A 55,590-nucleotide genomic window follows, 5' to 3' on the forward strand; every position below is an offset into this window, starting at 1 on the left:
TCCAAGGAGGAGGGGCTTAAGTTTTGTCCGCGACCGTCGGCCAATCTCCCGGCCCCAGAGGCCCGCAAGAACCACCCCGCCGTTCAATCGACGAACTTCTGCGATGAGTCGCCTTGAACTCGATCGCCGGCGCTCTATATCTTGTAGGTACGGCTCGTGTCCCCCCTTTCGCGATGCCGTGCGACGCGCCTTCGGGCGTGTCTCCTCCCTGAACCTTGGCCACCTCGTGGGTAACCACGAGGTGGTTTTTTATGTGCGGTTCATTCGGCGGCGAGCGCGCTGGGCAGTGCCTCGTCGGTGATCGCATCAATGATCGCGCGGAGCAGCGCGGTGATGGCGGGGGCGCCCGGCCCGGGCGCGTCCAGCGCAGCGTCCAGATAGAGCGAGCGATCGAATTCCAGCTGCAGCGCATGCACGCCGCGGCGCGGATCGCCGTGCCGATCGAGGATATGGCCGCCGGCATAGGGCGTGTTGGCGGCGACGGCGATGCCGTGCAGCCGCGCCACCGCCTCGACGCGCGCGCCGAACCGCGCCGCCGCCGATCGGCCGAAGCGGTCGCCGACCACCAGCCGGGGCGCGCTCTCCGGAGCGCCCAGCGGCGGCATCGAATGGATGTCGAGCAGCACCGCCACGCCGAATCGCGCGCGCGCCGCTGCCAGCGCCTCGCCGAGCGCCAGATGGTAGGGACGGTGATCGGCATGGATGCGCGCGGCAATATCGTCGGCGGCGAAGCGTCCCCGCCACAGCTGGCCCAGCGTGCCCACCCGCCGCGGCACCAGCCCCAGGCCGCTGCGCACCTTGGTGGACAAGGGGCGGCCGAGCAGATGCGCGCCGTCGTCGATCTGCGGATCGCGCTCATGCTCGGCGCGGTTGAGGTCGATCCAGGCGCGGGCGCGGGTGGCGAGCAGCAGCGTCTCGTCCCGCCGGGCGTCCCGTGCCAGCATGTCGACATGGCGATCCTCGAGCGCCCGCAGCGCCTGGGGCGGTACCCGCAACGCCTCTACAAGCGCGTCAGGATAGTCGCGGCCGCCATGCGGCGCGGAAAGCACCACGGGGCTTGCCGGTGGCACCGGGCCGTGGCGTTCGAAGCTGGCGGTGCGAGTCACGGGCCAAATCTAGGCGTGGTCGGGCAGGGGGGCAATTCGCGGCGCGGTCTCGCGCTGGAAAATCTTAAGGGCTTGGCTCATAAGGGGCATGGCGGTTGATACCGAGTGGGGTGAAGATGATCCGGATTCTGCTGGCCGAGGACGACCGCGTGATGCGCGAATACCTCACCAGGGCGCTCGAACGCTCGGGCTATGCCGTCAGCGCTGTCGACCGCGGCACCGCGGCGGTGCCGCTGCTCGAGACCGAGCGATTCGACCTGCTGCTCACCGATATCGTGATGCCCGAGATGGACGGGATCGAGCTCGCCCAGCGCGCGGCGGAGATCGCGCCGGAGATGCGGGTGATGTTCATCACCGGCTTCGCCGCAGTGACCCTGCGTGCCGGCAAGCAGGTCCCGCAGGCGCGCGTGCTTTCCAAGCCGTTCCACCTGCGCGACCTGGTGCTGGAGGTCGACCGGATGTTCGAATCGGAGAATGTGGGACAAAATTGAAATTGGCGCTTGCGCGGGGGGCGGACCCTCGCTAAAGGCGCGCTTCCCGAGTTTCGGGCGCGTAGCTCAGTGGTAGAGCACTGTGTTGACATCGCAGGGGTCGCAAGTTCAATCCTTGCCGCGCCCACCATCAAAGAGGCCCGCCAACGCACCGCGTCGGCGGGCTTTTTTGTTGCTCAGCGCGTAACTTCACAGCAGCGCGTGCGATGGGATCGGCAAGGGCTGGGCCCGTTCCCGCATCTGGAGCGAAGGGTTCCACCGCGGAAAAATTTGTGCAGGGCCGGTGTGGGTCGTGGCGATCGGCATCGTCTTACCCATGGTTATCTACGTCGCAAGATAGTCCGGCCGGTCGCTAACCGCTTTTGGAGCATATGGGGCGCTCCTTAGTGGTAAAGTCGAAGAACGGCAGGCAGAAGAGCGGCACGATATCGCAACGATGACAGGGGATCTGCGAGTGTCGCCAAAGTCCAACAACGGACGCATTCGCGTTCTCACCTTCCTGCACAGCTTTGCGCCGGGCGGCGTCGAGCGCGTTGCCTTGCGGCTTGTCCGGCATTGGCGCGCGATGGGCGTGGATGCGCCGCTTTTCCTGGGCCGCGACGATGGCGCGATGCGCGACGAGTTTGCCGACATCGCCTATGCGATGCCGCGCCAGCCGCGCCGCAGCCAGGCCGGCTGGGAAACTTTGTGGATGATCCTCACGCTGCCCGGCATGATCCGCCGGCAGCGCCCCGACGTCCTGTTCGTCGCGGGCTCGACCTACACGATCGTCGCGGTGGCGATGACGCTGCTGCTCGGGCGTCGCTGTCCGCCGATCGTCGTCAAGGTCAGCAACGATCTGGCGCGGTGCGATCTGAACCCGGTCGCGCGGTTCTTCTGGCGGCTGTGGCTGCGCATCCAGGCGCGCTGTGCGCGGCGCTGGGTGGTGATGGACGAATCGATGCTGCCCGAGCTGCCGCCGGTGATGGCGCGCCGCAGCGAGGTGGTGCACGACCCGGCGATCGACGCGACCCAGCTGCTGCCCGTCCGGGCCGAGCGCGGCGCGGGGCCGCGGCGCTTCGTTGCGATCGGGCGGCTGGTCGGCCAGAAGCATTTCGCGCTGATGCTGCGCGCCTTCGCCCAGGCAGTGCAGCCGGGCGAGACGTTGACCATCTTCGGCGACGGCCCTGAACGCGCCGCGCTCGAGGCGCTCGCCCGGTCGCTCGGGATTGGCGACCGGGTGTGGTTCGCAGGGCATGTCGCCGACGCGCCGGCGCAACTTCCCGGCTATGACGTGCTGCTGCTGTCGTCGCGCTACGAAGGCGTTCCCGCGGTGGTGATCGAGGCGCTGGCGGCGGGCCTTGCGGTGGTGGCGACCGATTGCGGCGCGGGGCTGCGCAGCCTGCTCGGCCAAGGGCGGTTCGGTGCGATCGTGCCGCAGGATGCCGCGCTGCTGGCGGCGGCGATCCGCACCGCGCCGTGCGCCGCGCCGGAGCGGGAAGCGCTGCTCGCGTCGCTGCGGCGCTTCACGATCGAGCGCTCGGCACAGGACTATCTCGCGCTGTTCGTCGAAGCGGCGGCGGCGCGCACTCCGGGCCAGCCGGTCCGATTGGAGCAAGAGGCCCACGCATGATGTCTCTCGTACGGGCGGCGCGCACTGGCTATGCGTCGCTTTCCGCTACCACCCGCGAGCGGGTGCTCGCCGTCGTCGGGCTCGCCTTTTCGGCGGTGATCCTGGTGGCGGTGTTCTGGCAGCTCGACGGCCTCGACTTCACCGTGCTGACCCAGACGCCGACCAACCCGCTGTTCTGGCTGTGCTTCGCCGTCACCTATGCGCTGGCACCGTTCATGGACTGGCTGATCCTGCGGCGCATCTGGGGCGTGGGTGCCGCTGCCTTCCCGGCGCTGCTGCGCAAGCAGGCGGCCAACGAAGTGGTGCTCGGCTATTCAGGCGATGCGCAGCTCTATGTCTGGGCGCGGCGGACGCTGGGCGCGGGCGGGCGACCGTTCGAGACGCTGCGCGACGTGGCGGTCACCTCGGCGCTGGCCGGCAACCTCGTCACGCTGGCGATGCTGGTACTGCACGCGCCGATCGTCCACGGCCTTGCCAAGGGCACGTTGTTCACCACGCTGCTGATCTCGACGGCGACGATCGTGCTGTCGTCGCTGGCGATCTTCTTCTTCCGTCGCATGGTCTTTGCGCTGCCGCCGCGCCAGTTGATGGTGACGATCGGCATCCACATCGCCCGCATCCTGCTGAGCCTCGGGCTGACCGCTTTGCTGTGGAAGCTGCTGCTGCCCGCGGTGCCCACCGCCGCGCTGTTCCTGGTCGGCACGCTGCGGATGATGCTGTCGCGGCTGCCGTTCGTGCCCGCCCGCGAGGCATTGCTCGCGCCGCTGATCGTCGCGCTGCTCGGCGACGCGGCAGGGCTGGCCGGCGCGGTGCTGTTCGTCGCGACGCTGATGCTGGCCGCGCATGTCGTGGTCGGCGGTGCCTCCGCGCTGGCCGACATGATCGCGCGTCCGAAGCCGCGCCTGGCCTGAGAGTCTGTCCCGCGAAAATAATGCTGGCGCCCGCGCCGCGCATTGACGATGCGGGGATCTGCAGATTTGGGGACGGGAATGGGCAAGACGATCCTGGTGCTCGGCGCGTTGCTGGCAGGCGTGGCGCTGGGCTTTTCCGCGCGCTGGCCGGCAGGCGCCTTTCTCGTGCCGTGGATCGACGCCCTGTCGCCGATCGGTGCCTTCTGGATTCGCGCACTGACCATGACGCTGGTGCCGCTGGTGTTCGCACTGGTGGTGAGCGGGATCGTCAACGCGGTGCGGCACGGCCAGGGCGGGCGGGTGCTGGCGACCAGCTTTGCCGTCTTCCTGCCGATGCTGGTGCTGGCGGCGCTGCTGGCCTGGGCGTCGCTGGAGATCGTGCTCTGGCTGTTCCCGCTCGGGCCCGAGCCGCTGGCCGGACTGCTGCCCGCCGGTCCGCCGGCGGTGCCGCATGTGCCGACCGCGTCGGAACAGATCCTCGCCGTGCTGCCCGAAAACCCGATCGCCGCCGCAGCCAATGGCGAGATGCTGCCGCTGGTGGTGTTCGCGGTGCTGCTGGGCGTGGCGATCGCGCGCACCGGCGCCAACGGCCTTGCCGCGGTCTTCGACGAGCTGGCGCGGGCGATGACGCGGATCGTCGACTGGATCCTGCTCGCGGCGCCGATCGGCATCTTCGTGCTGGCGCTTGGGGCAGGACGGGCGGCAGGGGCCAGCGTCGCCGGCGTGCTGGCCCGCGACGTGGCGGCGGAGATCCTGTTCTGCCTCGCCGCGATCGGGATGTGCTACCTGCTGGTGCTCGGCCTGCGCGCGATGCCGCTCGGTCGGTTCGCACGCGGGATCGTCCCCGCCCAGGCAACGGCGGCGGGCACCTGCTCGTCGATGGCGACTGCGCCGGTCTCGATGGACGTCGCGCTGAACGGCCTGCAGCTGCCGCAGGAAGTTGCCGGCACCACGCTGCCTCTCGCCATCTCGACGTTCCGGCTCGCGACGACCGGGGTGACGGTGATCGAGGTGTTTCTGGCGGCGCATGCGGCGGGCGTCCACGCCTCGCCGGTGCAATGGGTGCTCGCAGGCCTGTCGGCGGTCATCGCCGGCATCGCGACGCCGGGGCTGCCCGGAGCGGCGATCCTCTATGCCTGCGATGCGCCGGGCATGCAGATCCTCGGCGCACCGCTGGCGATGATCCCGCTCTATATCGCGATCTCGGCGATTCCGGACATGTTCATCACCAGCGCCAGCGTCACCGGCCAGTTGACCGCGACGACGCTGGTCGCGCGGCTGGTCAGGCGAGGGCGCTGAGCCCGGGTAGCGTGCCCTCGGCGATCGTCATGCTGCGGCCGCCGATCCAGGCCTGGCCGTCGGCGGCATAGTCGACGAAGATGCGCCCGCGCCGGCCAAGCCGGGTACCCTGCGCAGCGACATAGCCGCCGGTGACGCGGCCGCTCTCCCGCAGCCACTGCGCCGCCGAGGCGTTGAAGCTGCCTGTCACGGGATCCTCGATCACCGCACCGAACGCACCGGTGAAGATCGTCCGGATCTCCCAGGCGACCGCGCTGCCGGCCGGATGCGCGCCGATCAGCCCGACCTCCAGCCGGTCGTCCCAGTGCCGCACCGGCTCCACCGCCAGCACCGCATCGGCCGAGTCGAGCAGTACGGCGATCCAGCCGGGGCCGTTGTCGGCCCAGGCGGCATCGACGATGGCCGCGGGATCGATCCGCAGCGCCTGGGCGAGCATCGCACGCGTCTCCGCATCCACCGGGCCGCTCCGCAGCAAGGGCGGGGCCGCGAAGGCGAGCCGATCCGCGTCGCGGCGGATCGGGATCAGCCCGGCGCCGCATTGCTGGACGATCCGGTCCGCCGCGGCAGGCGCGCCCCCCGCCGCCAGCCAGGCATGGGCCGCGCCGAGCGTCGGGTGGCCGGCAAAGGGAAGCTCCCGGTCGAGCGTGAAGATGCGGGCATGATAGTCCGCGCCGGGCGCGCTCGGCGGCAGCAGGAACACCGTCTCGCTCAGATTGAACCAGCGGGTGATCGCCTGCATCGTCGCGGTGTCGAGATCGCCACCGCCGTGCACGACGGCGAGCGGATTGCCGGTGAACGGGCCGTCGTGGAACACGTCGACCAGCGAGAAAGGCGTCGTCATCGGGTGCGTCTCCCCTGCCGCGGGTGCGGCGCGGGGCAGGGGATCGCCGATCCCGGCGAGCATGGCAAGCCTCAGCCGGGCGCCGCCGCCGATCCCGCGAGCAGTCCGCCATCGACCTGCAGTTCGGTGCCGGTGATATAGGCGGCCTCGTCCGAGGCAAGCATCGCGGCGATCGCCGCGACCTCCTCCGGCAGCCCGAAGCGGCGGAGCGGCGTGTCGGCGACCAGCGCCGCCATGCGTGCTTCCCGGTCCGGTCCATCGCCCAGCATCGGCTCCCACATCGGCGTGAGGATCGCTGCCGGATGGATGCTGTTGCAGCGGATCTTCCACCCCTGCTGCGCGCAGTAGAGCGCTACCGTCTTGCTGTGGTTGCGGATTGCCGCCTTGGACGACGCATAGGCGGCCGCGCCGGGAATGCCGACCATGCCCGAACGCGAGGACATGTTGATGATCGAGCCGGCGCCCGCCGCCTTCATCGCGCCGATCGCATAGCGGCAGCCGAGGAACGTGCCGTCCAGGTTGATGCGGTGGACGGCGCGCCAGTCCTCGAGCGTGGCGTGTTCGGGGTCGTGCGACACCATGCCGCTTTCGAACCCGGTGACGCCGGCATTGTTGACGACGACGTCTGCAGTGGGGATGCGGGTGGCGAGGCGGATCCAATCCGCTTCGACCGCCACGTCGAGCCGTTCGAACCGGCAGCCGAGCGCGGCGGCAGCAGCGGCGCCCGCCTCGGCATCCACATCGGTGAGCACGACGATGGCGCCCTCTTGGACGAAGCGCGCTGCGATGGCGCGGCCGATGCCGCGGGCTGCGCCGGTGACGACGCAGATCTTGTTGTTCAGACGTTGCATGTTGATCTCGAAACCAGAGTCCGGGGGCGCTGGAATTGCTCCGCTCGCGCTACGGGTGCCGCTTCAGCGGGGACGCTGGACCATGTCGAGACCTCCTGAGTGCCGCCCCTGGCTAAGCGAGGCGAGACCGGAAGGCAACGGGGTCATGCCGAGCGGAGCAGCTTCTCCATGCGCACCAGCGGCACGCGGACCCCGGCGATCGGCGCGGAGAGCACGGGCTCGATCTGGCGGTAGCCGCAGGCTTCGTACAGCGGCACGCCGGCCATGGTCGCCATCATCTCGGCGCGGGCAAAACCGGCATCGCGGGCCGCCTCTTCGCACAGGCCGAGCACGCGGCGGCCGATGCCGCGGCGAATGAAAGCGGGATCGGTGTACATCGCCCGGATCTTGGCCGCATCCCGGGCGGGATCGAGGCGCTGGGGTTCGCGCGCGACGATGCTGGCGTCTCCGCCATAGAGGGTCGCGCGAAACGACCAGCCGCCGCAGCCGGCGATCGTCCCTGTCGCATCCTCGACGAGGAAATAGGTCTGGTCGGCGATCAGCTGGGTATCGAGGCCCATCACCTGGTGGCTGGCGGCGACCTGCGCAGGGGTGAGGAAGCCGTGCTGGAGCTGCGCGATCGCGCGGCCCATCACCGCCCGCAGCGCGTCCAGATCCTCTGGCTGGGCGAGGCGGTGGGTGAGCGGGGACATGCGGAGAACTCCAGTCGGCATCGCTAAAAGTCGTCGTCATGCCCGCGAAGTCGGGAATCCATTTGCCTGTGCGCGGGGGAAAGAAGCCTCGGCATCAGCGCCAATGGATCCCCGCCTTCGCGGGGATGACGACGTATTTTTCGCCCGCCATATCCTCCCCCCTGGCGGGGCAGGGCAATCGCATTTGGAACCTCGCGACGACGGCACGTCCAAAACAATCGTCATCCCGGCGGAAGCCGGGATCCATTCGCGCTGAAATGGCGGTTCTTTCCCCCCGCGTCGAGGGCAATGGATCCCGGCTTTCGCCGGGATGACGGAGCAAATTTGCCAAATGCGATAGCCCTGCCTGGCGGGGGAGGATCGTGGAGGCCTTAGTGGTTGTCGCGCGGGACGCCGTGGGTCTGGGCGATGCGCTGGAACTGCTCGGCGCCCTCCAGGATCGCGCCGGTGTTCATCTGGCCGACCACGGCGCGCTGGATCGCCTGCCACGGCGTCTGCGAGGCCGGATAGGCATAGCCGCCCGCCTCGGCCAGCACGCGGCGGCGCTCGCCAAGCTCCTCGGCCGGGATCAGCACGTCGGCGGTGCCGCGCTTGAGGTCGATCCGCACCCGGTCACCGGTCTTGAGCAGCGCCAGGCCGCCCATCGCCGCCGCCTCGGGCGAGGCGTTGAGGATCGAGGGCGACGCCGAGGTGCCCGACTGGCGGCCGTCGCCGATGCACGGCAGCGCATGCACGCCTTCGCGGATCAGGTGTGCGGGCGCGCGCATGTTCACCACTTCGGCCGCGCCCGGATAGCCGATCGGGCCGGCGCCGCGCATCACCAGCAGCGTGTCCGGGGTGATGCCGGTGGCGGGATCGTCGATGCGGTGGTGGTAATCCTCGGGGCCGTCAAACACCACGACCGGGCCTTCGAACGCCTCGGGATCCTCGGGGTTGGAGAGGTAGCGGTCGCGGAATTCGGGGCCGATCACGCTGGTCTTCATGATCGCCGCGTCGAACAGATTGCCGCGCAGCACGATGAAGCCGGCCTCTTCGACCAGCGGCTGGTCGAAGCTGCGGATGACCTTGTCGTCCTCGATCGTCGCATTGCGGCAATTGTCGCCGATCGTCTTGCCGTTGGCGGTGATCGCATTCTCGTGGATCAGGCCCTGCTGCATCAGCTGGGCGACCACCGCGGGCACGCCGCCGGCGCGGTAATAGTCCTCGCCGAGATATTCGCCGGCGGGCTGCAGGTTCACCAGCAGCGGCACCTTGTGGCCGTGGGTCTGCCAGTCGTCGATCGACAGCTCGGCGCCGACATGGCGGGCAATCGCGGCGAGGTGGATCGGCGCGTTGGTCGAGCCGCCGATCGCCGAGTTGACGACGATCGCGTTGAGGAACGCCTCGCGAGTCAGGATGTCCGAAGGCTTGAGGTCCTCCGCCACCATGTCGACGATGCGCTTGCCGGTGCGATAGGCGACTTCCTGACGGTCACGATAGGGGGCGGGGATCGCGGCCGAGCCCGGCAGCATCATGCCCAGCGCCTCGGCGAGACTGTTCATCGTCGTCGCCGTGCCCATCGTGTTGCAATAGCCGGTCGACGGGGCCGAGGAGCTGACCAGGCGGATAAAGCCCTCGTCGTCGATTTCGCCCGCCGCGAGCAGTTCGCGTGCCTTCCACACGATCGTGCCGGAGCCGGTGCGCTCGCCGCGGTGCCAGCCGTTGAGCATCGGCCCGACCGAGAGCGCGATCGCCGGGATGTTCACCGTCGCCGCCGCCATCAGGCAGGCCGGCGTGGTCTTGTCGCAGCCGGTGGTGAGCACCACGCCGTCGATCGGATAGCCGTAGAGCAACTCCACCAGGCCGAGATAGGCGAGGTTGCGATCGAGGCCCGCGGTCGGACGCTTGCCGGTTTCCTGGATCGGATGGACCGGGAACTCGATCGCGATGCCGCCCGCCTCGCGGATGCCTTCGCGGATGCGCTCGGCGAGCACGAGGTGGTGGCGGTTGCAGGGGCTGAGGTCCGATCCCGTCTGGGCGATCCCGATGATCGGCTTGCCCGAGCGCAGTTCCTCCAGGCTCAGCCCGTAGTTGAGATAGCGCTCGAGATAGAGCGCCGTCATGTCAACGTTATCGGGATTGTCGAACCAGGCGCGGCTGCGCAGCTTGGGGGCAGTATCGGTCATCGGAAAAGCCTTGCGGGAGGGGAGGTCAGTTGGTGGTCGAGAAGCGATAGACGATCAGATTGCGGTACGTCTGCCCCGGATTCAGCCGGGCCGAGCCGAGCGCCGGCTGGTTCGGGGTGTCCGGGAAGACCTGGGGTTCGAGAGCGAGCGCGTCGCCCTGGCGATAAGCGTGGTTCGACTTGCCGATCGCGGTGCCGTCGAGGAAGTTGCCGGTATAGAATTGCACGCCCGGCTGGTTGGACAGAATCTCCATCACCCGGCCGCTCGACGGATCCTCGACGCGGGCATGGAGCACCGGCTGGGCGGAGGGCGCCTTGGCGATCACGAAATTCTCGTCATAGCCCTGGCCGAACACGATCTGCGGGTCGCGGCCGTCCCGAATCCGGGAACCGATCACGGTCGGCTTGCGGAAATCGAACGGCGTGCCTTCGACCGGACGCAGCTGACCGGTCGGGATCAACGTCTTGTCGACCGGGGTCGTGGTCTCGGCGGGGATCGTCACGACATGGTCGTAGATCGAGCGCTGCGAGGCTTCACCGGCGAGGTTGAAGAAGCTGTGGTTGGTGATGTTGACGATGGTCGGCTTGGTCGTGGTCGCGGTATAGTCGACCGACAGCTCGTTCTTCTCGTTCAGCGCATAGGTGGCGGTGACGGTGAGCTGGCCCGGATAGCCCTCTTCGCCATCGGCGGCGACGTAGCGCAGGGTGACGCTGGCGCTCTCCCCGCTGGTCACCTTCTCTACCGTCCAGAGCCGCTTGTCGAAGCCCTTCAACCCGCCGTGCAGCGCGTTGGGGCCGTTGTTCTTGGCGAGGGTGTAGGTCTTGCCGTCGATGCTGAACGTGCCGCCCTTGATGCGGTTGGCATAGCGGCCGACGGTGGCGCCGAAATAGTTCGGGGCGACCAGATAGCCCTTCATGTCGTTATAGCCGAGCGTCACGTCTTCGGACTTGCCGTTGCGGTCCGGCGCCGACAGCGACTGGAGGATCGCGCCATAGCTGAGGATCGTGGCGCGCATGCCATGGCCGTTGGTGAGGGTGATCGCCTCCACCTTCTGCCCGTCGGCGGTGGTGCCGAAGGCGGCGCGGGTCGCTTCGCCAGCATGTGCGGACAGCGGAATCATCGCGGTGGCGAGCAGCGCTCCCTTGATAAGATAATTCATGCAAAACCTCTCCCTATCGGTTATCGCTGCTGCAAGCGGCGACGCGGCCGTTGACGCTGGACGTCTGGGTGAATACTCCGACTAGAAAGCGAAGAGCAACCCCGCCGCGTCTCCCCGTGGCAAAAAACGAGAGGATCATTCCAGCATGGCGGTCGTGCCAACGTCAAAGGCTGCTCCGGCGGGGGCCGGGCAAGCCTCTCCCACCAACTATGGACGCGCGCTGGCCCTGCTGGCCACGCTGTTCTTCATGTGGGGCTTCATCACCGTGATCAACGGCACGCTGCTGCCGCATCTGCGCAGCGTGTTCGAACTCAGCTATTTCCAGGCGGCGCTGATCGAGAGCGTCTGGTTCATTGCCTATTTCTTCGCCTCGATCCCCTCGGCCAAGCTGATCGAGCGGATCGGTTATCAGAAGTCGCTGGTCGTCGGCCTGCTGATCATGGCGGCGGGTGCGCTCGGCATGACGCTCGCTGCGAGCCTGCCCTCCTATGGCGTCACCCTGTTCATGCTGTTCGTGATCGCCAGCGGCATCACGCTGCTGCAGGTCGCGGCCAATCCCTATGTCGCCGTGATCGGTCCGTCCGAAACCGCCTCGTCGCGGCTCAACCTGGTGCAGGCGATGAACTCGGCCGGCACGATGCTCGCGCCGCTGTTCGGCGCCTATCTGATCCTCGGTCGCTCCAAGGGCGGCACCGCGCATGCCGGTGCGACGCTGACCCAGGCCGAGCGCCTGGCCGACGCGCATGCCGTGATCCTGCCGTACGTGCTGGTCGCCGTAGTGCTGCTGGTGCTGGCGATCGTGATCGCACGCTTCCCGCTGCCGGCGATGGGCTCGGCGACCAGCCGCGTCGCCAAGGAGGACCGCAAGCATCATAGCCTGTGGAACCACCGCAACCTGGTGTTCGGCATCGGCGCGATCTTCATCTACCTGATCGCCGAAATCGGCGTCGGCAACCTGTTCGTGAACTTCGTCAGCCGTCCCGAGATCGGCAACATGACGACCGAGCAGGCGGGCCGCTATCTCACGCTGTTGTGGGGCGGTATGATGGTCGGCCGCTTCGTCGGTTCGGCGATCATGCAGAAGGTGGATGCGGGTATCGTGCTCGCCGCCTTCTCGATCGGCGCGTTCGTGGTGATGATGGTGACCGTGTTCACCCAGGGCGAAGTGGCGATGTGGTCGCTGATCCTGGTGGGCCTGTTCCACTCGATCATGTTCCCGACGATCTTCACGCTCGGCATCAAGGGCCTCGGCCCGCTGACCGAGGAAGGCTCGGGCCTGCTGATCATGGCGATCGCCGGCGGTGCGCTGGTGGCAGTGCAGGGCTGGCTGGCCGATACCTATGGCCTGCAGCACTCGTTCCTGCTGACCGCGGTCTGCGAGCTGTACATCCTGTTCTACGCGGTGTGGGGCAGCAAGCCGACCAACGCGATCGAGGATTGAGGAGCATTTCCTCGCTCGCGCAAGCGGGGGAGGGGGACCGCCGCCGCAGGCGGCGGTGGAGGGGGGGGCGTCGCCACGGGCGGCGCCCTTTTCGTATGCGGCATTCCCCCTCCACCACGCCGCTGGCGCGGCGCGGTCCCCCTCCCCCGGAGCTACGCTCCGAGGGAGGAAACGCTGGCGATGAGGAACTGCAATAGCATTTCCTCTCCCGCGAAGCGGGGGAGGGGGACCGCCGCCGAAGGCGGTGGTGGAGGGGGCCCCCTCACATCGACAGGCGCGTATCTTCCAGCGCGAGGTCCACCAGCGTCCGCATCGCCGCCGCCGCCGCATCCGCATCCCCTGCGGCGATCGCGTCGAACACCTTGATATGATCGGGCACCGGATCCCGCGGCAGCGCGCGGGCGCGCTGCTTGTACTTGGTCGTCCAGCTCACCGCCGCGCCGATGCTGGCGCTCAGCGCGACCAGTGCGTTGTTGTGCGTCGCCTCGAGCAGCGCGTCATGGAAATCGCGGTCCGCCGCGCGGCCGGCATCGGTCGCCAGCGTGTGCCGGCGCATCTTGGCCAGCGCGTCACGCATCGCCTTGACGTCGTCGCGGTCGCGGCGCTCGGCGGCGAGGCGGGCGGCGGCGGGCTCGACCACCGCGCGCAGCTCGAACAGGTCGCGGACGAAATCGGTGTCGGGCTCGCCGGAAAAGGCCCAGGCGAGCACCTGCGGATCGAGCATGTTCCAGCGGCTGCGCGGCAACACCCGGGTGCCGGCCTTGGGACGGCTCTCGACCAGCCCCTTGGCGGTGAGCACCTGCACCGCCTCGCGATAGGCGCTGCGCGACACGTCGAGCGCCTCGGCATTGGCGACCTCCCCGGTCAGCTTCTCGCCGGGCGCGATCGCGCCGGAGACGATCTGGGTGCCGAGATAATGCGCGATTGCTCCGCGCAGGCGGCGGCCGGAACCCTTGGGGGTGCGGGTAATCGGCTGCACGCCCGCCTCGTCCACCCCATCCACCTGATCGTCCAATGCCATCCGCTCGCTCTCCTGCATGCGACAGGGTGTAGCGCGAAGCGGGGCCGTCGGGCAAACAATGCCCGATTGCCAAGTGGGACGGACGCGAATAAGTCCGACTAAACCGAGACAAGGAGTGGTTCGATGGCGTTGCGGCTGATGCAGTTTCGAGGAGCCGACGGGCAGCGGCGGGTGATCGCGGCCGACGACAACGGCGCGCGCTTCGTCCGCGGTTTCGCCGATGTCCGCAGCCTGGCACTGCACGCGATCGAAGCGGGGCAGTCGCTTGCGGCCGCGGTGGCGGCGGCGGGCAGCGACGGCGATGCCGATCCGGCCGCGGCACTGGCGGCGGGCCAGCTGCTCGCGCCGATCGACCATCCCGATGCGGCGCACCTGGTGCTGACCGGCACCGGGCTCACCCATCTCGGCTCGGCCGAGGGGCGCGACAAGATGCACCGCGATGCGGCGGCGGCCGAGCACAAGACCGATTCGATGCGGATGTTTCTCGAAGGCGTCGAAGGCGGCAAGCCGGGCGCGGGTGCGATCGGCCAGCAGCCGGAATGGTTCTACAAGGGCAATGGCCATCATCTCGTCGGCCCGGGCGACGCGCTCGAAATGCCGGGCTTCGCGCAGGACGGCGGCGAGGAGCCCGAACTGGCCGGCATTTATCTGATCGGCCCGGACGGCACGCCGTTCCGCCTCGGCCTGTGCCTCGCCAACGAGTTCAGCGACCATGTGACCGAGCGGCACAATTATCTTTGGCTCGCGCATTCCAAGCTGCGCCAGGCAGCGCTCGGGCCCGAGCTGCTGGTCGGTGCGGCGCCCGAGGACGTGCGCGGGACCAGCCGGATCGTGCGCGACGGCGCGACGCTGTGGGAGAAGCCCTTCCTCTCGGGCGAGACCAACATGTCGCACACGCTCGGCAATCTCGAGCATCACCATTTCAAATACGACCTGTTCCGCCAGCCCGGCGACGTGCACGTGCATTTCTTCGGGACCGCGACGCTGTCGTTCAGCGACGGCGTGAAGACGGAAGTGGGCGACACGTTCGAGATCGAGGCTGCGCCCTTTACCCTGCCGCTGCGCAATCCGCTGGCGCAGGTTGAGGATGCGGGGCTGGCGACGGTGAAGCTGCTGTGACCTGAAATCCTCCGGATAAATTCCCCTCCCGCCTGCGGGAGGGGTTAGGGGAGGGTGCGACGTGGAGGTTCTTGCTGGACCGGTATCGCCCGCGTCCCTCACACACCCTCCCCCTTCCCCTCCCGCAAGCGGGAGGGGTGCGAAAGAACCGAAGCGTCAGCCTTCGATCTGCACCACCGCGACCGACTTGGCCGGCAACTCCAGCGTCACCGCACCCTTGGCCACCGTGCCGCGGATCGGCTTCGGCACCACCGCGTTCGGCGCCGCGAAGCTGTTGACCGCATCGACTTTCGCCGCCGTCAGCACTTCGCCCGTGGCGCTCTTCGCCGCCACCCCGGCGAACGTCACCGCCACGCGCGCCGGCTTGCCCGCATCGAGGTTGGTCACCGCCAGCCACAGCTTGCCGTCCTTGCCCCGCGCCGCGATCGCATCGACGCGCGGCATCGTCACGTCGCCCTGGGTGTAGGTTCCGGCGGAGAACGACACCGGCACCGCCTGCGCATCCTGGAACGGCACGTACATGCGGAAGACGTGATAGGTCGGGGTGAGGACCATCTTCTCCTTGTCGGTGAGGATCATCGCCTGGAGCACGTTGATCATCTGCGCGATGTTGGTCATCCGCACCCGATCGGCATGGCGCGCGAAGATGTTGAGGTGCAGCGCGGCGATGATCGCGTCGCGCAGCGAGTTCTGCTGGGCGAGGAAGCCCGGGTTGGTGCCCGGCAGCGGTGCCAGCCAGACGCCCCATTCGTCGACGACCAGCGGCACCTTCTTGTCGGGATCGTACTTGTCCATGATCGCCGAATGCTTGGCGATCATCCCGTCCATCGCCAGCGCGGCCTTGACCAGCTTGGCATAGCCGGTCTCGTCGAAGCCGGTGCTGGGATAGGCGGGCGGCCAGCCGCCAGTGGTATAGGCGTGCATCGACAGGCCCTCGATGTTCCAGGCCCAGTCATGGCCTTTCCACGCCGCCATCACTGCTTCGGTATAGCTGGGGTCGCTGTCGTTGGGGCCGACGGCGATGCGCTGCATCGGCTCGGCACCCTTCTCGCCCTGCACGGGATCGAGATTGTGGGTGAAGCGGGCGAAGCGCTTCATCAGGTCGATATAGGCGTCGGGGCGCATCGATCCGCCACAGCCCCAGCTTTCGTTGCCGAGGCCGAGGAACTTCACCTTGTAGGGCGCGGCATGGCCGTTGGCGGCGCGCTCCTTGCCGGCGGTGGTGGAGGGATCGGCGGTCATATAGGCGAGCCAGTCCGCCGCCTCCTGGATCGTGCCCGAGCCGACATTGACCGAGACATAGGCCTCGGCGCCGACCTGGCTGGCGAAGTCCATGAACTCGTCGGTGCCGAAACTGTTGGGCTCGCCCGATCCGCCCCAATTGGTGTTGACGCTGCTGCGGCGCTGGCTCTGCGGCCCGATGCCGTCGCGCCAGTGATATTCGTCGGCGAAGCAGCCGCCCGGCCAGCGCACCACCGGCACGTGAATCGCCCTGAGCGCCGCGACCACGTCGTTGCGGATGCCGCGCGTGTTCGGGATCGGGGAGTCCTTGCCCACCCAGATGCCGCCATAGATGCCGCTGCCGAGATGCTCGGCGAACTGGCCGAAGATGTGCCGGTCGATCACCGGCCCCGGCTTGGCGGCGTCGACGGTGACCGCGATGTCCTGGGCAAGTGCGGGCATGGGCGCGAGCAGCAGCGCCGCGCCGGCGAGCAACGTCTTTCGAAGCATGGATCCTCCCTGGATATTATCGGGGAGGTCATGCCATGGATTCTACTCCGACTAAAGGGGCGATGTCAGAGCGGCGGCAGTGCCGGCGGCAAGGTCCAGCGTGCGGCGACCACGATGGCTGCCACGGCCGCGATGCCGAGCAGCGCGACCAGCACGCGGTGCGGCGCCGGGCGCGTGCCGGTGGCGGCGAGCAGGGCGAGCCCGGCGGCCAGCATCCCCCAGCAATGGTAGCGATAGTCCGACGCGACTCCGACCAGCCCGAAGGCCAGTTCGGTGAGGATGGTGGAGAGCGCGAGCGTCACCGCGACACTGCCGGCACCATCGCGCGCGGGCCAGGTGCAGAACAACACGCCCAGCGCGATCGCGAACCACAGGATCGGCGCGCCCGCCGCGCTGCTCGCCAGCGTGTAGCCGAGCTTCTGGAAACCGGTGATCCGCTTGTCGGGCGAGGGCAGGCCGAGGCTGTTGGGTTCGGAGCGCCCCAGTGGCCCGGTGCCGGGCATCGTCGCCGGCATCCACAGCCGCATCTCGCTGTTCCAGTGCGCGATGCGGTGCGCGGCATAGGCGAGCGGGTGGGTGGCGATCGCCTCCAGCCAGAGGTTGCGGAGCTGCTTGCCGGGCGCGGCACGCTGGAGCGTGTCGACGATATAGCCACAGGCTTTCTGGTCGCCGATCGGGTCCCACAGGATCGGCGTCAGGCAGCCCTTGGCCTCGGCGCGGTGCCAGAGGCGGGCGGGGACCTGCGGCACCGCCTGCGGCCCGGCACGGTGCGCGATGCCGGCAAGGTCGAACAGCGGCAGCGAGCGCTCGACGCCGCTCGGCTGCGCATGCAGCAGCCGCTGGTTGATCGGGGTGAGCATGCCGAGCACCGCCGCGATCGCTGCCAGCACCAGCACCGCCTGGAACAGCGGCCGGTCCCAGCGCCAGCCACCGAGCAGGCCGAAGGCCAGCGGGACGGCGGCGAAGGCGGCGTTGAACCGCACCAGCGTGGCATAACCGAGCAGCACCAGCACCAGCGCCGCCGCCCAGAGCGGCAGCCGCCGGTCGTCGAGCCGCCACCAGCTTGCCACGCCGACCGCTGCGGCGAGCGCGCCGGTCATCTGCGCATCCTTGAGCACCGCCACCTGCCAGCCGAGCAGCGGCGGCCAGAAGCCGAGCAGCAGCACGACCAGCGCGACGAGCGACTGGCCGCGGCGGGCCAGCGCCCCCGCGAACAGCGCGAGGCCGCCCCAGTAGAGCAGGATCTGCAGCACGAACATCGGCGCCTGGCCGCGCCAGCCCAGGCCGTGCAGCAGCGCCCATAGCCGCGCCATCGCGGGCGGGTGCCAGTCGTCGAACGCGCCGGCCAGCACCTGTTGATACTGAACGACGCTGTCGTAGCTGGCGATGCCCGGCCAGAAGAAGGCGAGGGTGATGCCCGCGAGCAGCACGGCCACGACCAGCGCCGAGATCGCCTTGCGCCGCGCGCCGACCGGCTTCCGCTGCAAGGCGCGACCGCGCCGGGAACTGCCGAAGGACGAACGCGAAAAGCTACTGGACATCGGGCGGGCGCGACCTGTGAGCTCCGGAGGGGCAGGAACCCCGGTCTAGACCAGCACCGCCGCATGCGAAAGCGGCAGGCGGAACGATCCGCCTGCCGCCACGCGGCATCCGCCGCAGTCTATCGGCGGGGAAGGGCTCCCCGCCGGTTCGGATCAGATGTGCAGCGCGCGACCATAGGCGCCGAGCACGGCCTCGTGCATCGTCTCGCTGATCGTCGGGTGCGGGAACACCGTTTCCATCAGCTCGGCCTCGGTCAGCTCGCCGGTCTTGCCGATCGTGTAGCCCTGGATCATCTCGGTCACTTCGGCGCCGATCATGTGCGCGCCGAGCAGCTCGCCGGTCTTGGCGTCGAACACCGTCTTCACGAAGCCTTCCGGCTCGCCGAGCGCGATCGCCTTGCCGTTGCCGATGAACGGGAAGTTGCCGACCTTCACCTCGTAGCCCGCTTCCTTGGCCTTGGCTTCGGTGAGGCCGACGCTGGCGATCTGCGGGTGGCAATAGGTGCAGCCCGGGATGTTGCGCGGGTCCATCGCATGCGGATGGCCGCCGTTGATGGCCTCGGCCGCGATCACGCCCTCATGGCTGGCCTTGTGCGCGAGCCACGGCGGCGCGGTAACGTCGCCGATCGCCCAGAGGCCGTCGACATTGGTGCGGCAGGCCGCGTCGGTGACGATATGGCCGCGCTCGGTCTTCACGCCCAGCGTCTCCAGCCCGATATTCTCGGTGTTCGGCACGATGCCGATCGCAACGATGACGTGGCTGAATTCCTCGACGGTGACCTTGCCGTCCTTGCCCTTGATCGACGCCTTCACGACCGTGCCCGTCACGTCGAGCTTCTCGACGCCGGTCTGGGTGAGGATGGTCATCCCCTGCTTCTTGAACGCCTTCTCCAGATGTGCGGAGATGTCCTTGTCCTCCACCGGCACGATCCGGTCGAGCATCTCGACGATGGTCACGTTCGCGCCCATGTCGTTGTAGAAGCTGGCGAACTCCACGCCGATCGCGCCCGAGCCGATGACCAGCAGCTTGGTCGGCATCTCAGCGGGCGTCATCGCGTGGCGATAGGTCCAGATGCGCTTGCCGTCGGCCTTGGCGAAGGGCAGGTCGCGGGCGCGCGCGCCGGTCGCGACGATGATGTTCTTCGCCTCCAGATCGGTCTTCTTGCCGTCTGCCGCGGTGACGGTCAGCTTACCCTTCGCGGTCAGCACGCCGGTGCCCATGTGCACGGCGATCTTGTTCTTTTTCATCAGGTGCGTGACGCCCTGATTGAGCTGCTTGGCAACGCCGCGCGAGCGCTTCACCACCGCGTCCAGATCGGCGCTGATCTGGTTGGCGATCAGGCCGTACTCCTTGGCGTGCTGCATATAGTGGAAGATTTCCGCCGAGCGCAGCAGCGCCTTGGTGGGGATGCAGCCCCAGTTGAGGCAGATACCGCCGAGCAACTCGCGCTCGACAATGGCGGTCTTCAGGCCCAGCTGGGCCGCCCGGATCGCCGCGACATAGCCGCCGGGGCCCGAGCCGAGAACGATGACGTCGTAGGATTCAGCCAAGGTGTGCTTCCTTCTGCTCCCTCCCCCCTTGCGGGGGAGGGCTGGGGAGAGGGGTGCGGACGGCGGGGCTCGATGCCCCGGCGACCGCGTTCAGGGCCGACAGGATGGCGGTGGCGACCGCATCGGAGTCGGCGGGAATGTCGTTGTTGTAGAAGCGCAAGATGGTGAAGCCTTGCGCCTTTATCCATGCATCGCGTGTGGTGTCGTATGCGCTGTCGATATGCTGGGAGCCATCCGCTTCGACGATGAGCCGCGCCTCGAAGCAGATGAAGTCGACGATGTAACGGCCGAGCTTCTGCTGGCGCTTCCACTTCCAGCCCGCCAGCCGCTTCGCGCGGAGGAGGGACCATAAGCGGCGTTCGGCCTCGGTCGGGTCTTTCCGCATTTCGCGCGCTCTGGCGAGCGCGCGCCCTCTCCCTCCCACCGCCTGACGGCGGCGGGCCCCTCCCTCCCCCGCAAGGGGGGGGGGGCTAGAAGAGGGAGATGCGTCAAGCCTGCGCTCCCTCCCCCCTTGCGGGGGAGGGCCGGGGAGAGGGGGCAGCGAAGGGACGGGCTCGATGCCCGTCCCTTCGCTATCCATCCCCATCATCACGCAATCGCCTCCACCGGCCGCGGGCGCTTCTCGGCGTCGATGGCGACGAACACGAACTGCGCCTGGGTGACGAGGCAGCTTTCCTCGACATGTCGGCCGCGGCGCCAGGCCTGGACCTCGATGGTCATCGAGGTGCGGCCGACCTTGACGAGTTCGGCATAGACCGAGACCTCGTCGCCGACCGCGACGGGGGAGTGGAACTTCATCCCCTCCACCGCCACCGTGACCGCGCGGCCGCGCGAATAGCGCGAGGCGAACAGCCCCGCCGCCATGTCCATCTGGCTCATCAGCCAGCCGCCGAAGATGTCGCCATAGGGATTGGTGTCCGCCGGCATCGTCGTCACCCGGATCGCCGGCTGGCGATCGGGCGGGCCGCCCTGTTGATCAATCATCGCGAGCAGCCTCCTTGTGTCCGTTCAGCCGAGCACGATCCTCGGCATAGGCCCGCCGCAGCGGACCGATGCCCATCGCCACCACCGCCACCATCGCGACATAGGCGACCAGCCAGATGTCGTGGGTGGCGCGGCGGTAGGACCAGGCGGCGAGCGACGCGATGACCCACGCCGCGATCAGGCCGACCACGATATGGATGACTTCTACAAGCACGCGCACCGCCCGGCTCCGATCAGGCGATCATGCCCATCGGGGCTTCGACGAGTTCCTTGAAGACCTTCATCATCTCGGCCCCGTCGGCACCGTCGATGGCGCGGTGGTCGAAGCTGCCGGTGGCGCTCATCACGGTAGCGACGGCGAGCGCATCGTCGACGATGTACGGGCGCTTCTCGCCCGCGCCGATCGCCATGATCATGCCCTGCGGCGGATTGATCACCGCCTCGAACTGCTTGATGCCGTACATGCCCATGTTGGACAGGCTGGCGGTGCCGCCCTGATATTCGTGCGGCTGCAGCTTGCCCTCGCGGGCGCGGGCGGCGAGGTCCTTCATCTCGGTCGCGATGGCCGAGACGCTCTTGTTCGCCGCATCCTTGATGATCGGGGTGATCAGGCCCGTCGGCGTCGACACCGCGACCGACACGTCGGCGCGGCTGTACTTGATCAGCTTGTCGCCGGTGAAGGTGACGTTGCACTTGGGCGTACGCGCCAGTGCGACGCCGAGCGCCTTGATCAGCAGATCGTTGACCGACAGCTTCACGCCGCGCGCTTCGAGCGCCTTGTTGAGCTCACCGCGCAGCTTGAGCAGCGCGTCGAGGCGGATGTCGACCGTGAGGTAGATGTGCGGGACGGTCTGCTTCGACTCGGTGAGGCGACGCGCGATCGTCTTGCGGATGTTCGAGAGCTTCTCTTCCTCATGCGGAATCGAGTCGTCGAACCAGACCGCCTTGGTCTCGGCGGGCGCGGCGGCCGGAGCAGCCGTGGGGGCGGGGGCAGCAGCGGCAGCGGCCGGTGCGGCAGCCGGGGCGGCGCCGGGCTTGGCGCCCTCGACGTCGGCCTTGACGATGCGGCCGTTCGGGCCCGAGCCGGTCACCGTTGACAGCTCGACGCCCTTGTCGGCGGCGATGCGGCGGGCGAGCGGGCTCGCCTTGACGCGCGAACCGGTGGCAGCGGCAGGCTGTGCGGCCGGTGCAGGAGCCGGAGTCGGCGTGGGAGCAGCTGCGCTAGCGGCCGGTGCCGGAGCGGGCGCAGGGGTCGGGCTCGGCGCGGGGGCGGCGGTGGCGGAGGAGACGTCCTCGCCTTCGCCGGCGATCACCGCGATCACGGTACCGACCTTTACGTTATCGGTCCCTTCGGCGACCAGGATCTTCCCGATCACGCCTTCGTCGACCGCTTCGAATTCCATCGTCGCCTTGTCGGTTTCGATCTCGGCAAGCAGGTCGCCGGATTTCACCGTGTCGCCTTCCTTGACGAGCCACTTGGCAAGCGTGCCCTCCTCCATGGTGGGAGAAAGTGCCGGCATCTTGATTTCGATTCCCATGAAGGTTCCCGTCGTTGGTCCTGGGGTGGCTGCCCTCTCCTTTGCCGCCGCAAACCCTAGGGTCAAGCCCCGCTCTTGCGCGGCGGCCCGCGCCGGTCCACTGAACGCGTGATTACAAGGAAAGCCCCCATGCGCACCTATCTGGTGGTGATCGACGATTCGCCCGAGGCCGAAATCGCGCTGCGCTTTGCCGCGAGGCGGGCGACGAAGACCGGCGGCAACGTTGAAATCCTGGCGCTGCTCCCGCCGGCCGAATTCGTCCAATGGGGCGGCGTGATGGCGACGATCGAGGAGGAAGCTCGCGAGCGCGCGGAGGCGCTGGTCATGCGCGCGGCGGGCACGCTGTTTTCCGAATCTGGGCTCACGCCGTCGATCACGGTGCGCGAAGGCGACGGGCCGAAGGTGGTGCGCGAGATGCTGGCAGCCAATGCCGACATCGCCGCGCTCGTGCTGGGCGCAGCGCCGAGCGGTGCGCCGGGCAAGCTGGTCACGCACTTCACCGGCGCCGATGCCGGCAAGCTCACCGTGCCGGTGATGATCATCCCGGGGTCGCTCGATATGGATGCGATCGATCGCTTGAGCTGAGTCGATTGACCGGCGGGCCCGTGCGCGTCAGCATAAGCCCATGCGCGTCCTCGCTCTTTTGCCGCTCTTACTGCTCGCCACGCCTGCGCTCGCGCAGGACCGCCCCGATCCCGCGCGCCTGAAGGCGAGCGTCGAGACGCTGGTCCGCTTCGGTACGCGGCACACGCTTTCCGATCCGGACAGCCCCACCCGCGGCATCGGCGCGGCGCGGCGCTGGTTCGGCGGCGAGCTGGCGAAGGTCGGCGCAGCCTGTGGCGGCTGCATCGAGACCAGCGAGATCGCGCGGGAGTTCAAGGGACCGCGCGCGCCCAACGGCGTGCGGATCGTCGACGTGCTCGGCATCCAGCGCGGCAGCGAGCCGAACCGCGTGGTGATCGTGATGGGCCATATCGACAGCCGCGTCACCGACGTGATGAACGCCACCGCCGATGCGCCCGGCGCCAATGACGACGCCTCGGGAGTCGCGCTGGTGCTCGAATCGGCGCGGATCCTGTCCAAGCACAAGTTCAGGGCGACGATCGTCTATGCCGCGCTCTCCGGCGAAGAGCAGGGCCTGTATGGCGGCCAGCTGCTTGCCGAAACGGCCAAGGAACGCGGCTGGGCCGTCTCCGCCGTACTCAACAACGACATCGTCGGCAACACGATCGGCCAGGACGGACGGCGCGTCGCGGATCGGGTCCGCGTCTTCTCCGAAGGCACACGCGACTCGGAGACCCTTGCCGAAGCCAAGGCACGCCGCGCCGATGGCGGCGAGGATGACGGCCCCAGCCGGGCGCTCGCCAAGGCGATCCGCGGTGTCGCGGCGGCGGATCCCAAGGGCCTCAAGGTGCTGATGGTGCGCCGTCCGGACCGGTTCGGGCGCGGCGGCGACCATTCACCGTTCCTCGCGCTCGGCTATCCGGCCGTGCGCTTCTCGGTGGGCGTCGAGAATTACGACGCGCAGCACCAGGATCTGCGGACCGAGGCGGGCAAGGCGTATGGCGACACGGTCGACCGGATGGACTTCCCCTATCTCGCCAGGGTGACCGCGCTCAACGTCGCGACGCTGCGCCGCCTGGCCAGCGCACCGGCCGCCCCGGAACCCGTCATCATCAGCGGTGCGCTCGCCACCGACACCACGGTAAAGTGGCCGGCGGTGGCCGGCGCCGCGAAGTACCGGGTCTATTGGCGTCCTGCGGACAGCGATGCGTGGACCCACCATGTCGACGTGGCGGGCGACCAGACCGAGACCGTGCTGAAGGGCATCATCGTCGACGACAGCTTCGTCGGCGTCTCCGCGCTGGCCGCAGATGGTGCCGAGAGCCTGGTCAGCTTCGGCGCCCGTCCGGTGCGCGAACGTTGAACCAGCGGCCGGACACGTCCATAGGGGCCGCCGACGGGGGCGGATTGGTAGATGAGTCGAGTTTAGGTATGGCAACGCTTCCCGCTTCCGACGATCCCGCGACCCTGCTGGTGGTCGATGACGACCGCGACATCCGCCTTCTGCTTGCGAACAGCCTGGGCGCGCGCGGCTATCGGGTGGAAACGGCGTCCAACGCCCGCGACATGGACGCCATCCTCGAAAAGATGCCGGTCGATCTGGTGATCCTCGACGTGATGATGCCGGGCGAGGACGGCCTCTCGGCCTGCCGCCGCATCACCACCGCCGACGGCCCCGACGTGATCCTGTTGAGCGCGCTCGGCGAGGAGCAGGACCGGATCCTGGGTCTCGAGGTCGGCGCCGGCCATTATCTGCCCAAGCCGTGCAGCCCGCGCGAGATCCTGGCAACGGTGCGCGCGGCGCTGCGCAAGCGCGGCAGCACCGCGGCGCCGCCGGCGGGCGATGTCTACACCTTCGAGGGATGGCGGATCGACCTGGGCAGCCACGAGCTGTTCGATCCCGCCGGCGTGCTGGTCGGCCTGACCGATGGCGAGTTCGCGGTGCTGCGCGTGTTCATCGAGCGGCCGCGCCGGGTGCTCACCCGCGAGGCGCTGCTCGCCGCGGCGCGCGGGCCCGATTCCGATGCCTATGACCGCGCGATCGACGTGCAGGTCAGCCGCCTGCGCCGCAAGTTGCGCTCGGGCGCCGACGAGATCATCCGCACGGTGCGCAATGAGGGCTATCTGTTCGTGCCGCGCGTGAATCGCGCATGAGCAAGGCAGCGGCGGCGTCCCGGTCGCCGCTGTTCCTGCGCATCTTCGTGCGGATGCTCGCCTGTGTGGCGGTCGTTCAGCTGCTCAATTTCGCGCTGCTCTTCTGGGTCCAGACGCCCAGCCCCAAGCTGCATACCGTCGGCCAGATCGTCCAGGCGATGCGCGACCCCAGCGCCGCCCCGGACGGGTTCGAGGTGCTGCGCGCCCAGTCGGTCGAGCGCCAGCCCTGGAATCCGCGGGCGGAGCGGACCGAGGTGGCGCTGGCCACCGCGCTCGACGTGTCGCGCGACGATGTAATCCTGCGCTTCCCGGTCGGCTTCCTGCAGCGTGCGCCGGTTTACAATCGTGCGGGGGTGCCGCCCGCGCCCGCGCCCGCCAGTGCGACCGCGGCGCAGGACGTGCTGATCACCGGCGGGTTCGAAGCGGCGCTGCGGATGCCCGACGGCAGCTGGCGCACGGTCAGCCCGGGCGAGGGGCTGGAGCCGTGGCGGCTGTTCGTCATCGCCTGGCTGCTGCTCTCGGCTCTGGCGGCGGCGGCGTTCGCCTGGGCGATGGCACGGCGGTTCGCCCGGCCGATCGGCGCCTTCGCCCGCGCCGCCGAGCGGCTGGGCCGCGATCCCCGCGCGCCGCCGATCGAACTCGACGGACCCGCCGAAATCGCCGAGGCGGCGCGCGCGTTTAACGACATGCAGGCGCGGCTCAACCGCTATGTCGACGATCGCGCGACGATGATCGCGGCGGTGGCGCATGATCTGCGCACCCCGCTGATGCGCCTGGGCCTGCGGATCGAGGATGCCGATCCGGCGATCCGCACCGCCTGCGAGTGCGACATTCGCGAGATGCAGGCGATGATCTCGGCGGTGATGGCCTATGTGCGCGAAAGCAGCCGCATCGGCGTGCGCCGCCCGCTCGACCTTCGCTCGCTCGCCGAGACGGTGGTCGACGAAGCGTCCGATCGCGGCGCCGCCGTCACCCTGGAAAGCGGCGATCCGGTGGTGATCGAGGCGGACCCGATCGCGCTCAAGGCGATGCTCGCCAACCTGGTGGGCAATGCCGTCAAATATGCCGGCGGCGCCGAGCTGGTGCTCGTGCGGCGCGAGCGCGAAGCGGTGGTCGCCGTGCGCGATCGTGGACCCGGCATTCCCGACGACGACATGGAGCGGGTGTTCGATCCCTTCTTCCGCGGCGAGCGCTCGCGCAACCGCGACACCGGCGGGATGGGCCTCGGCCTCGCCAGCGCGCGCGCGACGGCAAGGGCGCATGGCGGCGATATCGAGCTCCGCCGTCGCGATGGCGGCGGATTATGTGCGATGGTGACCCTTCCGCTTTGATTCCAGCGGCTTCCATCTACGACCCCGAGCTACTGGCCCGTCTCCGGGATTGTTGATACCGCTATCGGCCGCGCGGCGCGCACCAGCCGCAGGGGACGAGGAGAAGGATCATGGGAACGCGACGCGACGTGCTCGGCGGGATCGGCGCCGGGGTACTGGCCAGCGCACTCGGCGGATCGGCAGGGGCCGCGGCGCCCAAGCGCAAGCTCGGCTATGCGGTGGTCGGCCTCGGCTATTATGCCACCCAGCAGATCATGCCCAACCTCAAGGACTGCGAGTTCGCCGAGCTGAAGGCATTGGTGAGCGGCACCCCGGCCAAGCTCGAGAAATACGGCGCCCAGTACGGCATCCCCAAGACCCATCAATACAGCTACGAGACGTACGACCGGATCCGCGACAATCCGGACATCGACATCGTCTATGTCGTGCTGCCCAACTCGATGCACGCCGAATACACGATCCGCGCGCACCAGGCCGGCAAGCATGTGATGTGCGAAAAGCCGATGGCGGTCTCGGTCGCGGAATGCCAGGCGATGATCGCGGCGGCGAAGAAGGCCGGCAAGAAGCTGATGATCGGCTATCGATGCCATTTCGAGCCGTACAATCTGAAAGCGATCGAGACGGTGAAGTCCGGTGCGCTTGGCAAGCCGACGCTGATCTTCGCCGAGCACGGCTTCTACGCCGCGCCCAACCAGTGGCGGCTCGACAAGGCGCTGTCGGGCGGCGGATCGATGATGGACATCGGCATCTACAGCCTCAACGCCGCACGCTACCTGTCCGGCGAGGAGCCGGTCGAGGTCAGCGCGATGGAAGTTACCGATCGCAGCGATCCGCGCTTCAAGACGGTGGAGGACCGGATCGACTGGCAGTTCCGCTTCCCCAGCGGGCTGATCGCCAATTGCGTCTCCAGCTACAGCTCGAACCACAATCACTACCGCGTCACCGGCCGCAAGGGCTGGGTCGAGCTGGAGCCCGCCACCAATTATGAGGGGCAGGAAATGTGGACCCGGATCGACGGCAAGCGCGAGCAGGTGGAGCTGCCCAAGCCGGCCAAGAACCAGTTCGTCCGCCAGCTCGACCATCTGCCCGAATGCATCCTGAGCGGGCGCGAGCCGATCGTCTCGGGCGAGGAGGGGCTGCGCGACATGCGGCTGATCGAGGCGATCTACCGCGCGGCGCGCGAGCATCGGGCGATCACGCTGGCATGAAGCAGGCAGGCATGAATCGCCGGAACGTATTGGCGGCGGGCGCGGTGCTCGCCGCTTCCGCCTGGACCCCGCTTGCCCGCGCCGCCCGGCCGCTGGGTGCCGACCACCGCGCGCGCATCCAGGCGCTGCTCGGCCAGATGACGCTGGCCGAGAAGGTCGGGCAGATGAACCAGATCGCGGGCGGGCGGCAGAAGTCGCTCAACTCGAAGCTCGACGCGGCGATGCTCGATCGGGTGCGCAAGGGCGAGATGGGCTCGTTCCTGCACGTCGCCGGCGCCGAGCCGCTGCGCGACCTGCAGCGCGTCGCGGTGGAGGAATCGCGGCTCAAGATCCCGCTCCTCTTCGCGATGGACGTGATCCATGGCTATCGCACCATCCTGCCGGTGCCGCTGGCGCTGGCGGCGAGCTGGGACGCACGTGTCGCCGAACAGGCCGCGCGGATTGCGGCGGAAGAGGCCTGGGCGGCGGGGCTGCACTGGACCTTCACCCCGATGGTCGACGTCGCGCGGGATCCGCGCTGGGGCCGGGTGGTCGAGGGCGCGGGCGAGGATGCCTATCTGGGCAGCCGCATCGCCGAGGCGCAGGTCGCCGGCTTCCAGGGCGCGGATCTGGGCAAGGGCATGCGGATGATGGCCTGCGCCAAGCATTTCGTCGGCTATGGCGCGGCGGAAGGCGGGCGCGATTACGACAGCGCGGAGGTGGGCCCGCGGACGCTCAACGAAGTCTATCTGCCGCCCTTCCATGCCGCCGCTCGGGCAGGTGCGGGCAGCTTCATGACCGCGTTCAACGCGCTCGACGGCGTGCCGATGACCGCCAATGCCGATCTCGTGCGCGGCTTCCTGCGCGCCCGGTGGCACTATCAGGGGCTGGTGGTGAGCGACTGGAACGCGATCCGCGAACTGGTCAACCACGGCATCGCCGCCGATGCGCGCGAAGCTGCCGTGCTGGCGCTCAAGGCCGGCGTCGACATGGACATGGCCAGCGGCAGCTACGCGACGTACCTCGCCGAAGCCGCCACGGCCGACGCGAGCCTCGTGCCGCTGATCGACGAGGCGGTGGGTCGCATCCTCGCCACCAAGGCGCGGCTCGGGCTGTTCGACGATCCTTATGGCTTCGGCGATCCCGCGCGCGACAAGGCGCCGCTGCGGCGGACCGAGGCCCGCGATCTTGCGAAGCGCTCGGTGGTGCTGCTCCGCAACGAAGGCGCGGTGCTCCCGCTCAAGCCGGGCGCGAAGCTCGCGCTGATCGGCGCGCTGGCGGACGATGCGTCTTCGGCGATCGGCTCGTGGCGCGCACGCGGGCAGGCGACCGACGCGGTGACGCTCAAGGCGGCACTTGCGGGTGCCGACTATCAGCCGGGCACCGATGTTCCGGCGGCGGTCGAGGCAGCCAAGCGCGCGGACGTCGTGCTCGTCGCACTCGGCGAGGATTTCAACCGCACCGGCGAGGCGCGCAGCTATGCGGAGATCGGCCTGCCCGAGGGGCAGGCGGCGCTGCTGGAGGCGCTGAAGGGCACCGGCAAGCCGATCGTCGCGATCCTGATGGGCGGCCGCCCGCTCGCGCTCGAACGCGAGCTGGCCGGGGTGCCTGCGGTGCTGCAGACCTGGCTGCTCGGCATCGAGAGTGGCCCCGCCATCGCCGAGATCCTCACCGGCAAGGCCGCCCCTGGGGGGCGCCTGCCGATCGGCATGCCGCGCCGGACCGGGCAATCGCCGCAAACCTACGCCCACTTGCCCACCGGCCGATCGGCCAATCCGGACCTGGCGGTGGACAGCGCACGCTATCACGATACCGATATCGGTCCGCTCTTCGCCTTCGGCCACGGCCTCACCTATGCCGAGATCGCCTATGGCCCGCTGACGCTGAGCGGCGAGACGCTCGCGCCCGGCGGCCGGATCACCGCATCGGTGCAGGTCACCAATCGCGGCACCATCGCGGTCGAGGAAGTGGTGCAGCTCTACGCCAACGATCCCGTCGCCACGGTCTCGCGGCCGGTGGCGGAGCTGCGCGGTTTCGCCCGTGTACCACTCAAGCCGGGGCAGAGCCGCACCGTCCGTTTCACCCTTACGCCCGAGCAATTCGCCTTCTGGCGGGACGGCAAGTGGATCGTGGAGGCGGGCGACATCCGGCTGATGGCCGGCGCCTCCTCTGCCGATCTGAAGAGCGAGGCGAAGTTCCGCATCACCGCCGCCGCCGAAGGGCAGGTGCCTGCCGCGTCGCTTTCCACGAAGGTGGAGGTTGCGTGATGGGCGAACCCTGGCATACGCTGCTCATCGTCGCAGGCAGCATCGCGACGGTCATCCTGCTGGTGCTGCGACTCAAGCTCCAGCCCTTCGTCGCGCTGCTGTTGGTCGCGCTGTCGACGGGCCTTGTCTTCGGCAACGATCCGCAGGCGGTGATCGCGGCGATCAAGAAGGGTACGGGCGAGGCGCTCGGCTCGGTCGCGGTGGTGATCGGGCTCGGCGCGGTGCTCGGCGGGATGCTGGAGGCATCGGGCGGCGTGCAGGCGATCGCTCGGCGGCTGCTTGACCTGTTCGGGCAGAAGCGGGTTCCCTGGGCGCTGACCGCGATCGGCATCATCATCGGCGTGCCGTTGTTCTTCGACGTCGCCTTCATCATCCTCGCGCCCTTGCTCACCACGCTGGCGGTGCGGGCGGAGCGGCGCGTCACCTATTTCGCGCTGCCGCTGCTCGCCGGCCTGATGACGATGCACGCGCTGCTGCCGCCGCATCCGGGGCCGGTCGCGGTCGCCGAGCTGCTCCACACCGATTATGGGCGGATGGCGCTCTATGGCCTGATCTGCGGCATCCCCTCGGCGATCCTTGCCGGCCCCGTCTTCGCCAAGCTGGCGCATGGCGCGCCCGGCTATGGCGCGATCGGTGCGCCGCCGATGCTCGACGAGGGCGCGCCGCAGACCAACGCGGTCGGCTTCGGCCCGGCGCTTGCCGCGATGCTGCTGCCGCTGGCGCTGATCCTGATCGGCACGGTGGCGAGCGAAACGATGGCGCCGGGGCTGGCGCGCTCGACGCTGGTGTTCCTCGGCCATCCCTTCACCGCGCTGATCCTCGCGGTATTGGCGGCGATGGCGTGGCTGCGCTTCGTCGCGGGGGCGGGGTTCGAGACGCTGTCGAAGATCAGCACCCGCGCGCTGGAGCCTGCCGGGCTGATGGTGCTGATCATCGGCGCAGGCGCGGCGTACAAGGAAGTGCTGATCGACTCGGGCGCGGGCAAGCAGATCACCATGGCGGTGCAGGCGGCGCAGGTTTCGATTCCGGTCTTCGCCTTCCTGCTCTCCGCCTTTGTCCGCGTCGCGCAGGGGTCGGCGACGGTGTCGATGGTCACCGCGGCGGGGCTGGCCGCGCCGCTGATCACCGCAGCCGGACTGGGGCCCGACCGGATCGCGCTGGTCACCGTCGCGATCGGCGCAGGGGCGACCGTGGCGAGCCATGTCAACGACACCGGCTTCTGGCTGGTGAAGCAATATCTCGGCCTCACCGAAGCGCAGACCTTTCGCAGCTGGACCATCGGTGCCACCATCGCGGGACTGACCAGTTTCGCCATGGCGCTGCTGCTATGGCCGTTCGTCTGAGGGGATGCTGACCATGTTCGCCACCACCCGCCGCACCTTGCTCGGCGGCCTTGCCGCGCTGCCGCTGCTGCCCGGCATCGCGCAGGCGGCGGGCGAGGGGACGATCACCCGGCTCGATCCCGAGCTCGACGCGCTGCTCGACATCGAGTCGCCGCTCGAGGTGATTTCGAGCGGCATCCAATGGGCCGAGGGCCCGGTATGGATTCGCGACGGCGCGGTGACCGGCGGCGCCGCAGGCGGGGCAAGCGCATTCGATCGCAGCTATCTGCTCTTCTCCGACGTGCCGGCGAACATCGCCTATCGCTGGGACGGCAAGGAGACCAAGCCGTTCCTGGTGCCCTCCGGCCTCGCCGGGCCGATCCCCAAGGGGGTGCGCGAGGCGGGCTCGAACGGGATGATCCAGGGCCGCAAGGGCGAGCTGCTGATGGCCGACAGCGGCACCCGCGCGATCGCGGCGGTCGACCTGGAGACCAAGGAAAAGACGATCCTCGCCGGCACGTACGAGGGCAAGCGCTTCAACAGCTGCAACGATCTGGTGCAGGCGAAGAACGGGGCGATCTATTTCACCGATCCGCCCTATGGCTTCACCGAGGGCGACCAGTCGCCGCTCAAGGAGCTGCCGTTCAACGGCGTGTACCGGCTCGACCCCAACGGCACGGTGCACCTTATCGAATCGAAGCTGACGCGGCCGAACGGGATCGGCCTCTCGCCCGACCAGCGGACGCTGTATGTCTCGGTGTCGGATGATGCCGCGCCCTATACCTGGGCCTATTTGCTGGGCGCGGATGGCCTCGCGACGGGCCGGAAGATCTTCCTCGACCATCGCGCGGGCACGGCGGCCGGGCTGCAGGGCCATGCCGACGGGATGAAGGTGGCGGCGAGCGGGCATCTCTATGCCAGCGGGCCGGGCGGCATCCATGTCGTGGCGCCGGACGGACGGCGGCTGGGGCTGATCTCGACCGGCAAGAAGGCGGCGAATTGCTGCTTCGGCGAGGATGGGAAGACGCTGTTCATCACCTCCAGCGACCAGGTGTTCCGCCTGCGCCTGCGCGCCTCCGGCTGGTAAGCGGGGCACTCGCGTTCGAGATCGGCCGCCCGCGCAAGGGGGGCTGCTCCTCTCGTCAGGGCAGGGGGACTGCATAGGACCAACGTACCTTGTCATCCCCGCGAAGGCGGGGATCCATTGGCGCTGAAGTCCCGGTTCTTCCCCCAGCGCACAGGGCAATGGATTCCCGCCTTCGCGGGAATGACGAGGGTTTTCGAGGGTGCTGCTTACCCTTCCCAAATGTGCTGGGCTGGCATGCGTCCGCGGCCCGGCGTAGAGCCGGGGCGATGTCGTCGCCCGAAGCCATCCCCGCCGCCACCGTGATCGTGATGCGCGACGTGGCGGGCGGGCCGCCGGAACTGCTGATGGTCGAGCGCTCGCGCGCGATGGCGTTTGCGGGCGGTGCGCTGGTGTTTCCGGGCGGCCGGATCGATCCGGGCGATCATCTGCTGACCGACCGCCATGACGATGCCGCCGCCCGAGTCGCGGCGATCCGCGAGACCATCGAGGAAGCCGGGCTCGCGCTGGGGCTGACCTGCGACCCGGACGCTCTCGCGATCATGCGTACCGCGCTGCATGCCGGTGAGCCCTTTGCGCACTTGCTCGCCGAGGCCGGGCTCACCCTCGACCTCGACGCGCTGGTGCCGTTCGCCCGCTGGCTGCCCCACGGCCTGCCGCACCGCGTGTTCGACGCCCGTTTCTACCTCGCCCGCGCGCCCGAAAGCGCCGCGCCACAGGTCGATGGCAGCGAGAATGTCCGGCTGTGCTGGATCACCGCGCAGGATGCCGTGGACGCAGCTGATCGCGGCGAGGCGATGCTGATCTATCCCACCCGTCGCAATCTGGAACGGCTGGCGCTGTTCGACAGTTTCGACTCGGCGATGGCCCATGCCCGCCGCTTCCCGATCGAGCCGATCACCCCCTTCGTCGAGTCGCGCGCCGGCGTCGACTGGCTGTGTATCCCGGAAGGGCTGGGCTACCCGATCACCGCCGAGCGGATGGACCGCGTGGTGCGGGCGTGAAGGCGCTCAAGCAGACCATCTGGGTGCTGCTCGTCTTCGCGCTGATCGCCGGCGGGGCGCTGCTCCTGCTGATGTGGACGCGCAGCCGCCCGCAGGACGTGCCGTGGACGCCGCTCGACCTGTCGCAGCCGATCGGCGCCTTTACCGGGCGTAAGCTGGCGGGGCTGGGCGCCGATGACGGCCAGTGCCGGGCGCTGCTCACCCAGGCGGGCGTGCGCTACGAGAAGCTGGCGCCGGTGCAGCGGCAGGGCCAATGCGGCTATGCCAATGGCGTGCGGTTCACCAGCGGCGGCGCGCGGACGATCGCGTTCAGCCCGGCGTCGCTCGGCACCGCCTGTCCGGTGGCGGCGGGGCTGGCGCTGTGGGAGTGGAATATCGTCCAGCCCGCGGCGCAGAAGCATTTCGGCACGCGCGTCGTACGGATCGAGCATTTCGGCAGCTATTCCTGCCGGCGCATGTATGGCCGCACCACCGGCGACTGGAGCGAGCACGCGCGCGCCAACGCCGTCGACATCGCCGCATTCATTCTCGCCGACGGGCGACGCGTAAGCGTGCTGAACGACTGGAAGGGGGAAGGGGGCAAGCCGGCCTTCCTGCGCGCGGTGCGGGACGGCGCCTGCCGGCTGTTCGCGACGGTGCTGTCGCCCGACTACAACGCCGCCCACCGCGACCACCTCCATCACGACCAGGCTGCACGCGGCGAGATGGGATGGCGGGCGTGTCGCTAGCCGGTCAGTTCGGCAGCGCGTTGGTGTCGATCTTCTCCACCCATTGCGGGAAGAAGCTCGGCTGGCGGTTCGACCAGCCCGAGGCGGTCGCCGCGGCTTCGCTGATCGACTGGAGCAGCTTGCGGCGCAGGTCCGGGTGGAGGTGCGGCAGCGCCGAGGCCGAGCAGAACGCCGCCGGCAGCCACGGCCGCACTTCCGCGCCGAGCAGTCGCTCGTAGAGGAAGCGATAGGCCGAGAAGCTGGTCAGCCGGCCCTGGCCGAGGTCGAACGCCGAGAGCGTCACCAGCGGCGCCATGAACGGCTCGATCGCGCCAAGGTCGCTGTCGTTCGGCAGCAGCGTGCGGATGTCCTTCAGTCGCTCGTAGATGCGGGCCTGGGCGCGGATGCTCGCCGCCTCGACCACGTCGCGCGACCAGCGCGAGAGCGCGTCGTCGCGTTCCAGCCCGACGTCGAGCGACCGGCGCACATAGCGCTGGGTGCCGGCGGCGAAGCCCGCGAATTCCTTCATTTCTGCCAGCGTCATCGCGCCTTCGGCCGGTTTTGCTCGTGCAGCCATCGTTACGTCTCCCGCTCGGTTCCTTCTGGCCCCGTGGAGAGGATCATGCTCCGCACTGGTTAACGCAGAGCTTAATGACCCTTCCGTATCCCCACGAGCATTGGAACCTAAAACGTGCTGCGACGCAACATTGGTTTGCGACGAAACGATCGCGCTACGCAATCATCCTTAGGGTGCTGATATCCCAACGTATAATCCCGTAGGCCCGTCCTATGGCCCGGGCAATGCGAACGAATGCCTGCCGCGCGGCAATGCGCACCCTTCATTCGAGTTCCCACCGTTCAGAAACGGTTCAGCGCACCTCGTCGGCCCATTCCAACGGTTCGTCGGATCGGTGCGCCGCAGGGCTATACGGCCGTCCTATAGTTTGGCTAGCAACCCTCAACCGCTTCGTTCCTGACCGGGGGGTCCAAAACTTGTTCACTCGTTTTGCAGTGCGTTTCGCGCTGATGGCGTTCTGCGCCCTGATGACCACCGTCCCCGCCCAGGCGAAGGGCACCTTCTGGCAGTGCGTCACGTTCGCGCGCCAGGCTTCCGGCGTCGAACTGCGCGGCAATGCCTGGACCTGGTGGGACCAGGCCGCCGGCCGGTACCAGCGCGGCGAGACCCCGAAGGTCGGCGCGGTGATGTCCTTCCAGCGCACCGCACGCATGCCGATGGGCCATGTCGCGATGGTGTCGCAGGTGATCAGCGACCGCGAAGTGCTGCTCACCCACGCCAACTGGTCGCGCCCGGGCGCGATCGAGCGCGACGTCCGCGCCGTCGACGTCTCGCCGAACGGCGACTGGAGCGAAGTGCGCGTGTGGTACGGCCGCACCGCCGGCCTCGGCCTCTCGGCCTATCCGGTCAACGGCTTCATCTATCCGGATGCCGCGCCGGCCAGCGATTGGGCGAACGTGCAGGTCGCCGCGCTCAGCCTCCCCAGGATGACGCTCGCCAGCGCCAACTGATCAGGCCCGCGGCGTGAAGCGCAGCGCCACCCCATTCATGCAATAACGCTTCCCGGTCGGCTTCGGCCCGTCGTCGAAGACATGGCCGAGATGGCCGCCGCAGCGGCGGCACAGCACCTCGGTACGCTCCATCCCCAGGCTGCGATCGCTTCGCGTCACCACTGCGTTGTCGAGCGGCTGATAGAAGCTCGGCCAGCCGGTACCGCTGTCGAACTTGGTCGCCGAGTCGAACAGCGGCAGCGCGCAGCCGGCGCAGTCGAACACGCCCTTGCGATGTTCCTTGTTGAGCGGGCTGGTGAAGGGGTACTCGGTGCCGCCATTGCGCAGCACGTTATAGGCAGCCGGGCTCAGCTTCTTCTTCCATTCGGCGTCGGTCAGCTTGAACGGGAAGTTGGGGAGCGGCGCGGCGGGAGCGTTGCTGCAGGCGAACAGGGGCAGGGCAACGGCGCCCGCTCCGACGGCGGCGAGTAGCTGACGGCGATCGATCGGCATGGTGAACCTCGTGAGGATGTCAGTTTCGATATAGGTTCGGTGCGACGGGTCGAAAGGTTGCAGGCGCCCGCGAATTTTCCTCGGCGCGTATGCGGCAGCCAGCCGCGACGTCGCATCTCGGGCTGATAGGTCGCGCGCACGGCCGCCGCGCTGCCGGCCGCCGCTCTCTTCACCATGACGTGCCAGCGGGTCGGCGATACCAACTGGTCCCCGGCTTGAGGTCTGGCGAAGGATTGATTTCCGGTGGCCCTTGTCACAAGGCTGCAAAGCTTTTGTCACAGGGGGTGGAGAGCAGGTTCGGCGGGGCGCCGGGCAGGCTCGTACGCCGGGAGTCGTTTCGAATGTCATCTATCGCCAAGGCGCCGAAGAACGATGCGGTTCGCGGTGCGGTGCACCGCCACGAACATCTTTCGAAGGAAGGCATCCTTGAACGCGCCTTCACCTTCGCCTTCCGCGGCCTGGTCTACGCCCAGATCTGGGAAGACCCGGTGATCGACATGGAAGCGCTGCAGATCACGCCGGACAGCCATATCGTCACGATCGCATCGGGCGGCTGCAACGTCTTCTCCTACCTGACCGCGAACCCGGCCAAGATCACCGCGGTGGACCTCAACCCAGCGCATATCGCGCTCAACAAGCTCAAGCAGCAGGCGGCGCTGCGCCTGCCGGACTATGAATCGTTCCACCGCTTCTTCGGCCTCGCCAACCGGCCCGAGAATATCGACGCGTACAAGACCTATCTGCGCGGGCATCTCGACGACAGCGCCCGCGCCTATTGGGAAGGCCGCGCGCCGAACGGCGTGCGCCGGATCAACGGCTTCAAGACCGGCTTCTATCGCCAGGGCCTGCTCGGCCGGCTGATCGGTTTCGTCCACTGGCTGGCGCACCGCTACGGCATCGATCCGAAGGAAATCCTCGCGGCCAGGAGCATCGAGGAGCAGCGCCAGATCTTCGAGACGCGCTTCGCGCCGTTCTTCGACAAGAAGCTGCTGCGCTGGATGGTCGACCAGCCCGCCGCTTTGTTCGGCTTCGGCATCCCGCCGGCGCAGTACGACCTGCTCAAGGTCGACGACCAGGAAGGCATCACCGGCGCGCTGCGCAGCCGCCTGCGCAAGCTCGCCTGCGACTTCGACCTCAAGGACAATTTCTACGCCTGGCAGGCGTTCGGCCGCGGCTATGGCGAGCATGAGGGCGCGCCGCTGCCGCCCTATCTCGAGCGCAAGAATTATGAGGCGGTGCGTTCGCGCGCCGACCGCGTCGAGATCCGCCACACCAACTATGCCGATTATCTGGAGTCGATGCCGGCCCAGTCGCTCGATCGCTACATCCTGCTCGATGCGCAGGACTGGATGACCGACGAGCAGCTGACCCGCATCTGGACCGAGATTACCCGCACCGCCAAGCCCGGCGCCCGCGTGCTCTACCGCACCGCCGCGGTGCCGGACGTGGTGCGCGGCCATATCCCCGACGAGCTGATGAACCAGTGGCAATATGAGGACCAGGCCAAGCTCGACGACTGGACCCGCCGCGACCGTTCGTCGGTCTATGGCGCGACCCATGTCTGGACGCTGAAGCCGCACGCATGAGCGCCAAGGCCGGGGCTGCCGATCAGAAGGGGCTGATGGATGCGACCTATGCGCTCCATCGCCACTTCTACGATCTCACGCGCAAATTCTACCTGCTCGGCCGCGATCGGCTGATCCGCGAGCTCGCGCCGCCTCCGGGCGGTACCGTGCTTGAGGTCGGCTGCGGCACCGCGCGCAACCTGATCGTCGCGGCCAAGCGCTGGCCGAACGCGCGCTTCCACGGCTTCGACATCAGCGAGGCGATGCTCGATACCGCGCGCAAGTCGGTGGCGAAGCACGGGCTCAGCGACAAGATCACGCTGGCGCAGGGCGATGCCGGGGCGTTCGATGTGGGCACGCTGTTCGGGCTCGAACAGGTCGACCGCGTGTTCATGAGCTACACGCTGTCGATGATCCCGCCCTGGAAGGAAGCCATCGCGCTGGGCGCCAAGGCGCTGGCGCCGGGCGGCAGCCTGCACATCGTCGATTTCGGCCAGTATGAGCGGCTGCCCGGATTCGCCAAGCGCTTTCATTTCAAGGAGCTCAACGCCTTCCACGTCTATCCCCGCGCCGATCTGCGCGCGGTGGTGGAGGGGATCGCCGCCGAGCAGGGGATGACGGCCGAATTCCGCGCGTCGCTGCGCGGCTATACCTGGAGCGCGGTGCTGCGGCGCGCCTGAACGGCGGGTGGCATTGCCGCCACCCGCGTCCTTCCGTTCCTGTCAGGACGGCTCCCGGGCGGCCGCATACCAATCGTCGATCCACCCCGACAGTTCGCGGAGCCGCTGCGGGAAATAGTGGCCCGCACAGGTCATTTCATTGTGCGGAAACTTGCCGGTGAGCTCCAGCAACTGAATCTGGTCCGGTCGTTCTGCCGCAAGGGTCCGCCAGAGTTCGTTGAAGAACAGGTAATTGTCCGCAAAACTCACGCCGTCGATTGCCTCGGTGCCGTAGTAATAATGGTCGGGGCAGTCTTCCGGCGGCAGCACGACGAGCAGGCGATGGTCCCCCTGCGCCAGATGGTCGGAAAAGGCCCTGGCGCAACGTGCATACAGCTCCCGACTGATCCGAAGCTTGCGTAACACCCAACGCCATGGGTGATAATCGGTGGTGGCAGCGAGCACGAGATGCTTCGGGAAATGCTGCCGGGCATATTCTCCGGTTTCCATCATCGGCAGGCTGAACAGCCGCGGATAGCCGTCGATATCGATGGTGTCGCGGTGGCGGCTGTAATGCTGCAACGCGCCTGACTGACAGTCGAACATGATGCGAAGATCCGCATTCCGCGCAGGGGCCTCGTTTGCCCATTTGCGGATACGTTCCAGGTTTTCCGGGTCCTCGGACGTCTCCAGTGTGATGTGCTTCGACGATTCGAGCGGCAACGGCTTCGATTCCGCAGGGAATTTGGGCACCTTGAAGATCAGGTGAATCCGGTCGAGCATCGCGGCTTCGACGCCCATGTGCATCACCCGGCAGGACAGGACGAAATGTTCCACCGCCGTACGCGTGCAATCCACCGACGCGAAGCCGACCAACCCGTAATCGCCATATTTGTCTCGGACAAAAACGGCATAGGTGAAGTTGCGAGTGAAGTTGAGGATGAAATCGGTCATCGAGCCCGCGGCTACGCGCGAGTTCGTATAGTTGAGCTGGTTGGACCGGTTGATCAGTTCCTCAATGCGGTCGGCGAACTGCACGTTTTCGGTCAACTGGGTGATCAGGACGCGAACGTCGCTGGATTGCAGGAAATCTTCCTTTGCGAGCGCCGATGCTTGCCGCTCTTCCGCCTTCCATTGCAGGATGCGGTATTCGTCACGGCGATCCCGCGTGACGTGTTGGTGATCGACGAGAATACGCTCCAGCAACGCGTCGCACTCCGGGGTGCGCGCGTCGATGGTGCGGATGCCCGGCGCGAAGGCGGCAGCCTCGTGGAGGTTGTGGGGGTTGTCGTCGATGAACAACACGTTCTGGGGACGAAGCTGCATATCGGCGATCATGTTGGCAATGACGGCGCCTTTCGGCGCGAAGGCGATCCGGGGGAAGACGAAGCTGTCCCAGAGGTTCAGCGTCTCGAGCTTGGCCTTGGCGGTTTCGAAATCATTCTTCGAGCAGATCGCCGAGATGATGCCGTGCTGGTTGAGGGCGGTGGCGATTTCCGCACGCCGCGTGAGCAGGTGGAGCTCGTCACCTTCTGCCAGCGTCCCTTGCCAGAGCGTGTCGTCCAGGTCCCAGATCAGCAATTTCGGCTTGAAGTCGAAATAGGGGTCGATGATCGGATGGAGCTGCTCCACGCCGTTGTGGAACATTTGGCTGCGTTGTGGCGCCTCGGAAATGAGCAGGGCGATGGCCTCCCGCCACGCGCCTTCGGCCGCGTGCAGGGCGAGATCGCATAGCAGGAGCGTGTCGGGAAGGGCAGACGGATCGTAGTGGCCATCTGGAAGCAGCGCGGCGTGCAGGAAGCGGCGCATGTCCGCGGCAAGTGCTGGCGGACATCCTACCAGCGCGCGGTAGACCGTGCGGGAGGCCCAGCCGTCCAGCCCCTCCGTCGCCACTGCGAAGATCTGGACGAAGATCGTCTGCGCGTCGTTGAAGTCGAGCGTGCTGCCGGCATCGGCCATGAGGGCCAGCGCGGGCGCGATGCCGCTCGCGCCCTCGTCCGCCATGGCCTTGAACGCCCGTTCGACGACGGTCTCAAGGCGCGCGTCGTCGACCGCCGGAACCGGCGTGGAAATCTCCAGCTGCATTATGCTCCCCCCTTAACCCGGACAGGCTGACAGACTCCGGGTTTCGTTCAAGCTCTATGAGACATCATAGATGGGCTGCATAATATACGGATAACAGGGTTAACTTTTTTTGGGGTTCCGCAGCGCTGGCGGAGGTGCGGACTGCGCTGCATGTCCTTCCCCAAGGCGGCATGGCGAACGCAGGCGCTCGGTGCCACGCGAAACGGGCTGGCGACGAGGCCCGTCGCCGCGCGTCGCGCATGTCCATCCACGCTGGTGTGGGAGGGCGGCCTACGCCGCCAGTCGCAGCTCCAGCCGGCCCCAGATCTCGACCAGCGCGTCGACCAGCTCGCGCATCATCGCCTCGTCATGCGCCGGGCCGGGGGTGAAGCGCAGCCGCTCGGTGCCGCGCGGCACGGTGGGGTAGTTGATCGGCTGGACGTACACGCCATATTCGGCAAGCAGCACGTCGCTGATCTTCTTGGCCTTTACCGGATCGCCGACCATCAGCGGCACGATATGGGTGGTCGACGGCAGCACCGGCAGCCCGGCCTCGGCCATCAGCCGCTTGAGCGTCGCGGCGGCGGCCTGCTGGCCTTCGCGCTCGATGCTGGAGCCCTTGAGGTGGCGCACGCTCGCCAGCGCACCTGCGACCAGCACCGGCGACAGCGAGGTGGTGAAGATGAAGCCCGGCGCATAGCTGCGGATCACGTCGATGATCACCTGGTCGGCGGCGATATAGCCGCCCATCACGCCGAACGCCTTGCCCAGCGTGCCCTCGATGATCGTCAGCCGGTCCGCGAGCCCTTCGCGGTCCGAAATGCCGCCGCCGCGCGGGCCGTACATGCCCACGGCATGGACCTCGTCGAGATAGGTCAGCGCATTGTACTTGTCGGCCAGATCGCAGATTTCGGCGATCGGCGCGATGTCGGCGTCCATCGAATAGACGCTCTCGAACGCGATCAGCTTCGGGACCGCGGGATCGTCGGCGGCCAGCAGCTCCTCGAGATGGGCGAGGTCGTTGTGCCGCCACACCCGCTTCTCGCAGCCCGAATTGCGGATGCCGGCGATCATCGAGGCATGGTTGAGCTCGTCCGAATAGACGATGCAGCCCGGCATCACCTTGGCGAGCGTCGACAGCGTCGCCTCGTTCGAGACATAGCCCGAGGTGAACAGCAGCGCGTTTTCCTTGCCGTGCAGATCGGCCAGCTCGCGCTCGAGATCGATATGGTAATGGGTGTTGCCGCCGATATTGCGGGTGCCGCCCGAGCCAGCGCCGACATCGTGCAGCGCTTCTTCCATCGCCGCGATTACCTTGGGGTGCTGGCCCATGGCCAGGTAATCGTTCGAGCACCACACCGTGATCGGCTTCGGCCCGTTATGCCCGGCGAAGCAGCGCGCATTGGGGAACATGCCCTTGTTGCGCAGGATGTCGATGAAGACCCGGTAGCGCCCCTCGGCATGGAGGCGGTCGATGGCCTGGGTGAAGACCCGCGTATAATCAATCGCGGGAGCGGGGGCGTCTTGGCGCTGCATGGATCCGTTCTCTACCCTTAACTTTCCCGCAATTCCAGCACGTGAACCACCGTATAGGCGGCGTGCGACTTTGGGTGCATGGCCGGGCCGCCCTGCGCCAGTGAGATGGGGTATCGGGCGCCGCGCAACAGCTGCCGCACTGATGAAAAATTTCCCTGCCGGTGATCGAGGCTTGCCTCAGATCAGCAATCTTTCGGTGCTCCTGTGGTAAACAATGTGCATCGCGGACGACTCGGAGCGCAAGCATGTCCGCGGCGGAGAGACGACTCGCGCTCCCGCTTGGCATCGGAGAGCAGCCATGGCGAAGAACGACATCGAATATTTCGAACGGCGCGCCCGGCAGGAGCGCGAACGGGCGCGGCATTGCGAAGACAGCAGCGCGCGGCGTGTCCACCAGGAGATGGCCGAACGCTACACCGCGAAGGTCGCGGTGCGCGATCCCCAGGCGGTGCTTGGCGACTTCGCCTGACGCCTACAGCGTTTCGATCCGACGGAGGCCGTAGCGCGCGAGCATGGGCGCGAGCGCGTCGGCGTGGTGGTCGCGGGCGGTGAATACTGCACGGCCCGGGGGCGGATCGGCGGGCCAGCGCTGGTCGCGGGTCAGATAGGCGACTCGGCGGGCGATGCCCGGGCCGCCATCAACGAACCGAACGCCTGCAGGCGCGACCGCACGCATTTCGTCTTCGAGCAGCGGGAAATGGGTGCAGGCATTGACGATCACGTCGATGCGCTCGCCCCCCGGCTGACGGAATAGCCCGTCAAGTTCCCGGGCGACCGCCTCGCGCGCGATCGCCTCGCCGGCGAGCTTGGCCTCGGCCAGCTCGACGAGCGCGGCCGATCCGTGGCGCAGCACGGTGCAGTCGCTGGCGAACGTCGCGGCGAGATCGTCGACATAGGGCTGGCGCACCGTCGCGGCGGTGCCGAGCACGCCGATGGTGCGGGTGCGGCTGGTCTCCGCCGCGGGCTTGATCGCCGGCACCGTCCCGACGATTGGCAGGTCCAGCGCCGCGCGGACATGCTGGAGCGCGATGGTGGAGGCGGTGTTGCACGCGATCACGATCAGCCGCGGATCATAGCGCTCCGCCAGCCGCCCGAGCAGCGCCGGTACGCGCGCGGCGATCTCCGCCTCGCTCTTGGTGCCGTAGGGAAAGCCGGCGGAATCCGCGACATAGACGAGCGGGGCCTGGGGCAGCAGCGCCGTGGTCGGGCCCAGCACCGAGAGCCCGCCGACGCCGGAATCGAAAAACAGGACTGGGCGGCGATCCGACATGCCGTCGCCATGGCCGAGCCGCGCCGCCGCCGTCAACGCGGCAGTGCCTGCACGCTGATGCAAGTCATTGCGCTTGGGTAAGGGAAGCGGCTAGACGCAGGAACGAAAGGGGGCCGCTTTGCCCACGGAAATTCCATGGATCGCCCCGGCCGGGGCCTTGTTGCTTGGGTATCTGCTTGGTTCGATCCCGTTCGGGGTGCTGCTGACGCGCGCCGCCGGGGCGGGGGACCTGCGCCAGATCGGATCGGGCAATATCGGCGCCACCAACGTGCTGCGCACCGGCCGCAAGGGGCTGGCGGCGGCGACGCTGCTGCTCGACATGGCCAAGGGCGCCGTGGCCGTGCTGATCGCCGGGGCGTTCCTCCCCGGCACCGCCGCGCTGGCGGCGACCGCTGCCTTTATCGGCCATTGCTATCCCGTCTGGCTGAAGTTCCGCGGCGGCAAGGGGGTGGCGACGCTGATGGGGGTGGTGCTCGCGCTCCACTGGCCGTCCGGGCTCGTCTATGCCGCGGTCTGGCTCGGGCTGCTGGCGACGGTACGCATCTCGTCGGTCTCGGGAATGGCGGCGGCGATCAGCGCGCCGGTGAGCGCGGCGTTCTTCGGCCGGATCGACCTGGTGCTGATGCTGCTCGCGCTCGCGCTGATCGTGCTGTGGAAGCATCGCGAGAATATCGACCGGCTGCTCAGCGGGTCCGAACCCAGGCTCGGCAGCAAGCGTGGCTGACGGGCGGGAGCCGCGGCTGAGGCTGCTGCGCTCCGCCAATGTCGGTCCCGTTACCTATGCCCAGTTGCTGGCGCGATTCGGCTCGGCCGAGGCGGCGCTGGACGCGCTGCCGATGCTTGCCGCGCGCGGCGGCGGCCGGGCGCCGCGGATCGCCGATCTGCGCGCCGTGCGGCAGGAGATCGCGGCGGTGGAGCGGCTCGGCGGCCGCTACCTGTTCATCGACGATCCCGCCTATCCGCCGCTGCTCGCCCAATTGGAGAACGCCCCGCCGGCGCTGATCCTGCGGGGGCGCACCGATCTGATGGTGCGGCCTTGCGTGGCGATGGTCGGCGCGCGCAACGCCTCCGCCGCCGCCTGCCGCTTCGCGCGCGAGCTCGCGATCGGCCTGGTCGAGCGCGGGGCGACGGTGGTCTCGGGGCTCGCGCGCGGCATTGACACGGCCGCGCATCAAGGCGCGCTGGCCGGCGGCACGATCGGAGTCATCGCCAGCGGGATCGACATCGCGTTCCCCCCCGAAAACGCTGCGCTGCAGGAACGCGTGGCGGCGGAGGGCCTGCTCGTCACCGAGCAGCCGCCGGGCACCGAGCCGCTGGCGCGCTTCTTCCCGGCGCGCAATCGCATCATCGCGGGGCTCTCGCTGGGCACCGTCGTGGTGGAGGCGGCGCCGCGCTCGGGCAGCCTGATCACGGCGCGGATCGCGGCGGAGGCGGGGCGCGACGTGATGGCCGTGCCCGGCTCGCCGCTCGATCCGCGGGCGCAAGGGTGCAACCTGCTGATCCGCGAGGGCGCGATCCTGGTGCAATCGGCCGAGGACATCTGGGAAAGCGTGCGTCCGATCGATCCGCGCGGCGTGCGTACCCCTGCGAACCGCTTCGGCAACGCGCCGATCGAGGATGCCGGGGATGCGGATCGCGCGCGCATCACCGGGTTGCTCGGTCCGGTGCCGGTCGCCGTCGACGAACTGATCCGCCAGTCCGGCTGTGTGCCGGCGGTCGTGCAGATGGTGCTGCTGGAACTCGAGCTCGCGGGGCGGCTGGAGCGCCACGCCGGCGGGCGCGTTTCGCTGCGCTGACGTGGGTCAGCGCAGTCCGAAGGCTTCGAGGTAATAATTGCCGATGCCGCCGCCGATCAGCAGCTCGGCGGGCCCCAGTCGGCTGACCAGATAGGCCGCGGAGACGAGCAGCGTGCCGAGCACCGAGACCAGCGCGAGCAGCGCCGTTGTGCGAGGGCCGGGAGCGCCGCCACCGCGGGCGGCCAGGATCAGCCCGGAAAAGGCGCAGAACTCGAAACACGGGTAGAAATCGAGCCGGTAGCGATAGTTCATGCTGACCGCGCACAGCATCAGCCCGATCGGAATGGCGAGCCCCAGCGCGATCGCCACCGCGCGCGCGCGGTCCGGGCCGGCGTGCCGCAGCCAACCGAAAATCGCGCCGCCGCCGAGCGCGAGCAGCAGCGGATCGGTGAGCAGGAAGCTGCTGGGCGGCAACTCGGCCGCGTCGATCCATTTCTGCCGGACCGCCTCCAGCAGCAGGTGCCCGTCGGTACCCTGCAGCACCCAGACCGGCGCAAAATAATAGACCAGCCCGAACGGGATGCGCTGGACGTTGAACAGCCCCTGTGCGGCCATTCGCGCCACCCGATCGGGATAGCGGGCATTGTAGAGATAGTGGTGATAATCGGCGAAGATGAAGGGGTTGCCCCAGCGACCGAGGTTCACCAGCGCGGTGACGAGACCCAGCCCCGCGAGCAGCACCAGCGCCGCCGCAGCGGTCCGGAACCAGGGCTGAAGATCGCCGCGCCGGCGCACCGTCTCCACCAGCACGACACCACCAAAGGCGGCGACCAGCCCGATCCCCAGCGAGACGCGCGTCAGCATCGCCAGGCCAGCCGCGAGCGCCATCACCAGCAACGCGCCCCGGCCGAGGCCGTGCAACTGGGCGTGGATCGCCGCGGCGACGAACATCGCCCCCCAGAGCGCCCCCCAGAGGCAGACTTCCTGATAGAGGCTGAACCGCAGGAAGCCGGTCTGTGCACCCGAGAACAGCAGCGCGACCAGTATGCCCCGGTACAGCCAGGCCGGCAGCGCCGGCAGCGCACGCCGGATCAGCCGCAGCGTCCACAGCTTCGTCGCAATCATGCCGGCAATCGCCACCAGGCAGGCGCCGATGGTAAAATCGAGCTGCTGCCAACCGGGGAACAGCGTCAGCGGCAGTCGCAGCAATGCGGGCAGAATGCCCCAGTAAGCGACGACGCGCCCATCGACCGCAAACCCCTCCCGGCCGACAATGGCGGGATCCACGTCGAGCCGGCCTTGCAGCAGGTGCGCCAGCATCGAATTGAAGGTGCGCTCCAGCGGGTGCACCTCGCGTGGGATCAGCGCGATGGCATAGCAGAGCAGCACCGCGCCGGCGGCCAGCAGCAGCACGCGGGCGACGCGCATCCAGGGGGAGAGGGAGGCCATGTCCGCGCCTTTGCCCGGCGGTCCGATCGGGGGCAAGCCGGCGGGATGCCTGTTGGGGCCACTTGCACGATGTTGCACAAATGCAACGGTTGCACTGCTTTGTGCCGCAACGCGGAAACCTTTCCGCCGTGAGGGGTTGGGGCGGGGACAGGGCCCATTTTTCAAAGGGAAGTATGCGTATGCGTTCAGTGCTTATTGTCGCGATTGCGGCACTCGGTTTCACCGCCACGGCCGCCCAGGCCCAGGACACCGCCACCACCAGCAGCAACGGCACCAGCTTCCGCGGCATCCGCATCGAGGCGAATGCCGGCGGCGACCGCTTCCAGTCGCAGGGCAACCATAACGACAAGTTCGGCTATGGCGGCACCATCGGCTTCGACGGCCAGATCGGCGAGCGGATCGTGATCGGCGCCGAGGGCAGCTACTGGCGCGCGAGCGACTGGACCGAGAACTGCTCGGCGGCCAGCGGCGGCACCGTCTGCCACAAGTCGTTCGACGAATATGGTGCGGCCGTCCGCGCCGGCGTGCTCGCCACGCCGCAGCTGCTGATCTTCGCCAAGGGCGGTTACGTCAACAACGAGCAGCGCAAGCGGCTCGATACGCCGACCGGCGGCTATTATGATCACTTCAACACCGACGGCTATCAGGTCGGCGGCGGCGTCGAATATTCGCTGACCGGCGAGCAGACCCGCATGCCGCTCTATGCCAACGTCCAGTATGTCTATTCGCAGTATAGCGACCATACCGCGCGCCAGCGCGTGATGGCCGGCGTCGGCCTGCGTTTCAAGTAAGCGTAGCGCAGTCCTGACAGGGGCCGGGCGTGGCGATGGCCGCGCCCGGCCCTTTGTCGTGCGTGGGGCTGGCAACCAGCCGGCGGCCTCCTACATGCCGCCGGCAAGCCCCGCCTGAGGAGACACCAGCATGGCCGACGCCCCCGATCCCGCGAACAACCTTCCCGCCGGCTATGTCCCGCCCCAGGTGTGGGAATGGGCGCCGGGCAATGGCGGCCAGTTCGCCAACATCAACCGGCCGGTCTCGGGCGCGACGCACGACAAGGAACTGCCGGTCGGCAAGCATCCGATCCAGCTCTATTCGCTCGGCACGCCCAATGGGCAGAAGGTGACGATCCTGCTCGAGGAACTGCTCGCCGCCGGCCATACGGGCGCCGAGTACGATGCCTGGAAGATCAATATCGGCGAGGGCGACCAGTTCGGCAGCGGCTTCGTCGCGATCAACCCGAACTCGAAGATCCCGGCGATGGTCGACCATTCGATCGCGCCTGCGCTGCCGATCTTCGAGAGCGGCGCGATGCTGATTCACCTCGCCGAGAAATTCGGCGCCTTCCTGCCGACCGACACCGCGAAGCGCGCGCAGACGCTCAGCTGGCTGATGTGGCAGATGGGCTCGGCGCCGTTCCTCGGCGGCGGCTTCGGCCATTTCTTCGCCTATGCGCCGATCAAGATCCAGTACGCGATCGATCGCTATGCGATGGAGGCCAAGCGCCAGCTCCACGTGCTGGAGACCCATCTGGCGGCCAACCGCTACATGGTGGGCGACACTTACACGATCGCCGACATGGCGATCTTTCCCTGGTATGGCGCGGTGGTGCGCGGCGAGACCTATGCCGGGGCGGACGTGTTCCTGAACGCCCAGGACTATCCGAACGTGCTGCGCTGGGCCGCCGAGATCGCCGAGCGCGAGCCGGTGCGACGCGGACGGCTGGTCAATCGCAGTACCGGGCCCGAGGACCAGCGCGTTCCCGAGCGCCACGATGCAGGGGACATCGACGTGGTGCTGGAGCGGATCCGCGCGGCGCAGACTGCCTGACGCCGGGGGAACGGACTACGACGCGGTGGTCATCCCATCGCATTCGGCAAGATTCCGCGTCATCCCCGCGAAGGCGGGGATCCATTGGCGCCGAAATCGCGGTTCTTTCCCGCGGCGCTGAGGGCAATGGATTCCCGCCTTCGCGGGAATGACGACGGTTTTTCCGGCGCTGCTATTCCCTGGGCGCCAAAGCGATTTGCCCGCAGCGCCGAAAGAGGTGCCGCGTCAGTTGGCGGGCATGCACACGCCCTTTTCGATCACCAGATCGGAAACGGCGCGATATTTGGCGACGTACGCGGCCCAGCCGGCGTCCTGCTTGTCGCGCGGCACGTTGTCGCCGGTCGCGAAGGTCATCACCTCGTCCTTCGACTCGGTCGGGGCGCTGCCCGGGGTGACGACCAGCACCGGCGCCACCCGCTGGTCGATCTTGAAGCCGTGCGTCTTGTACCAGTCGATATGCGCGGCAACCGCGGCGCGGAAATCGGCCATGCTGGCGCCGGGCTTGAGCTTGGACAGGCGGACCCGCGTCAGTTCGCCGCTGGTGCAGGGGCTTTGCTGCGCAAACGCCTGGGTGGAAACGAGCAGCGCCGCGACGCCGAGTGCCGTCCGAATCACGTATCGCATAGAAGCCTCCCCATGTTGTTAACCTTGCGCAACCTTACCGCCCATTGTGTCGCGGCCATGACGCGGTAGAAGCGCGGCCGCTTGACGGGCCTTTGTCCCTGTCCCCACCTTACACGCGTACGCGTAAGGAAATTCACGAATCCCATGCAGCTTGTCATCGTAGAGTCGCCCGCCAAGGCGAAGACCATCGAGAAGTATCTCGGCAAGGACTATCGGGTGCTGGCCAGCTATGGCCATGTCCGCGACCTGCCCGCCCGTGACGGGTCGGTGAACCCCGACGACTCGTTCGCGATGGAGTGGGAGACCTATGCCGACAAGTCGAAGCAGCTGAAGGCGATCGCCGACGAGGCGAAGAAGGCCGACCGCCTGATCCTCGCGACCGACCCTGATCGCGAGGGCGAGGCGATCAGCTGGCACGTCCGCGAGGTGCTCAGGAACAAGAAGGCGCTCCCCAAGGAGGTCGAGCGCGTCACCTTCAACGCGATCACCAAGCCCGCGATCCTGGAGGCGATGCAGCGCCCGCGCGATCTGGATACCGACCTGATCGACGCGTACCGTGCCCGCCGCGCGCTCGACTATCTCGTCGGCTTCACCCTCTCGCCGGTGCTGTGGCGCAAGCTGCCCGGCGCCAAGTCGGCGGGCCGCGTCCAGTCGGTCGCGCTGCGGCTGATCGTCGGGCGCGAGCGCGAGATCGAAAGCTTCGTCGCGCAGGAATATTGGTCGGTCGTCGCCGAGATGGAAGCGGACGGCACGCCGTTCCAGGCGCGCCTCGTCAAGTGGAAGGGCGAGAAGCTCGATCGCCTGTCGATCGGCGACCAGGGCAGCGCCGAGGCGGCCAAGAAGGCAGTCGAGGAAGGCCGCTTCACCGTCGTCGCGGTCGAGACCAAGCCGGCGATGCGCAACCCGCCGCCGCCGTTCACCACCTCGACGCTGCAGCAGGAGGCCGCGCGCAAGCTCGGCTTCTCGGCCAGCCACACGATGCGGATCGCGCAGGCGCTCTATGAGGACGGCGCGATCACATACATGCGTACCGACGGCGTCCAGATGGACCCCTCGGCGATCCAGGCGGCGCGCAAGGCAGTGGCCGATCGCTATGACGGGTCGTACGTGCCGGACAAGCCGCGCCAGTACCAGACCAAGGCCAAGAACGCCCAGGAAGCGCACGAGGCGATCCGCCCGACCGACTTCAGCAAGGATCGCGCCGGCTCGGGCGACCATGCCAGGCTGTACGACCTGATCTGGAAGCGCGCGCTCGCCAGCCAGATGGCTTCCGCGAGAATGGAGCGCACCACCGTCGATCTCGCGGATGGCACCGGCCAGCACGGCCTGCGCGCCACCGGCCAGGTGGTGCTCTTCCCCGGCTATCTCGCGCTCTACGAAGAGGGCAAGGATGACGAGGGCGACGAGGACAGCCGCCGCCTGCCGCGCATGTCCGAAGGCGCGTCGCCCGCCAAGAAGGCGGTGCATGCCGAGCAGCACTTCACCCAGCCGCCGCCGCGCTTCTCCGAAGCCTCGCTGGTCAAGCGGCTGGAGGAGCTCGGCATCGGCCGGCCTTCGACCTATGCCTCGATCATCCAGGTGCTGAAGGACCGCGCCTATGTGCGGGTGGAGAAGAACCGCTTCTTCGCCGAGGAGAGCGGCCGCCTGCTGACCGCCTTCCTCGAACGCTTCTTCGAGAAATATGTCTCGTTCGACTTCACCGCCGAGCTGGAGGAAGAGCTGGACGACGTCTCCGGCGGCCGCGCGGCGTGGCAGGCGGTGCTGGAAGCCTTCTGGCGCGACTTCAAGCCGCGCACCACCGAGGTGATGGAGCAGAAGCCCTCCGACATCACCGCGGCGCTCGACCAGTTCCTGGAACCCTACCTCTTCCCCGCCAAGGCGGACGGCAGCGATCCGCGGCTGTGCCCGAATTGTGGCGTCGGCAAGCTTGCCCTTCGGGGTGGTCGCTTCGGTGCGTTCGTGGCCTGCTCCAACTATCCGGAGTGCAAATACACCCGCCGCTTCGGCCAGCCGGGCGGCGAGGGATCCGAGGACACCGGGCCCGAAGTGCTGGGCCAGGACCCCGAGACCGGACTCAATGTCGAGCGCAAGTCGGGCCGGTTCGGGCCGTATATCCAGCTCGGCGAGGGCAAGGATGCGGCGCGTGCTTCGATCCCGAAGGATGTCGATCTCGACCTCGAATGGGCGCTCAAGCTGCTGAAGCTGCCGCGCACGATCGGCGATCATCCGGAGACCGGCAAGCCGATCACCGCCTCGATCGGGCGCTACGGGCCGTATCTGGCGCATGACGGAAAGTATGCGCGGCTCCAGTCGACCGCGGACGTGTTCGAAACGGGCATGAACGCGGCGGTGGTCAAGCTGGCCGAGGCCGCGGCGGGCGGTGGCCGCCCGGCGCGCGGCGCGGCACGCGAGCCGCTCAAGGTGTTCGGCAAGCATCCGCGCACCGATGCCGAGATCAAGCTGATGGAAGGCCGCTACGGCGCCTATCTCACCGATGGCGAGACCAACGCGACGCTGCCCAAGACGATCGACAAGGACGCGCTGACCCTGGAGGAAGCCGCCCAGCTGATCGACGCCAAGGCGGCGCAGGGACCGGCCAAGGGGAAGAAGAAGGCCCCGGCCAAGAAGGCGGCCGCGAAGAAGCCGGCGGCTAAGGCTGCGGCGAAGAAGCCTGCGGCCAAGAAGGCGCCGGCGAAGAAGAAGGCGGCGGAGTAACGACCGATCTTAAGCCCCTCCTCCTTGGAGGAGGGGTTGGGGGTGGAGGGATTCCAGACCAGACGTTGGTCTCGGTGAGACACTGCCCCACCCCAACCCCTCCCCTGAAGGGGAGGGGCTTAAGAGAGGGGCGCCCCGCGCTTTCGGCTGGCAATTCCCCCCGAAAACCCCCACATCGCGCGCATGGCTCCGCCACCACCTTCGATCATCCGCGTCATCGACCTAGAGACCACCGGCGACAAGCCGCCCGCCCACGCCGTGTGCGAGATCGGCTGGCAGGACGTCGCCCTCGGGCCCGACGGCCGCTGGGAACTGCAGGGCGAGGGCGGCAACCGCCTCGTCAATCCGGGGCGCGGCATCCCCCCGCTCACCATGGCGATCCACCATATCCGCGACGAGGACGTCGCCGACGCGCCCTATTGGCACGATGTCGCCCGCCCGATTCTCGACCCCTGGCCGCGCCGCATCGCGCTCGCCGCGCACCGCGCGACCTTCGAGGAGCAGTTCTGCACCCCCGCGCTCACCCGCGGCGCCGACTGGATCTGCACCTGGAAATGCGCGCTGCGGCTGTGGCCGGACAGCCCGGGCTTCTCCAACCAGATGCTGCGCTACTGGCGCCGGCCCGAGGGCATGGAGCACGAACGCGGCCTGCCGGCGCACCGGGCGTTCCCGGATGCCTATGTCACCGCGCATCACCTGCGCGACATGCTCAACGAGGCCAGCGTCGCCCAGCTGATCGAATGGTCGAGCCAGCCGGGGCTATTGCCCCGCGTTCGCTATGGTCCCGATCGCGGCAAGGAATGGAGCGAGATCTCCGAGGACTCGCTCGAAGGCTTCCTCACCGATCGCGACGAGGATGTGCGGTTCACCGCGGAGACCGAGCTGGCGCGGCGGCGCGGCGGCGCGCCGGTCGGGCGGGGGAGCTCGACGCAGAGGTTGCTGTTTTAGTCCGATTCTAAGCCCCTCCCCTTCAGGCGCATCAGGTGAACAGCGCGGGGCGCTGTTCACCTGATGCGGGGTTGGGGTGGGGCAGGGTCTCACCGAGACCGACGGACGTTCTGGAATCCCTCCACCCCAACCCCTCCTCCAAGGAGGAGGGGCTTAGGAAGGGCCGACCTCGAACGAGAACGCCTACCCACCCACGAAACGTCACCCCTTTGGGGTTCCGCTGGGGCATCGCCTCCGCTAGGAGGCCAATCCATGACCAGCAGCGACCAAGCCCCTGTCGGCCGGTTTGACGGCCGCGCGCACCGCTTTGCGCTGAAGGTCTATTTCGAGGACACCGATCTCACCGGCGTCGTCTACCATGCCAATTACCTGCGCTACATGGAGCGCGCCCGATCGGACATGCTGGAATGCGCGGGCATCGACCAGCGCGGCGTGTTCGAGGCAGGTGGCGGCGCCTATGCGGTCGCGGGGCTCGACATCCGCTACCGCGTTCCCGCCAAGCTCGGCGACACGCTGGTCGTGGTCAGCCATCTCACCAAATTGCGTGCCGCGAGCGTGCATATTCAGCAACGAGTCATGCGGGACGAAACCATAGTCGCCGAAGCAACCGTGGAGGTGGCGTTCGTCGCCCCCGGCGGTCGACCGCGGCGGCAGCCGGCCGAATGGCTGGCGGCGTTCGAACCGCTCGTGTGGAAGGAGTAAAACGCGTCCATGCCGTCCGTCACAACCGGTGCCGTCCTGTCGCCGATCCATCTGTTCCTCCAGGCCGACATCGTCGTGAAGCTGGTCATGATCGGCCTGCTGCTCGCCAGCCTGTGGACCTGGACGATCATCGTCGGCTTCGCGCTGAAGGTGAGCGCGATCCGCAAGGAGATGCAGCGCTTCGAGACCGAATATCGCGAGGCGGATGACTTCGACGAATTCCATCGCCGCGCCGCCGGCCGCGACCAGCCGATCGCGCGCGTGTTCGCCGCGGGGGTGAGCGAATGGCGCCGCTCGACCGCGGGCAAGACGATCGACCGCGAAGGCACGCGCGAGCGCCTCGCCACCGCAATGGGCGCGACGGTCGCGATGGAGATCGATCGGCTTTCGGATCGGCTGAACTTCCTTGCCACGGTGGGGTCCGTCGCGCCGTTTGTCGGCCTGTTCGGCACCGTCTGGGGCATCATGCGCAGCTTCACCGGCATCGCCGCCGCGCAGAGCTCGTCGCTTGCGGTCGTGGCACCGGGCATCGCCGAGGCGCTGTTCGCCACCGCGATCGGCCTGTTCGCCGCCATCCCCGCGGTGATCGCCTATAACCGCTACAGCCATGCCGTGAACCGCGTTGAGGCCCGCCTCCACCGCTTCGCCGACGGCTTCCACGCGACGCTCAGCCGTCGCCTGGAGATGGAGGGCTAAGCCGATGGGCATGCACCTCCCCTCCAGCAAGGGCCGCGGCCGCCGCACGCCGATGGCCGAGATCAACGTCACCCCGCTGGTCGACGTGATGCTGGTGCTGCTGATCATCTTCATGGTCACCGCGCCTTTGCTCACCGCCGGCGTGCAGGTGAACCTGCCCGAGAGCCGCGCCAAGGCGCTCGACCAGGAGCAGAAGCCCGTCCAGATCTCGATCGACGACAAGGGCCAGGTGTTCATCGATACCGACCCGGTGAGCGATGCCGAGCTTCCCGCCAAGCTGGAAGCGATCGCCGCCAAGAAGGGCCCCGACGGCAAGCCGGCCGCCATCTATCTGCGCGGCGACACCGCGCTTGGCTATGGCAAGGTGATGCGGGTGATGGGCGAGCTCAACCAGGCCGGCCTCAACAAGGTCTCGCTGCTCACCGAACCGAGCGACCAGCGCTGAGGTGAGCGAGACCATGGACCGTAGCGAGCGGATCGGGCTCGGCGTTTCCATCGCGGCGCATGCCGCGGTGTTCGCCGCGCTCGTGCTCAGCTTCGCGAAGACGCCGCCGCAGGAGCCGCCCAAGGCGATCCCGATCGACATTTCGCTGGCCGACAAGGTTGGGCTGGAGAGCAGTGCGCCGGTGCCGAGCCAGGAGGAACTGGCGGCCAAGAAGTCGCCGGTCGAGGCGCCGGTGGAACCCGAGGCGGCCCCTGCGCCCGCGCCCGAGCCGGAACCGCAGCCCGCGCCGCCGCAGCCCCAGCCCGCCCCGCAGCCCAAGCCCCAGCCGCCCCAGCCAAAGCCCGCGCCGGCCGAGAAGCCGCAGCCCAAGCCAAAGCCTGCGCCCGCCGAAAAGCCGCAACCGGCCAAGCCCGCGCAGCCCGCCAAATCGGCGCCGCCCTCAAAGGCCGCGCCTGCCAAGCCGAGCAATGCGCCCTCGCAGAGCGCCGCCACGGGAAGCACGCGCCGCCCCGTGAAGCCGACCGGCAACTTGGCCGGGCTCGATCTCGGCCGATCGAACAACAAGACCAACAGCACCGCGCTGCAGAACCCCGGCAGCAAGGCCTCGCCGGAGGAAATGGCGAGTTTCGTGGGCGTGATCAAACGCCAGATCCAGCCCTGCGCCAATCGCCAGGTGACACCGGGGCCTGGTGCGGAACGTATTCGTGTGCTGGTGCGCCTGCACTTCAACCCAGATGGCTCGCTGGCGGGTGATCTCGACTTTACAGGTGTCCAGGGAACGGACTCCAGCAACGAGCGGTATGTCGAACGGGTGAAGGATCTGGCACGGGCAGTGTTCAAGGGCTGCACGCCGATCCGCGGCCTGCCGGCCAATCTCTACGCCGTGCCGAACGGATGGAAGAGTCTCCCGTTCAGTTACGGCCTGCCGCGATGAGGATGAAGCGATGAAAATTCAGACACTGGCCTTCGCGACGCTCTGCCTGGCGGGCGTCGCCCACGCCCAGACGACGCCCCCGCCGCCGATCGCCAACAGCCCCGAGGCGCAGGCTCAGGCCGCGCAGCCGGCGCAGCAGGCTGGCGGCCAAGCGGTGATCGACATTGTCGGCGGCATCTCCGCGCCGATGCCGATCGCGATTCCGGCGATGCCGACGTCGGCGGTGGTGGATACCCCGGCGGGATCGACCGACGTGCTGGGCCAGAAGCTCGCCGACATCATCACCAACGACCTGCGCGGCTCGGGGCTGTTCACCCCGGTGCCCCCGGCGCAGCTGCGCACCGTCGCCTTCCCCGAAGTGACCGCGCCGGCCTATGACTATTGGGGCGGTACCGGCGCCCAGTCGCTGGTGCAGGGCTATGTCCGCGCCAATTCCAACGGCACGCTGACCGTCGGCTGCTACCTCTACGACGTGATTGCCAAGGTGGAGCTGATCCGCCAGGGCTTCGTCGTCTCGCCGGGCGAATGGCGCCGTGCGGGGCACAAGTGCGCCGACGCGATCTACTCGCGGCTCACCGGTGAAGGCCCTTATTTCGACACCCAGGTCGTCTACATCGCCGAAAGCGGCCCCAAGAACCGCCGCCGCAAGCAGCTGGCGATCATGGACCAGGACGGCGCCAACCACCGCTTCCTCACCAACGGCCAGTCGATCGTGCTGACCCCGCGGC

The 55,590-nt window shown here is 68.2% G+C and carries 52 protein-coding genes and 1 tRNA gene (1 of these 53 only partly in view); 32 read left to right on the top strand and 21 right to left on the bottom strand.

Annotated elements, in window-relative coordinates; genetic code table 11:
* Positions 1-260: 260 nt before the first annotated feature.
* The gene (locus SAZ01S_RS14805) at positions 261-1,106 is read right to left on the bottom strand and encodes an N-formylglutamate amidohydrolase (protein ID WP_167693177.1); all 846 of its coding nucleotides are present in this window, start codon (positions 1,104-1,106) and stop codon (positions 261-263) included.
* A 116-nt stretch (positions 1,107-1,222) separates the two neighbouring features.
* Here SAZ01S_RS14805 and cpdR point away from each other — a divergent pair, with 116 nt between their 5' ends.
* From cpdR to SAZ01S_RS14830, 5 genes are all read left to right on the top strand, one after another.
* The gene (cpdR, locus tag SAZ01S_RS14810) at positions 1,223-1,597 is read left to right on the top strand and encodes a cell cycle two-component system response regulator CpdR (protein WP_084583107.1); all 375 of its coding nucleotides are present in this window, start codon (positions 1,223-1,225) and stop codon (positions 1,595-1,597) included.
* Positions 1,598-1,652: 55 nt separating this feature from the next.
* Positions 1,653-1,727, top strand: a tRNA-Val gene (locus SAZ01S_RS14815).
* 324 nt (positions 1,728-2,051) lie between these two features.
* Positions 2,052-3,209 (top strand): glycosyltransferase, encoded by a 1,158-nt coding sequence (locus SAZ01S_RS14820; protein WP_245824902.1) that lies wholly within the window; start codon positions 2,052-2,054, stop codon positions 3,207-3,209.
* Positions 3,206-4,120: a hypothetical protein gene (locus SAZ01S_RS14825; RefSeq protein ID WP_084583049.1), complete on the top strand. Its 915-nt coding sequence runs from the start codon at positions 3,206-3,208 to the stop codon at positions 4,118-4,120. The genes SAZ01S_RS14820 and SAZ01S_RS14825 overlap by 4 nt, the downstream gene beginning before the upstream one ends.
* A 78-nt stretch (positions 4,121-4,198) precedes the next feature.
* On the top strand, positions 4,199-5,419 hold the full coding sequence (locus tag SAZ01S_RS14830; protein WP_167693178.1) for a dicarboxylate/amino acid:cation symporter: 1,221 nt from the start codon (positions 4,199-4,201) through the stop codon (positions 5,417-5,419).
* Here SAZ01S_RS14830 and SAZ01S_RS14835 read toward each other — a convergent pair.
* The 5 genes from SAZ01S_RS14835 to SAZ01S_RS14855 all read right to left on the bottom strand — a co-directional run bounded on the left by SAZ01S_RS14835 (position 5,403) and on the right by SAZ01S_RS14855 (position 11,127).
* On the bottom strand, positions 5,403-6,260 hold the full coding sequence (locus SAZ01S_RS14835) for a PhzF family phenazine biosynthesis protein (protein WP_084583108.1): 858 nt from the start codon (positions 6,258-6,260) through the stop codon (positions 5,403-5,405). The genes SAZ01S_RS14830 and SAZ01S_RS14835 overlap by 17 nt on opposite strands.
* 71 nt (positions 6,261-6,331) lie before the next feature.
* A complete protein-coding gene (locus tag SAZ01S_RS14840) occupies positions 6,332-7,111 on the bottom strand; it encodes an SDR family oxidoreductase (RefSeq protein WP_084583051.1) in 780 nt (259 codons plus the stop codon).
* A 143-nt stretch (positions 7,112-7,254) separates the two neighbouring features.
* A complete protein-coding gene (locus SAZ01S_RS14845; protein ID WP_084583052.1) occupies positions 7,255-7,803 on the bottom strand; it encodes a GNAT family N-acetyltransferase in 549 nt (182 codons plus the stop codon).
* 371 nt (positions 7,804-8,174) lie between these two features.
* Complete coding sequence (locus SAZ01S_RS14850; RefSeq protein ID WP_084583053.1) at positions 8,175-9,968, bottom strand: IlvD/Edd family dehydratase; 1,794 nt, start codon at positions 9,966-9,968, stop codon at positions 8,175-8,177.
* Positions 9,969-9,993: 25 nt separating this feature from the next.
* Positions 9,994-11,127 carry an aldose epimerase family protein gene (locus SAZ01S_RS14855; protein WP_084583054.1) on the bottom strand — a complete coding sequence of 378 codons (1,134 nt, stop codon included), beginning with the start codon at positions 11,125-11,127 and terminating at the stop codon, positions 9,994-9,996.
* A gap of 145 nt (positions 11,128-11,272) precedes the next feature.
* On the opposite strand from SAZ01S_RS14855, the gene SAZ01S_RS14860 reads away from it, so the two are divergent.
* Positions 11,273-12,568 carry a sugar MFS transporter gene (locus tag SAZ01S_RS14860; RefSeq protein WP_084583055.1) on the top strand — a complete coding sequence of 432 codons (1,296 nt, stop codon included), beginning with the start codon at positions 11,273-11,275 and terminating at the stop codon, positions 12,566-12,568.
* Positions 12,569-12,830: 262 nt separating this feature from the next.
* Here the strand turns inward: SAZ01S_RS14860 and SAZ01S_RS14865 are convergent, their stop codons facing one another.
* On the bottom strand, positions 12,831-13,589 hold the full coding sequence (locus SAZ01S_RS14865; protein WP_084583109.1) for a FadR/GntR family transcriptional regulator: 759 nt from the start codon (positions 13,587-13,589) through the stop codon (positions 12,831-12,833).
* Positions 13,590-13,712: 123 nt separating this feature from the next.
* Between SAZ01S_RS14865 and araD1 the strand changes: the two genes are divergently transcribed.
* The gene (gene araD1, locus SAZ01S_RS14870) at positions 13,713-14,708 is read left to right on the top strand and encodes an AraD1 family protein (protein WP_084583056.1); all 996 of its coding nucleotides are present in this window, start codon (positions 13,713-13,715) and stop codon (positions 14,706-14,708) included.
* Positions 14,709-14,864: 156 nt separating this feature from the next.
* Here araD1 and SAZ01S_RS14875 read toward each other — a convergent pair whose 3' ends face one another.
* The 7 genes from SAZ01S_RS14875 to SAZ01S_RS14905 form a co-directional block, all read right to left on the bottom strand.
* Positions 14,865-16,439, bottom strand: a complete 1,575-nt coding sequence (locus SAZ01S_RS14875; protein ID WP_084583057.1) for an alpha-N-arabinofuranosidase — start codon at positions 16,437-16,439, stop codon at positions 14,865-14,867.
* 65 nt (positions 16,440-16,504) lie between these two features.
* The gene (locus SAZ01S_RS14880) at positions 16,505-17,926 is read right to left on the bottom strand and encodes a hypothetical protein (protein ID WP_245824904.1); all 1,422 of its coding nucleotides are present in this window, start codon (positions 17,924-17,926) and stop codon (positions 16,505-16,507) included.
* 207 nt (positions 17,927-18,133) lie between these two features.
* A complete protein-coding gene (lpdA, locus tag SAZ01S_RS14885; RefSeq protein WP_084583059.1) occupies positions 18,134-19,531 on the bottom strand; it encodes a dihydrolipoyl dehydrogenase in 1,398 nt (465 codons plus the stop codon).
* Positions 19,524-20,120 carry an endonuclease domain-containing protein gene (locus tag SAZ01S_RS14890; protein WP_369688881.1) on the bottom strand — a complete coding sequence of 199 codons (597 nt, stop codon included), beginning with the start codon at positions 20,118-20,120 and terminating at the stop codon, positions 19,524-19,526. Before SAZ01S_RS14890 ends, lpdA begins: the two co-directional genes overlap by 8 nt.
* Complete coding sequence (locus SAZ01S_RS14895; RefSeq protein ID WP_084583060.1) at positions 20,120-20,515, bottom strand: acyl-CoA thioesterase; 396 nt, start codon at positions 20,513-20,515, stop codon at positions 20,120-20,122. Before SAZ01S_RS14895 ends, SAZ01S_RS14890 begins: the two co-directional genes overlap by 1 nt.
* Positions 20,508-20,735: a hypothetical protein gene (locus SAZ01S_RS14900; protein ID WP_084583061.1), complete on the bottom strand. Its 228-nt coding sequence runs from the start codon at positions 20,733-20,735 to the stop codon at positions 20,508-20,510. The genes SAZ01S_RS14895 and SAZ01S_RS14900 overlap by 8 nt, the downstream gene beginning before the upstream one ends.
* 13 nt (positions 20,736-20,748) lie before the next feature.
* Complete coding sequence (locus SAZ01S_RS14905) at positions 20,749-22,053, bottom strand: pyruvate dehydrogenase complex dihydrolipoamide acetyltransferase (RefSeq protein ID WP_084583062.1); 1,305 nt, start codon at positions 22,051-22,053, stop codon at positions 20,749-20,751.
* A gap of 129 nt (positions 22,054-22,182) precedes the next feature.
* Here SAZ01S_RS14905 and SAZ01S_RS14910 point away from each other — a divergent pair, with 129 nt between their 5' ends.
* The 10 genes from SAZ01S_RS14910 (at position 22,183) to SAZ01S_RS14955 (ending at position 33,694) form a co-directional block, all read left to right on the top strand.
* The gene (locus SAZ01S_RS14910; RefSeq protein WP_084583063.1) at positions 22,183-22,638 is read left to right on the top strand and encodes a universal stress protein; all 456 of its coding nucleotides are present in this window, start codon (positions 22,183-22,185) and stop codon (positions 22,636-22,638) included.
* A gap of 40 nt (positions 22,639-22,678) precedes the next feature.
* On the top strand, positions 22,679-23,980 hold the full coding sequence (locus SAZ01S_RS14915; protein ID WP_084583064.1) for a M28 family metallopeptidase: 1,302 nt from the start codon (positions 22,679-22,681) through the stop codon (positions 23,978-23,980).
* Positions 23,981-24,048: 68 nt separating this feature from the next.
* On the top strand, positions 24,049-24,771 hold the full coding sequence (locus SAZ01S_RS14920; RefSeq protein ID WP_084583065.1) for a response regulator: 723 nt from the start codon (positions 24,049-24,051) through the stop codon (positions 24,769-24,771).
* Positions 24,768-26,102, top strand: a complete 1,335-nt coding sequence (locus tag SAZ01S_RS14925) for an ATP-binding protein (RefSeq protein ID WP_084583066.1) — start codon at positions 24,768-24,770, stop codon at positions 26,100-26,102. The genes SAZ01S_RS14920 and SAZ01S_RS14925 overlap by 4 nt, the downstream gene beginning before the upstream one ends.
* Positions 26,103-26,212: 110 nt before the next feature.
* Complete coding sequence (locus SAZ01S_RS14930) at positions 26,213-27,310, top strand: Gfo/Idh/MocA family protein (protein WP_084583067.1); 1,098 nt, start codon at positions 26,213-26,215, stop codon at positions 27,308-27,310.
* 11 nt (positions 27,311-27,321) lie between these two features.
* Positions 27,322-29,556 (top strand): glycoside hydrolase family 3 N-terminal domain-containing protein, encoded by a 2,235-nt coding sequence (locus tag SAZ01S_RS14935; RefSeq protein WP_084583111.1) that lies wholly within the window; start codon positions 27,322-27,324, stop codon positions 29,554-29,556.
* Positions 29,556-30,899, top strand: a complete 1,344-nt coding sequence (locus SAZ01S_RS14940; protein ID WP_084583068.1) for a GntT/GntP/DsdX family permease — start codon at positions 29,556-29,558, stop codon at positions 30,897-30,899. Before SAZ01S_RS14935 ends, SAZ01S_RS14940 begins: the two co-directional genes overlap by 1 nt.
* Positions 30,900-30,912: 13 nt before the next feature.
* On the top strand, positions 30,913-31,965 hold the full coding sequence (locus tag SAZ01S_RS14945; RefSeq protein WP_084583112.1) for an SMP-30/gluconolactonase/LRE family protein: 1,053 nt from the start codon (positions 30,913-30,915) through the stop codon (positions 31,963-31,965).
* A 266-nt stretch (positions 31,966-32,231) separates the two neighbouring features.
* Positions 32,232-32,966, top strand: coding sequence for an NUDIX hydrolase (locus SAZ01S_RS14950; RefSeq protein ID WP_084583069.1), 735 nt, complete (start codon positions 32,232-32,234; stop codon positions 32,964-32,966).
* Positions 32,963-33,694 carry an extensin-like domain-containing protein gene (locus tag SAZ01S_RS14955; RefSeq protein ID WP_084583070.1) on the top strand — a complete coding sequence of 244 codons (732 nt, stop codon included), beginning with the start codon at positions 32,963-32,965 and terminating at the stop codon, positions 33,692-33,694. The genes SAZ01S_RS14950 and SAZ01S_RS14955 overlap by 4 nt, the downstream gene beginning before the upstream one ends.
* A 4-nt stretch (positions 33,695-33,698) precedes the next feature.
* Here SAZ01S_RS14955 and SAZ01S_RS14960 read toward each other — a convergent pair whose 3' ends face one another.
* The gene (locus tag SAZ01S_RS14960) at positions 33,699-34,250 is read right to left on the bottom strand and encodes a hypothetical protein (RefSeq protein ID WP_084583071.1); all 552 of its coding nucleotides are present in this window, start codon (positions 34,248-34,250) and stop codon (positions 33,699-33,701) included.
* Between the two features lie 467 nt (positions 34,251-34,717).
* Here SAZ01S_RS14960 and SAZ01S_RS14965 point away from each other — a divergent pair, with 467 nt between their 5' ends.
* On the top strand, positions 34,718-35,200 hold the full coding sequence (locus tag SAZ01S_RS14965) for a CHAP domain-containing protein (RefSeq protein ID WP_245824908.1): 483 nt from the start codon (positions 34,718-34,720) through the stop codon (positions 35,198-35,200).
* Here SAZ01S_RS14965 and msrB read toward each other — a convergent pair whose 3' ends face one another.
* Positions 35,201-35,692 carry a peptide-methionine (R)-S-oxide reductase MsrB gene (msrB, locus tag SAZ01S_RS14970; protein WP_084583073.1) on the bottom strand — a complete coding sequence of 164 codons (492 nt, stop codon included), beginning with the start codon at positions 35,690-35,692 and terminating at the stop codon, positions 35,201-35,203.
* A 341-nt stretch (positions 35,693-36,033) separates the two neighbouring features.
* Between msrB and SAZ01S_RS14975 the strand changes: the two genes are divergently transcribed.
* Positions 36,034-37,278, top strand: coding sequence for a BtaA family protein (locus SAZ01S_RS14975; RefSeq protein ID WP_084583074.1), 1,245 nt, complete (start codon positions 36,034-36,036; stop codon positions 37,276-37,278).
* A complete protein-coding gene (locus SAZ01S_RS14980) occupies positions 37,275-37,937 on the top strand; it encodes a class I SAM-dependent methyltransferase (RefSeq protein ID WP_084583075.1) in 663 nt (220 codons plus the stop codon). The genes SAZ01S_RS14975 and SAZ01S_RS14980 overlap by 4 nt, the downstream gene beginning before the upstream one ends.
* A 42-nt stretch (positions 37,938-37,979) precedes the next feature.
* Here SAZ01S_RS14980 and SAZ01S_RS14985 read toward each other — a convergent pair whose 3' ends face one another.
* Both SAZ01S_RS14985 and hemA read right to left on the bottom strand, forming a co-directional pair.
* Positions 37,980-40,001: an HAD-IIIC family phosphatase gene (locus tag SAZ01S_RS14985; protein ID WP_084583076.1), complete on the bottom strand. Its 2,022-nt coding sequence runs from the start codon at positions 39,999-40,001 to the stop codon at positions 37,980-37,982.
* A gap of 270 nt (positions 40,002-40,271) precedes the next feature.
* Entirely contained in the window at positions 40,272-41,516 is a 1,245-nt protein-coding gene (gene hemA, locus SAZ01S_RS14990; RefSeq protein WP_084583077.1) for a 5-aminolevulinate synthase, read from the bottom strand.
* A gap of 298 nt (positions 41,517-41,814) precedes the next feature.
* On the opposite strand from hemA, the gene SAZ01S_RS24075 reads away from it, so the two are divergent.
* The gene (locus SAZ01S_RS24075) at positions 41,815-41,985 is read left to right on the top strand and encodes a hypothetical protein (protein ID WP_167693179.1); all 171 of its coding nucleotides are present in this window, start codon (positions 41,815-41,817) and stop codon (positions 41,983-41,985) included.
* 3 nt (positions 41,986-41,988) lie between these two features.
* Here SAZ01S_RS24075 and murI read toward each other — a convergent pair whose 3' ends face one another.
* Positions 41,989-42,786 carry a glutamate racemase gene (gene murI, locus SAZ01S_RS14995; protein ID WP_084583113.1) on the bottom strand — a complete coding sequence of 266 codons (798 nt, stop codon included), beginning with the start codon at positions 42,784-42,786 and terminating at the stop codon, positions 41,989-41,991.
* A 118-nt stretch (positions 42,787-42,904) separates the two neighbouring features.
* Between murI and plsY the strand changes: the two genes are divergently transcribed.
* Together plsY and dprA are read left to right on the top strand one after the other, a co-directional pair.
* On the top strand, positions 42,905-43,510 hold the full coding sequence (gene plsY, locus SAZ01S_RS15000) for a glycerol-3-phosphate 1-O-acyltransferase PlsY (RefSeq protein WP_084583078.1): 606 nt from the start codon (positions 42,905-42,907) through the stop codon (positions 43,508-43,510).
* On the top strand, positions 43,503-44,582 hold the full coding sequence (gene dprA, locus SAZ01S_RS15005) for a DNA-processing protein DprA (RefSeq protein WP_084583079.1): 1,080 nt from the start codon (positions 43,503-43,505) through the stop codon (positions 44,580-44,582). The genes plsY and dprA overlap by 8 nt, the downstream gene beginning before the upstream one ends.
* Before the next feature lie 6 nt (positions 44,583-44,588).
* On the opposite strand, the gene SAZ01S_RS15010 is transcribed toward dprA, so the two are convergent.
* Positions 44,589-45,971, bottom strand: a complete 1,383-nt coding sequence (locus SAZ01S_RS15010; protein WP_139810094.1) for a hypothetical protein — start codon at positions 45,969-45,971, stop codon at positions 44,589-44,591.
* Positions 45,972-46,150: 179 nt separating this feature from the next.
* Between SAZ01S_RS15010 and SAZ01S_RS15015 the strand changes: the two genes are divergently transcribed.
* Together SAZ01S_RS15015 and yghU are read left to right on the top strand one after the other, a co-directional pair.
* Positions 46,151-46,762: an outer membrane protein gene (locus tag SAZ01S_RS15015; protein ID WP_084583081.1), complete on the top strand. Its 612-nt coding sequence runs from the start codon at positions 46,151-46,153 to the stop codon at positions 46,760-46,762.
* A gap of 130 nt (positions 46,763-46,892) precedes the next feature.
* Complete coding sequence (yghU, locus tag SAZ01S_RS15020) at positions 46,893-47,798, top strand: glutathione-dependent disulfide-bond oxidoreductase (RefSeq protein ID WP_084583082.1); 906 nt, start codon at positions 46,893-46,895, stop codon at positions 47,796-47,798.
* Positions 47,799-48,023: 225 nt separating this feature from the next.
* Here yghU and SAZ01S_RS15025 read toward each other — a convergent pair whose 3' ends face one another.
* Positions 48,024-48,422, bottom strand: a complete 399-nt coding sequence (locus SAZ01S_RS15025) for a hypothetical protein (protein ID WP_084583083.1) — start codon at positions 48,420-48,422, stop codon at positions 48,024-48,026.
* 144 nt (positions 48,423-48,566) lie between these two features.
* Between SAZ01S_RS15025 and topA the strand changes: the two genes are divergently transcribed.
* The 7 genes from topA to tolB form a co-directional block, all read left to right on the top strand.
* On the top strand, positions 48,567-51,137 hold the full coding sequence (gene topA / locus SAZ01S_RS15030; RefSeq protein WP_084583084.1) for a type I DNA topoisomerase: 2,571 nt from the start codon (positions 48,567-48,569) through the stop codon (positions 51,135-51,137).
* 183 nt (positions 51,138-51,320) lie between these two features.
* The gene (locus SAZ01S_RS15035) at positions 51,321-52,085 is read left to right on the top strand and encodes a 3'-5' exonuclease (RefSeq protein ID WP_084583085.1); all 765 of its coding nucleotides are present in this window, start codon (positions 51,321-51,323) and stop codon (positions 52,083-52,085) included.
* Between the two features lie 252 nt (positions 52,086-52,337).
* Entirely contained in the window at positions 52,338-52,787 is a 450-nt protein-coding gene (locus tag SAZ01S_RS15040) for a YbgC/FadM family acyl-CoA thioesterase (protein WP_084583086.1), read from the top strand.
* A gap of 9 nt (positions 52,788-52,796) precedes the next feature.
* Entirely contained in the window at positions 52,797-53,483 is a 687-nt protein-coding gene (tolQ, locus tag SAZ01S_RS15045) for a protein TolQ (RefSeq protein WP_064310970.1), read from the top strand.
* Positions 53,484-53,487: 4 nt separating this feature from the next.
* Complete coding sequence (gene tolR, locus SAZ01S_RS15050; RefSeq protein ID WP_084583087.1) at positions 53,488-53,928, top strand: protein TolR; 441 nt, start codon at positions 53,488-53,490, stop codon at positions 53,926-53,928.
* Positions 53,929-53,941: 13 nt separating this feature from the next.
* A complete protein-coding gene (tolA, locus tag SAZ01S_RS15055; RefSeq protein ID WP_084583114.1) occupies positions 53,942-54,862 on the top strand; it encodes a cell envelope integrity protein TolA in 921 nt (306 codons plus the stop codon).
* 10 nt (positions 54,863-54,872) lie between these two features.
* A protein-coding gene (gene tolB / locus SAZ01S_RS15060; RefSeq protein WP_084583088.1) for a Tol-Pal system beta propeller repeat protein TolB crosses the window boundary here: on the top strand, positions 54,873-55,590 show its 5' portion. It continues 680 nt past the right edge of the window; the window shows 718 of its 1,398 coding nt (coding positions 1-718); its start codon is at positions 54,873-54,875; the stop codon falls past the right edge of the window.

This window comes from Sphingomonas azotifigens NBRC 15497 (assembly GCF_002091475.1).
Lineage (GTDB): Bacteria > Pseudomonadota > Alphaproteobacteria > Sphingomonadales > Sphingomonadaceae > Sphingomonas > Sphingomonas azotifigens.

What these genes read in the sequence shown, in the direction of transcription:
- cpdR (WP_084583107.1), top strand. Translation starts at nt 1,223, where the DNA reads ATGATCCGGATTCTGCTGGCCGAGGACGACCGCGTGATGCGCGAATAC.
- SAZ01S_RS14825 (WP_084583049.1), top strand. Translation starts at nt 3,206, where the DNA reads ATGATGTCTCTCGTACGGGCGGCGCGCACTGGCTATGCGTCGCTTTCC.
- SAZ01S_RS14830 (WP_167693178.1), top strand. Translation starts at nt 4,199, where the DNA reads ATGGGCAAGACGATCCTGGTGCTCGGCGCGTTGCTGGCAGGCGTGGCG.
- SAZ01S_RS14835 (WP_084583108.1), bottom strand. Translation starts at nt 6,260, where the DNA reads ATGACGACGCCTTTCTCGCTGGTCGACGTGTTCCACGACGGCCCGTTC.
- SAZ01S_RS14840 (WP_084583051.1), bottom strand. Translation starts at nt 7,111, where the DNA reads ATGCAACGTCTGAACAACAAGATCTGCGTCGTCACCGGCGCAGCCCGC.
- SAZ01S_RS14845 (WP_084583052.1), bottom strand. Translation starts at nt 7,803, where the DNA reads ATGTCCCCGCTCACCCACCGCCTCGCCCAGCCAGAGGATCTGGACGCG.
- SAZ01S_RS14850 (WP_084583053.1), bottom strand. Translation starts at nt 9,968, where the DNA reads ATGACCGATACTGCCCCCAAGCTGCGCAGCCGCGCCTGGTTCGACAAT.
- SAZ01S_RS14855 (WP_084583054.1), bottom strand. Translation starts at nt 11,127, where the DNA reads ATGAATTATCTTATCAAGGGAGCGCTGCTCGCCACCGCGATGATTCCG.
- SAZ01S_RS14860 (WP_084583055.1), top strand. Translation starts at nt 11,273, where the DNA reads ATGGCGGTCGTGCCAACGTCAAAGGCTGCTCCGGCGGGGGCCGGGCAA.
- SAZ01S_RS14865 (WP_084583109.1), bottom strand. Translation starts at nt 13,589, where the DNA reads ATGGCATTGGACGATCAGGTGGATGGGGTGGACGAGGCGGGCGTGCAG.
- araD1 (WP_084583056.1), top strand. Translation starts at nt 13,713, where the DNA reads ATGGCGTTGCGGCTGATGCAGTTTCGAGGAGCCGACGGGCAGCGGCGG.
- SAZ01S_RS14875 (WP_084583057.1), bottom strand. Translation starts at nt 16,439, where the DNA reads ATGCTTCGAAAGACGTTGCTCGCCGGCGCGGCGCTGCTGCTCGCGCCC.
- SAZ01S_RS14890 (WP_369688881.1), bottom strand. Translation starts at nt 20,120, where the DNA reads ATGATGGGGATGGATAGCGAAGGGACGGGCATCGAGCCCGTCCCTTCG.
- SAZ01S_RS14895 (WP_084583060.1), bottom strand. Translation starts at nt 20,515, where the DNA reads ATGATTGATCAACAGGGCGGCCCGCCCGATCGCCAGCCGGCGATCCGG.
- SAZ01S_RS14905 (WP_084583062.1), bottom strand. Translation starts at nt 22,053, where the DNA reads ATGGGAATCGAAATCAAGATGCCGGCACTTTCTCCCACCATGGAGGAG.
- SAZ01S_RS14910 (WP_084583063.1), top strand. Translation starts at nt 22,183, where the DNA reads ATGCGCACCTATCTGGTGGTGATCGACGATTCGCCCGAGGCCGAAATC.
- SAZ01S_RS14915 (WP_084583064.1), top strand. Translation starts at nt 22,679, where the DNA reads ATGCGCGTCCTCGCTCTTTTGCCGCTCTTACTGCTCGCCACGCCTGCG.
- SAZ01S_RS14920 (WP_084583065.1), top strand. Translation starts at nt 24,049, where the DNA reads ATGGCAACGCTTCCCGCTTCCGACGATCCCGCGACCCTGCTGGTGGTC.
- SAZ01S_RS14925 (WP_084583066.1), top strand. Translation starts at nt 24,768, where the DNA reads ATGAGCAAGGCAGCGGCGGCGTCCCGGTCGCCGCTGTTCCTGCGCATC.
- SAZ01S_RS14930 (WP_084583067.1), top strand. Translation starts at nt 26,213, where the DNA reads ATGGGAACGCGACGCGACGTGCTCGGCGGGATCGGCGCCGGGGTACTG.
- SAZ01S_RS14935 (WP_084583111.1), top strand. Translation starts at nt 27,322, where the DNA reads ATGAATCGCCGGAACGTATTGGCGGCGGGCGCGGTGCTCGCCGCTTCC.
- SAZ01S_RS14940 (WP_084583068.1), top strand. Translation starts at nt 29,556, where the DNA reads ATGGGCGAACCCTGGCATACGCTGCTCATCGTCGCAGGCAGCATCGCG.
- SAZ01S_RS14945 (WP_084583112.1), top strand. Translation starts at nt 30,913, where the DNA reads ATGTTCGCCACCACCCGCCGCACCTTGCTCGGCGGCCTTGCCGCGCTG.
- SAZ01S_RS14950 (WP_084583069.1), top strand. Translation starts at nt 32,232, where the DNA reads ATGTCGTCGCCCGAAGCCATCCCCGCCGCCACCGTGATCGTGATGCGC.
- SAZ01S_RS14960 (WP_084583071.1), bottom strand. Translation starts at nt 34,250, where the DNA reads ATGGCTGCACGAGCAAAACCGGCCGAAGGCGCGATGACGCTGGCAGAA.
- SAZ01S_RS14965 (WP_245824908.1), top strand. Translation starts at nt 34,718, where the DNA reads ATGACCACCGTCCCCGCCCAGGCGAAGGGCACCTTCTGGCAGTGCGTC.
- msrB (WP_084583073.1), bottom strand. Translation starts at nt 35,692, where the DNA reads ATGCCGATCGATCGCCGTCAGCTACTCGCCGCCGTCGGAGCGGGCGCC.
- SAZ01S_RS14975 (WP_084583074.1), top strand. Translation starts at nt 36,034, where the DNA reads ATGTCATCTATCGCCAAGGCGCCGAAGAACGATGCGGTTCGCGGTGCG.
- SAZ01S_RS14980 (WP_084583075.1), top strand. Translation starts at nt 37,275, where the DNA reads ATGAGCGCCAAGGCCGGGGCTGCCGATCAGAAGGGGCTGATGGATGCG.
- SAZ01S_RS14985 (WP_084583076.1), bottom strand. Translation starts at nt 40,001, where the DNA reads ATGCAGCTGGAGATTTCCACGCCGGTTCCGGCGGTCGACGACGCGCGC.
- hemA (WP_084583077.1), bottom strand. Translation starts at nt 41,516, where the DNA reads ATGCAGCGCCAAGACGCCCCCGCTCCCGCGATTGATTATACGCGGGTC.
- SAZ01S_RS24075 (WP_167693179.1), top strand. Translation starts at nt 41,815, where the DNA reads ATGGCGAAGAACGACATCGAATATTTCGAACGGCGCGCCCGGCAGGAG.
- murI (WP_084583113.1), bottom strand. Translation starts at nt 42,786, where the DNA reads ATGTCGGATCGCCGCCCAGTCCTGTTTTTCGATTCCGGCGTCGGCGGG.
- SAZ01S_RS15010 (WP_139810094.1), bottom strand. Translation starts at nt 45,971, where the DNA reads ATGGCCTCCCTCTCCCCCTGGATGCGCGTCGCCCGCGTGCTGCTGCTG.
- SAZ01S_RS15015 (WP_084583081.1), top strand. Translation starts at nt 46,151, where the DNA reads ATGCGTTCAGTGCTTATTGTCGCGATTGCGGCACTCGGTTTCACCGCC.
- yghU (WP_084583082.1), top strand. Translation starts at nt 46,893, where the DNA reads ATGGCCGACGCCCCCGATCCCGCGAACAACCTTCCCGCCGGCTATGTC.
- SAZ01S_RS15025 (WP_084583083.1), bottom strand. Translation starts at nt 48,422, where the DNA reads ATGCGATACGTGATTCGGACGGCACTCGGCGTCGCGGCGCTGCTCGTT.
- topA (WP_084583084.1), top strand. Translation starts at nt 48,567, where the DNA reads ATGCAGCTTGTCATCGTAGAGTCGCCCGCCAAGGCGAAGACCATCGAG.
- SAZ01S_RS15035 (WP_084583085.1), top strand. Translation starts at nt 51,321, where the DNA reads ATGGCTCCGCCACCACCTTCGATCATCCGCGTCATCGACCTAGAGACC.
- SAZ01S_RS15040 (WP_084583086.1), top strand. Translation starts at nt 52,338, where the DNA reads ATGACCAGCAGCGACCAAGCCCCTGTCGGCCGGTTTGACGGCCGCGCG.
- tolQ (WP_064310970.1), top strand. Translation starts at nt 52,797, where the DNA reads ATGCCGTCCGTCACAACCGGTGCCGTCCTGTCGCCGATCCATCTGTTC.
- tolR (WP_084583087.1), top strand. Translation starts at nt 53,488, where the DNA reads ATGGGCATGCACCTCCCCTCCAGCAAGGGCCGCGGCCGCCGCACGCCG.
- tolA (WP_084583114.1), top strand. Translation starts at nt 53,942, where the DNA reads ATGGACCGTAGCGAGCGGATCGGGCTCGGCGTTTCCATCGCGGCGCAT.